52 protein-coding genes and 1 pseudogene (1 of these 53 running past the window's edge) are annotated in these 55945 nt (G+C 59.9%); 32 read left to right on the top strand and 21 right to left on the bottom strand.

From position 1 onward, the window contains the following. Positions 1-106 precede the first annotated feature (106 nt). Together ACMTA2_RS24530 and ACMTA2_RS24525 are read left to right on the top strand one after the other, a co-directional pair. A complete protein-coding gene (locus ACMTA2_RS24530; RefSeq protein ID WP_413795714.1) occupies positions 107-1546 on the top strand; it encodes an ATPase domain-containing protein in 1440 nt (479 codons plus the stop codon). Between the two features lie 23 nt (positions 1547-1569). Continuing rightward, positions 1570-1932 (top strand): response regulator, encoded by a 363-nt coding sequence (locus ACMTA2_RS24525; RefSeq protein WP_413792140.1) that lies wholly within the window; start codon positions 1570-1572, stop codon positions 1930-1932. Positions 1933-1996: 64 nt separating this feature from the next. Here ACMTA2_RS24525 and ACMTA2_RS24520 read toward each other — a convergent pair whose 3' ends face one another. From ACMTA2_RS24520 to ACMTA2_RS24510, 3 genes are all read right to left on the bottom strand, one after another. After that, positions 1997-2554, bottom strand: coding sequence for a Smr/MutS family protein (locus ACMTA2_RS24520; RefSeq protein WP_053146321.1), 558 nt, complete (start codon positions 2552-2554; stop codon positions 1997-1999). 73 nt (positions 2555-2627) lie between these two features. Continuing rightward, on the bottom strand, positions 2628-2948 hold the full coding sequence (locus ACMTA2_RS24515) for a hypothetical protein (RefSeq protein ID WP_058546675.1): 321 nt from the start codon (positions 2946-2948) through the stop codon (positions 2628-2630). Between the two features lie 130 nt (positions 2949-3078). Continuing rightward, positions 3079-3669, bottom strand: a complete 591-nt coding sequence (locus tag ACMTA2_RS24510) for a cysteine hydrolase family protein (protein ID WP_024618514.1) — start codon at positions 3667-3669, stop codon at positions 3079-3081. Between the two features lie 254 nt (positions 3670-3923). Here ACMTA2_RS24510 and prmB point away from each other — a divergent pair, with 254 nt between their 5' ends. Then, positions 3924-4832 carry a 50S ribosomal protein L3 N(5)-glutamine methyltransferase gene (prmB, locus tag ACMTA2_RS24505; protein WP_025214968.1) on the top strand — a complete coding sequence of 303 codons (909 nt, stop codon included), beginning with the start codon at positions 3924-3926 and terminating at the stop codon, positions 4830-4832. Between the two features lie 175 nt (positions 4833-5007). Here the strand turns inward: prmB and ACMTA2_RS24500 are convergent, their stop codons facing one another. Together ACMTA2_RS24500 and ACMTA2_RS24495 are read right to left on the bottom strand one after the other, a co-directional pair. After that, the gene (locus ACMTA2_RS24500; protein ID WP_413792139.1) at positions 5008-5796 is read right to left on the bottom strand and encodes a hypothetical protein; all 789 of its coding nucleotides are present in this window, start codon (positions 5794-5796) and stop codon (positions 5008-5010) included. A gap of 106 nt (positions 5797-5902) precedes the next feature. Then, entirely contained in the window at positions 5903-6868 is a 966-nt protein-coding gene (locus ACMTA2_RS24495) for an alpha/beta hydrolase (protein ID WP_413792138.1), read from the bottom strand. Positions 6869-7011: 143 nt separating this feature from the next. Here ACMTA2_RS24495 and aroC point away from each other — a divergent pair, with 143 nt between their 5' ends. Genes aroC through ACMTA2_RS24480 form a run of 3 tightly spaced genes read left to right on the top strand, consistent with a single transcriptional unit; the run spans position 7012 to position 9851 of the window. Further along, positions 7012-8103, top strand: a complete 1092-nt coding sequence (gene aroC / locus ACMTA2_RS24490) for a chorismate synthase (protein ID WP_413792137.1) — start codon at positions 7012-7014, stop codon at positions 8101-8103. Positions 8104-8137: 34 nt separating this feature from the next. After that, the gene (locus ACMTA2_RS24485; protein ID WP_413792136.1) at positions 8138-9283 is read left to right on the top strand and encodes an MFS transporter; all 1146 of its coding nucleotides are present in this window, start codon (positions 8138-8140) and stop codon (positions 9281-9283) included. A gap of 34 nt (positions 9284-9317) precedes the next feature. Then, entirely contained in the window at positions 9318-9851 is a 534-nt protein-coding gene (locus ACMTA2_RS24480; protein WP_413792135.1) for a 1,2-dihydroxy-3-keto-5-methylthiopentene dioxygenase, read from the top strand. A 136-nt stretch (positions 9852-9987) separates the two neighbouring features. Here the strand turns inward: ACMTA2_RS24480 and ACMTA2_RS24475 are convergent, their stop codons facing one another. Then, positions 9988-10266 (bottom strand): DUF3509 domain-containing protein, encoded by a 279-nt coding sequence (locus tag ACMTA2_RS24475; protein WP_003204481.1) that lies wholly within the window; start codon positions 10264-10266, stop codon positions 9988-9990. Positions 10267-10622: 356 nt separating this feature from the next. Between ACMTA2_RS24475 and ACMTA2_RS24470 the strand changes: the two genes are divergently transcribed. The 4 genes from ACMTA2_RS24470 (at position 10623) to ACMTA2_RS24455 (ending at position 14105) form a co-directional block, all read left to right on the top strand. Next, a complete protein-coding gene (locus tag ACMTA2_RS24470; protein ID WP_413792134.1) occupies positions 10623-12449 on the top strand; it encodes a long-chain-acyl-CoA synthetase in 1827 nt (608 codons plus the stop codon). A 94-nt stretch (positions 12450-12543) separates the two neighbouring features. Then, a complete protein-coding gene (locus tag ACMTA2_RS24465) occupies positions 12544-13062 on the top strand; it encodes an ankyrin repeat domain-containing protein (RefSeq protein WP_413792133.1) in 519 nt (172 codons plus the stop codon). Positions 13063-13311: 249 nt separating this feature from the next. After that, entirely contained in the window at positions 13312-13842 is a 531-nt protein-coding gene (locus ACMTA2_RS24460; RefSeq protein ID WP_413792132.1) for a hypothetical protein, read from the top strand. A gap of 71 nt (positions 13843-13913) precedes the next feature. Then, positions 13914-14105, top strand: a complete 192-nt coding sequence (locus ACMTA2_RS24455; RefSeq protein ID WP_003204476.1) for a PLDc N-terminal domain-containing protein — start codon at positions 13914-13916, stop codon at positions 14103-14105. 61 nt (positions 14106-14166) lie between these two features. Here ACMTA2_RS24455 and ACMTA2_RS24450 read toward each other — a convergent pair whose 3' ends face one another. The 9 genes from ACMTA2_RS24450 to gcl all read right to left on the bottom strand — a co-directional run bounded on the left by ACMTA2_RS24450 (position 14167) and on the right by gcl (position 25166). Further along, on the bottom strand, positions 14167-15369 hold the full coding sequence (locus ACMTA2_RS24450; protein ID WP_413792131.1) for an MFS transporter: 1203 nt from the start codon (positions 15367-15369) through the stop codon (positions 14167-14169). Positions 15370-15662: 293 nt separating this feature from the next. Next, a complete protein-coding gene (locus tag ACMTA2_RS24445) occupies positions 15663-16661 on the bottom strand; it encodes a sulfate ABC transporter substrate-binding protein (RefSeq protein WP_413792130.1) in 999 nt (332 codons plus the stop codon). Positions 16662-16755: 94 nt separating this feature from the next. Further along, positions 16756-17580: an ion transporter gene (locus ACMTA2_RS24440; RefSeq protein WP_413792129.1), complete on the bottom strand. Its 825-nt coding sequence runs from the start codon at positions 17578-17580 to the stop codon at positions 16756-16758. 21 nt (positions 17581-17601) lie between these two features. After that, on the bottom strand, positions 17602-18501 hold the full coding sequence (locus ACMTA2_RS24435; RefSeq protein ID WP_413792128.1) for an urea transporter: 900 nt from the start codon (positions 18499-18501) through the stop codon (positions 17602-17604). A gap of 114 nt (positions 18502-18615) precedes the next feature. After that, positions 18616-20031, bottom strand: a complete 1416-nt coding sequence (gene pyk, locus ACMTA2_RS24430; RefSeq protein WP_413792127.1) for a pyruvate kinase — start codon at positions 20029-20031, stop codon at positions 18616-18618. Then, complete coding sequence (locus tag ACMTA2_RS24425) at positions 20021-21301, bottom strand: glycerate kinase type-2 family protein (RefSeq protein WP_413792126.1); 1281 nt, start codon at positions 21299-21301, stop codon at positions 20021-20023. Before ACMTA2_RS24425 ends, pyk begins: the two co-directional genes overlap by 11 nt. 145 nt (positions 21302-21446) lie before the next feature. Next, a complete protein-coding gene (locus ACMTA2_RS24420) occupies positions 21447-22337 on the bottom strand; it encodes a 2-hydroxy-3-oxopropionate reductase (protein WP_413792125.1) in 891 nt (296 codons plus the stop codon). A 145-nt stretch (positions 22338-22482) separates the two neighbouring features. Next, positions 22483-23265: a hydroxypyruvate isomerase gene (gene hyi / locus ACMTA2_RS24415; RefSeq protein ID WP_413792124.1), complete on the bottom strand. Its 783-nt coding sequence runs from the start codon at positions 23263-23265 to the stop codon at positions 22483-22485. A 125-nt stretch (positions 23266-23390) separates the two neighbouring features. Continuing rightward, the gene (gcl, locus tag ACMTA2_RS24410) at positions 23391-25166 is read right to left on the bottom strand and encodes a glyoxylate carboligase (RefSeq protein WP_413792123.1); all 1776 of its coding nucleotides are present in this window, start codon (positions 25164-25166) and stop codon (positions 23391-23393) included. A gap of 268 nt (positions 25167-25434) precedes the next feature. Here gcl and ACMTA2_RS24405 point away from each other — a divergent pair, with 268 nt between their 5' ends. After that, the gene (locus ACMTA2_RS24405; protein WP_413792122.1) at positions 25435-25875 is read left to right on the top strand and encodes a GlcG/HbpS family heme-binding protein; all 441 of its coding nucleotides are present in this window, start codon (positions 25435-25437) and stop codon (positions 25873-25875) included. Positions 25876-26087: 212 nt separating this feature from the next. Further along, positions 26088-26543 (top strand): annotated as a pseudogene (locus ACMTA2_RS24400) (REP-associated tyrosine transposase); the annotation flags it as partial. A gap of 131 nt (positions 26544-26674) precedes the next feature. Here the strand turns inward: ACMTA2_RS24400 and ACMTA2_RS24395 are convergent. Next, entirely contained in the window at positions 26675-27280 is a 606-nt protein-coding gene (locus tag ACMTA2_RS24395; RefSeq protein WP_413792121.1) for a TetR/AcrR family transcriptional regulator, read from the bottom strand. Between the two features lie 130 nt (positions 27281-27410). Between ACMTA2_RS24395 and ACMTA2_RS24390 the strand changes: the two genes are divergently transcribed. The 3 genes from ACMTA2_RS24390 (at position 27411) to ACMTA2_RS24380 (ending at position 30627) form a co-directional block, all read left to right on the top strand. Further along, the gene (locus ACMTA2_RS24390; RefSeq protein WP_413792120.1) at positions 27411-28325 is read left to right on the top strand and encodes a DUF808 domain-containing protein; all 915 of its coding nucleotides are present in this window, start codon (positions 27411-27413) and stop codon (positions 28323-28325) included. A gap of 67 nt (positions 28326-28392) precedes the next feature. Next, positions 28393-29535 carry an acyltransferase family protein gene (locus tag ACMTA2_RS24385; protein ID WP_413792119.1) on the top strand — a complete coding sequence of 381 codons (1143 nt, stop codon included), beginning with the start codon at positions 28393-28395 and terminating at the stop codon, positions 29533-29535. Positions 29536-29586: 51 nt separating this feature from the next. Further along, entirely contained in the window at positions 29587-30627 is a 1041-nt protein-coding gene (locus ACMTA2_RS24380; protein WP_413792118.1) for a WaaS/CpsH family glycosyltransferase, read from the top strand. A gap of 178 nt (positions 30628-30805) precedes the next feature. Here the strand turns inward: ACMTA2_RS24380 and ACMTA2_RS24375 are convergent, their stop codons facing one another. Both ACMTA2_RS24375 and ACMTA2_RS24370 read right to left on the bottom strand, forming a co-directional pair. Beyond that, positions 30806-31594 carry an MlaA family lipoprotein gene (locus ACMTA2_RS24375; protein ID WP_413792117.1) on the bottom strand — a complete coding sequence of 263 codons (789 nt, stop codon included), beginning with the start codon at positions 31592-31594 and terminating at the stop codon, positions 30806-30808. Then, positions 31587-32885, bottom strand: a complete 1299-nt coding sequence (locus ACMTA2_RS24370; RefSeq protein ID WP_413792116.1) for a serine/threonine protein kinase — start codon at positions 32883-32885, stop codon at positions 31587-31589. The genes ACMTA2_RS24375 and ACMTA2_RS24370 overlap by 8 nt, the downstream gene beginning before the upstream one ends. A gap of 426 nt (positions 32886-33311) precedes the next feature. Here ACMTA2_RS24370 and ACMTA2_RS24365 point away from each other — a divergent pair, with 426 nt between their 5' ends. The 3 genes from ACMTA2_RS24365 (at position 33312) to ACMTA2_RS24355 (ending at position 36450) form a co-directional block, all read left to right on the top strand. After that, on the top strand, positions 33312-34166 hold the full coding sequence (locus ACMTA2_RS24365) for a glycine betaine ABC transporter substrate-binding protein (RefSeq protein WP_413792115.1): 855 nt from the start codon (positions 33312-33314) through the stop codon (positions 34164-34166). Between the two features lie 317 nt (positions 34167-34483). Next, the gene (locus tag ACMTA2_RS24360; protein ID WP_058544649.1) at positions 34484-34795 is read left to right on the top strand and encodes a DUF485 domain-containing protein; all 312 of its coding nucleotides are present in this window, start codon (positions 34484-34486) and stop codon (positions 34793-34795) included. Beyond that, positions 34792-36450 (top strand): cation acetate symporter, encoded by a 1659-nt coding sequence (locus ACMTA2_RS24355; protein WP_413792114.1) that lies wholly within the window; start codon positions 34792-34794, stop codon positions 36448-36450. The genes ACMTA2_RS24360 and ACMTA2_RS24355 overlap by 4 nt, the downstream gene beginning before the upstream one ends. Before the next feature lie 288 nt (positions 36451-36738). Here the strand turns inward: ACMTA2_RS24355 and gltA are convergent, their stop codons facing one another. Beyond that, a complete protein-coding gene (gene gltA, locus ACMTA2_RS24350) occupies positions 36739-38028 on the bottom strand; it encodes a citrate synthase (protein ID WP_413792113.1) in 1290 nt (429 codons plus the stop codon). A gap of 365 nt (positions 38029-38393) precedes the next feature. On the opposite strand from gltA, the gene sdhC reads away from it, so the two are divergent. From sdhC to ACMTA2_RS24295, 11 genes are all read left to right on the top strand, one after another. Beyond that, positions 38394-38768, top strand: a complete 375-nt coding sequence (gene sdhC / locus ACMTA2_RS24345) for a succinate dehydrogenase, cytochrome b556 subunit (RefSeq protein ID WP_003179220.1) — start codon at positions 38394-38396, stop codon at positions 38766-38768. Further along, positions 38762-39130 carry a succinate dehydrogenase, hydrophobic membrane anchor protein gene (gene sdhD, locus ACMTA2_RS24340; protein ID WP_030138327.1) on the top strand — a complete coding sequence of 123 codons (369 nt, stop codon included), beginning with the start codon at positions 38762-38764 and terminating at the stop codon, positions 39128-39130. Before sdhC ends, sdhD begins: the two co-directional genes overlap by 7 nt. Before the next feature lie 3 nt (positions 39131-39133). Then, a complete protein-coding gene (sdhA, locus tag ACMTA2_RS24335; protein WP_413792112.1) occupies positions 39134-40906 on the top strand; it encodes a succinate dehydrogenase flavoprotein subunit in 1773 nt (590 codons plus the stop codon). Positions 40907-40917: 11 nt separating this feature from the next. Beyond that, positions 40918-41622, top strand: coding sequence for a succinate dehydrogenase iron-sulfur subunit (locus tag ACMTA2_RS24330; RefSeq protein WP_207964740.1), 705 nt, complete (start codon positions 40918-40920; stop codon positions 41620-41622). Between the two features lie 262 nt (positions 41623-41884). Beyond that, positions 41885-44716, top strand: a complete 2832-nt coding sequence (locus ACMTA2_RS24325; protein WP_413792111.1) for a 2-oxoglutarate dehydrogenase E1 component — start codon at positions 41885-41887, stop codon at positions 44714-44716. A 42-nt stretch (positions 44717-44758) separates the two neighbouring features. Continuing rightward, positions 44759-45982 (top strand): 2-oxoglutarate dehydrogenase complex dihydrolipoyllysine-residue succinyltransferase, encoded by a 1224-nt coding sequence (gene odhB, locus ACMTA2_RS24320; RefSeq protein WP_413792110.1) that lies wholly within the window; start codon positions 44759-44761, stop codon positions 45980-45982. A gap of 110 nt (positions 45983-46092) precedes the next feature. Beyond that, on the top strand, positions 46093-47529 hold the full coding sequence (gene lpdA, locus ACMTA2_RS24315) for a dihydrolipoyl dehydrogenase (protein WP_413792109.1): 1437 nt from the start codon (positions 46093-46095) through the stop codon (positions 47527-47529). Positions 47530-47724: 195 nt separating this feature from the next. After that, positions 47725-48891, top strand: coding sequence for an ADP-forming succinate--CoA ligase subunit beta (sucC, locus tag ACMTA2_RS24310; RefSeq protein WP_003179235.1), 1167 nt, complete (start codon positions 47725-47727; stop codon positions 48889-48891). Further along, a complete protein-coding gene (gene sucD, locus ACMTA2_RS24305; protein ID WP_014339581.1) occupies positions 48891-49775 on the top strand; it encodes a succinate--CoA ligase subunit alpha in 885 nt (294 codons plus the stop codon). Before sucC ends, sucD begins: the two co-directional genes overlap by 1 nt. 489 nt (positions 49776-50264) lie before the next feature. Next, complete coding sequence (gene brnQ, locus ACMTA2_RS24300) at positions 50265-51578, top strand: branched-chain amino acid transport system II carrier protein (protein WP_413792108.1); 1314 nt, start codon at positions 50265-50267, stop codon at positions 51576-51578. Positions 51579-51861: 283 nt separating this feature from the next. Then, positions 51862-52599: a DUF599 domain-containing protein gene (locus tag ACMTA2_RS24295; RefSeq protein ID WP_413792107.1), complete on the top strand. Its 738-nt coding sequence runs from the start codon at positions 51862-51864 to the stop codon at positions 52597-52599. A gap of 74 nt (positions 52600-52673) precedes the next feature. On the opposite strand, the gene ACMTA2_RS24290 is transcribed toward ACMTA2_RS24295, so the two are convergent. Continuing rightward, a complete protein-coding gene (locus ACMTA2_RS24290; protein ID WP_367862535.1) occupies positions 52674-52928 on the bottom strand; it encodes a hypothetical protein in 255 nt (84 codons plus the stop codon). A gap of 157 nt (positions 52929-53085) precedes the next feature. On the opposite strand from ACMTA2_RS24290, the gene ACMTA2_RS24285 reads away from it, so the two are divergent. Then, positions 53086-53562, top strand: a complete 477-nt coding sequence (locus tag ACMTA2_RS24285; protein ID WP_413792106.1) for a PaaI family thioesterase — start codon at positions 53086-53088, stop codon at positions 53560-53562. Then, positions 53559-54020 carry a PaaI family thioesterase gene (locus ACMTA2_RS24280; protein WP_413792105.1) on the top strand — a complete coding sequence of 154 codons (462 nt, stop codon included), beginning with the start codon at positions 53559-53561 and terminating at the stop codon, positions 54018-54020. The genes ACMTA2_RS24285 and ACMTA2_RS24280 overlap by 4 nt, the downstream gene beginning before the upstream one ends. Before the next feature lie 5 nt (positions 54021-54025). Here ACMTA2_RS24280 and ACMTA2_RS24275 read toward each other — a convergent pair whose 3' ends face one another. Further along, positions 54026-54913, bottom strand: a complete 888-nt coding sequence (locus tag ACMTA2_RS24275; RefSeq protein ID WP_413792104.1) for a DMT family transporter — start codon at positions 54911-54913, stop codon at positions 54026-54028. 326 nt (positions 54914-55239) lie between these two features. Between ACMTA2_RS24275 and htpG the strand changes: the two genes are divergently transcribed. Continuing rightward, positions 55240-55945, top strand: partial view of a molecular chaperone HtpG gene (gene htpG, locus ACMTA2_RS24270; RefSeq protein WP_413792103.1) — the beginning only. 1199 nt of this gene lie beyond the right edge of the window; 706 of the gene's 1905 nt are visible here — the first part of the coding sequence; the start codon lies at positions 55240-55242; its stop codon lies off the right edge, out of view.

Raw genomic sequence — 55945 nt, 5'->3', positions numbered from 1 at the left:
TTTCCGCGTTTACTTTCTACTCAACCTGAATGGCCTCGAATTAGAATTGGCGTTAGCATTTCATTCATCCGGCTTAAAAGCCTGTTTTTCAGATCAGGGTCACATTGTGGAAAAGCTAAAACGCCTTCAAAGCGGAATCGAAGGGCTCGACGCTCTGCTCAATGGAGGGCTGGTCGCGGGTGCCTCTTACATAGTCCAAGGTCGTCCAGGTTCGGGCAAGACTATCCTGGCCAATCAGCTTGGTTTCCATCACGTGCGCAATGGGGGCCGTGTTTTAGTCGCCACACTGCTGGCCGAGTCACATGACCGTCTTTTTCAGTTTCTCTCTACGCTGAGCTTTTTCGACTCATCCAAAGTCGGCGCTGAAATCCAATTCGTCAGTGCATTCGATACGCTGGAAAATGAAGGTTTGGATGAGGTAGTGAAACTGCTTCGGCGTGAGATCAGTCGGCAGAAGGCGACCGTCATGGTCGTCGATGGTTTGCTCAACGCGCGCTCCAAAGCCGACTCGCCTATCGACACCAAGAAGTTCATCCTGGAGCTGCAGGGCCATGCAGCGTTCGCCGGTTGTACCGTCTTGTTCCTCACCAGCTCGCGGCTTGACGACGGAAGCCCCGAACACACGATGGTGGATGGTGTGATCGAAATGGGGGAGGAGTTGTTCGGTACTCGCTCGGTACGGCGTATTCAAATGCGCAAGACGCGAGGCAGCAGTGCATTGACTGGCCTTCACGAGTGCGAAATCACGGATGATGGCTTGGTGGTCTATCCCCGCCTCGAGAGCTTGTACAGTCGCTCTTCCGCGCCTGACAGCGCAGACATGACGCGTATCGCCAGTGGTATTGATTCACTGGATGACATATTGGGCGGAGGCCTGCACAGCTCGAGTGTGTCCCTGGTCATGGGGCCCTCCGGGATCGGTAAAACGACGCTGGGTCTCAAGTTCTTGGCCCAGTCGACGCCCGATGCCCCGGGGCTGCATTTCGGATTCTATGAAAGCCCACAACGGCTGCGCCTCAAGGGCCGCTCCTTGGGCATCGATATCGAAGACATGGAAAAAAGCGGTGCCTTGAGCATCGTCTGGCAGCCCACCACCGAAGGGTTGTTGGATGGGCTCGGCTCAAGACTGCTGAGCATCGTCAAGGAAAAAGGTATCAAGCGCCTGTTCATCGATAGCCTGAGCGGAATGACAAGGGTGTCGACAAATCCCGGACGGATTACAGACTTCTACAGTGCGCTGATGAACGAACTGCGCTCCAGGGGGGTTACGGTATTCGCTTCCTGGGAGATGCGTGACCTGTTCGGTTCCGAGGTCAGCTCACCGAACTCTGACTTATCAAGCATCGTCGATAACCTGATGCTCATGCGTTTCTTTGAGCATCGCTCTGAACTAAGCAGAACGCTTTCCATTCTTAAGGTACGAGACAGCTCCTATGACCCCTCGCGATTTGAGGTGGTCATTCGCGATCAAGATGTTTTCCTGATAAAGGCTTTGAGCAATGAACCTCCAGTCTCCACTGAGTCCTTGCCTGGTTCAAAATCATAAGTCTTTGAGCAGGTTGAATTAGCATGACCACCATCCTGGTCGTAGACGACGAGTATTTGATTGCTGACATTCTCAGCTTCGCGCTAGAGGACGAGGGCTTCATGGTCGTAAAAGCCAGCAACGGTCGAAAAGGACTCGAGGTACTCGAAAGAGAGCGTCCGGCGTTGATTGTTACCGACTTCATGATGCCCGTCATGGACGGCCTGGAATTCGCTACGGCTGTGCGAGCCCTTGCGTCCACGACTCACCTGCCGATTATCTTGATGAGCGGTGCCCAGGCACACATTGGCATGGAGCGATCGGATCTGTTCGATGCCGTGCTGCCAAAGCCATTCGATATTGACTTGATTATCGCCGAAGTGAAAAAGCTCTTGGCTTCAGCGTAATACCCAGTCGGTAGGGCGTTGCGCGCCGCGAGTCAACGCGTGCCTGCGGCTTGGCAAGCGAAGGCTATTCGTCGCGGCCTTCCATCATGGTGCGCTTGAGCATTACGTAGACCGCCCCGGCGCCACCGTGTTTCGCCTGGCAGGAGGTGAAGCCCAGTACCTGGGGATGCTGGCGCAGCCAAGTGTTGACGTGGCTCTTGATCATCGGCCGCTTGCCGTCCAGGCGCACGGCTTTGCCATGGGTGACGCGCACGCAGCGAATTTCGAATCGGGTGGCCTCGGCCAGGAATGCCCAGAGGGTTTCCCGGGCTTTTTCGACGCTCATGCCGTGCAGGTCGAGACTGCCTTCGAAAGGGATCTGGCCGACCTTCAGCTTGCGCATCTGGCTTTCCTGGACGCCGTCCCGGGCCCACATCAACTCGTCTTCCGGCCCGACGTCGATCACGAACTGATCGGACAAGCCGTCCACGGTGGTGGCGTCGGTGCGCACGGTGGCGGCCTGGCGCAGCTTGGCGATTTGCGCGCGATCGGCCTTGGGCTTGCCGGTTTCGGCACGGTCGTGTTTGATCGGTTTTACGCCCTGGATCGCACTTTTGAACAGGGAAAAGTCGTCGTCTTGCATGTCAGCCTCCGCGAAGCCGGCCAGTTTACCCAACTCTGGCGGGATGAGGCGCGACAAAACGTCGGGTGGTGGGTCAGTCGTGTTTTTTCATCAGGTGAGGAGCCATGGCCAGCTCCAGGGATTGGCGGGCGCGACGGCGGCAGCGGCGCCAGAGCCAGACGCCCAGCAACAGCACAAGAAGACCGACTGCCAGGATGATCGCCGAACCCAGCGGCGTGGCGTTCAACTCGCCCAATGCGGGTGGACGGCCCAGCAGGCTGGCCGCACCGGCCATGGCCAGCAGTACACCGAGTGTTGCCAGGAGCGCAGCGATCGCCGCGCCGAAACGAAACCGCCAGTTGCTCGGGCCCTTGGGCCGCAAGCGACGTGCGTCAAAACCATCGGATAACTTCATTCCGACCTTCCTCAATGGGTATCGGCCCTTCGACCGGAAGATATTCGGGTTGTTCCTGAAGGTAGGGCAATTGCGGCAAACGAGAGGCTTTTGCGGATGAGCGGCGCAGTGAGCCGCTCATCCAGAGCATTCAGGTGAAGTCGCGGGTCAGGGCCAGGGTGGCGAAGTTGTCGGCCATGATCGCCATTTCAGTCTGTTGCACGTGCTCGGCGCTGAGGACGCCGCCCTTGTATGGCAGGTCGCGCGTGGCGCAGGCATCTTCCACCAGGGTACAGCGAAAGCCCAGGTTCTTGGCCGCGCGCACGGTGGTGCTGACGCTGGAGTGGCTCATGAACCCGCACACGATCAGGTCCAGGGGGCCGAAGTCTTCCAGGCGTTTTTTCAGTTCGGTGCCGTGGAAGGCGCTGGGCAGCAACTTTTCGACCACGGTTTCGTCACCCTGGGGTTCAAGTCCAGGAATGAACTCCCCACGTTCGCCTTGTGGATCGAACAGCCCGCCATGGGTGCCCAGGTGGCGCACATGCACGATCGGCCGGCCGGCTGCACGGGCCGCGCCGAGCAGTTGCTTGATGTTTGCGACGGCTGCATCCATGCCGCTCAGGGCCAAGGGCCCTGCGAGGTATTCCTTCTGGGCATCGATGATGATCAAGGTCGCTTGACTCAGATTGGCCGCTGCATAACCACGGCCGCTGAGTTGAAACATCGTTTTTGGAACGGACATTCTGGGGCTCCTTCGAGTGGGGCTTTTGCGACATTGTCCTCTGGCTGAGCGGTTCTGTGAATCGCTTCCATCGCAAGGGCCGCCGTTGCTGGCCTACAGCCTTGTCAAGATGCTCGTCTTGTTCAATAGATGATGCAAAAAACGGATAAATCCTACGATTGGTCCGGGGTTTTTCGTTCGTCATCGGGGCATGTTTGGGTGGGGCCGCGTTTGACTGGTAGACTCGCCCGTCGATTTTTCTGGAGTTTGCCGCCGTGATCACTTCCCGTCTCCGTACCCTGCGCGACCATATCCGTTGGGCCGTCAGTCGTTTCCATGGGGAGGATCTGTTTTTCGGCCATGGCACCGACAATGCGTGGGACGAAGCCCGGCAACTGGTGTTGGGCGCGTTGCACCTACCGTGGGAAATTGCCGACAGCTACCTGGACTGCCGTCTTGAAGACGAAGAGCTGGTCCATGTGCAGCGTCTGTTGCGCCGGCGCATTGCCGAGCGCATTCCGGCGGCCTATCTGCTGGGTGAGGCCTGGTTCTGCGGAATGTCGTTTATCGTTGATGAGCGCGTGCTCATTCCGCGCTCGCCCATCGGTGAGCTGATCGAAAAGCGTTTTGAACCTTGGCTGGGCCAGGAGCCGGCACGGATCCTCGACCTGTGCACCGGTTCCGGCTGCATCGGCATCGCCTGTGCCTTTGAATTCCCGGAGGCCGAGGTGGTGTTGGCCGACCTGTCGTTCGAGGCGCTGGAAGTGGCGAACCAGAACATCGAGCGCCACGGCGTCGATGAGCGCGTGTTCACCGTTCAGGGCGATGGCTTCGAAGGTTTGCCGGGGCAACGTTTCGACCTGATTGTGTCGAACCCGCCCTACGTCGATGCGGAAGATTTCGCCGACATGCCGCAGGAATACCAGCACGAGCCGGAGCTGGGCCTGGCCTGTGGCGATGATGGCTTGAACCTGGTTCGCCGGATGCTGGCCGAGGCGGCCGATCATCTGACCGAGAAGGGGCTGTTGATCGTCGAGGTGGGCAACAGCCAGGTACACGTCGAGGCGCTGTACCCGGAAGTCGATTTCGCCTGGCTCGACTTCGAGCGTGGCGGTCATGGCGTGTTCATGCTCAGTGCCGAGCAGTGCCGCCAGCATCAGGGGCTGTTCGCTTCGCGGGTTTGATCAGATCGACGGTGAGCGGCTTTTGTGGCGAGGGGATTTATCCCCGTTGGGCTGCGCAGCAGCCCCCGCAACTTTCCTGTTAACGGCGTAGGTAGGTTTGGGGGGGGCGCTTCGCACCCCAGCGGGGATAAATCCCCTCGCCACAGGGTTGTGGAGTCAGCCGAGCCGCTGACAATCAATGCCGTGTCGCAATCCAGATCAGCAACCCCGCCTGAAACATGGCGAAGGCCACCAGGCAGGTGATGGTGAAGCGCAGGCCGGCGTCTTCGCGCTTGAACTTGGTGACCTTTTCTTCCTGCTGCTTGAGTTTGACCTCCTGTTCCGCCAGGTTCTGCTCGGCTTGTTGCAGCATCTGCGCGGCTTCAAGGATGGTCACGAACTGCAGCTTCTCGGTGTTCCACTCCCCGACCAGATTGCCGACCTGGGCTGGCTTGATGCTGCCCTTGAGGTGCTGGGCGTCGGCGTAGGCCACCTCGAAACCCTGGGCCTTGAGAAAGCGGTCGCGGCGCAGGCGAGTGTCTTCGTTCAGGGCGTCCTTGTTATCCAGGTCGGTGCCGTCTACTTGATAGGCCGACCAGCGTTTCTTGGCCCAGGTAATGCCTTGGGCTGCCAGGAAGCGGCCGATACCGCGGTTCAACGGCTCGACTTGCAGGTTGTCCGGGGAAAAGGTCAGGCGTTTTTCGACATGGTCGGCCCAGACGTCCAGATGATTCTGTTCCTTGCGCACCCGCTGGTTCGGCAGTTGGATGCTCATGCGCAGCAGGCTGCGCTCCTTGCTGTGGCGCTCGGCATAGCTGAACTCGACAAACCGCAGTGCTCGCACACCGGTGGCGCGGTCGGTCTTGAGCGGCGCCAGCCGGAGCATCTGGTGATGCTCGGTATGCACATCGGCCCACGGCAGCTCCACCGCAGACGAGGCGGGGGCTTCGGCAGCGGTGTCGGGGGAAGTTTGAGTTTCAGTCATAACGGCAAAATCCTGTCCAGGCCGGCGGGTCGGCAGCCATTGCGCTAGCCGACACCCGGTTATCGGCCGTTTTTACCAGTCCTGAAGCTAAATCGACTAAAACCGCCTAACGCGCAGCTAACGAGTCAATAAAACGCAGAATCCGCGTACCGAGTTCGGCCGCCAAGGGCAGGTTGGGGTCCTTGTAGGAGGCCAGTTGCCGTTTCACGTCGTTGGGCACGATGCGCATCACGTGGTTCATGCCCTCGATCAGCGCCAGATCGGCGTCGGGCTTGGCGGCTTTCAACTGCCTGGCGTCCTCGACGCTGACCTGGATGTCGTTGCTGCCCTGGATGATCAAGGCCGGCATCTTCAACGCGGCAAAGGCCCGGGCTGGGTCCTGGCGGAACAGCGAGATCAGGTAGGGTTGTACGCTGGGGCGAAAAATGACCTGCAGTTGCGCCGGCACGTTAGGGTCGACCCGACCGGCCTTGAGGCTGTCGAGCAGTTCGTTGCTGCGCAGCATCAGCGGTGGTGGCAGGCGGTTGCTCAACTGCTGGCGCAGCACCTGGTCGATCGGCCGGGCGCTGCCGGACAGGGAAATCACCGCCGCCGCGTTGGCCTGGGGCGCAGCGAGGCTGGCGATCAACGCGCCTTCACTGTGACCCAGCAGGATCAACGGGCCCAGGCGTGGATCGGCGGCGAGCATGTGACTCCAGGCCACGGCATCGGCCACATAGGCCCCGACGCTCAGGTTGCGCTCGTCCGGTGTCGCGGCGAGGCTGGCGGCTACTCCGCGTTTGTCATAACGCACGCTGGCAATGTTGTGCCTGGCCAGGACCCAGGCCAGGCGCTTGAGGCTGTCGTTGCGGCCGCCCTCGGGGTTGTTACCGTCCCGATCCGTAGGACCGGACCCGGAAATGATCAGGACAACCGGCACGGGGGTGTCGGACTTGGGCAGCAGCAACGAGCCGAAAAGTTCACCATTGCCGGTGTCGAGGCTGATCGGGCGTTGCAGCACCGTGGCCTGGGCCAGGCAGGAAAACAGGCCGGTGAACAAGGCAAGGCTTAAGGCAAGCAGGTTTAACATCATCACGCCATTAGTTGCGAAGGTGCCGGTTGGACTGATGGCCGCCGATAAGGTTCGAGGATGAACTACGCGGGGAGCCTGCGTATACTGGCGCGCATTACGAATCCAAGGTTGAGTCTCTCAGCGTTTTTCACGGAGCACCCTGCATGTCCGGCAATACCTACGGCAAGCTGTTCACTGTCACCACCGCGGGCGAAAGCCATGGCCCGGCGTTGGTCGCCATTGTCGACGGCTGCCCGCCGGGCCTGGAGATTTCCCTGGACGACCTGCAGCGTGATCTGGACCGCCGCAAGCCTGGCACCAGCCGCCACACCACCCAGCGCCAGGAAGCCGATGAAGTCGAAATCCTGTCTGGTGTGTTCGAAGGGCGCACCACCGGCTGCGCCATCGGCCTGTTGATCCGCAACACCGACCAGAAGTCCAAGGACTACTCGGCCATCAAGGACCTGTTCCGCCCGGCCCACGCCGACTACACCTACCACCACAAATACGGTGAGCGCGACTACCGTGGCGGCGGTCGCAGCTCGGCGCGGGAAACCGCCATGCGCGTGGCGGCCGGGGCGATTGCCAAGAAGTACCTGGCCAGCCAGGGCATCGTCATCCGTGGCTACATGAGCCAGTTGGGCCCTATCGAAATCCCGTTCAAGACCTGGGATTCGGTGGAACAGAATGCCTTCTTCTGCCCCGACCCGGACAAGGTGCCGCAGCTCGAGGCCTACATGGACCAACTGCGCCGGGACCAGGATTCGGTCGGCGCGAAGATCACCGTGGTCGCCGAGGGTGTGATGCCGGGCCTTGGCGAGCCGATCTTCGACCGCCTCGACGCCGAGCTGGCCCACGCGCTGATGAGCATCAACGCGGTGAAAGGCGTGGAGATCGGCGCCGGTTTCGCCTGTGTCGCCCAGCGTGGCACCGAGCACCGTGACGAACTGACGCCGCAAGGCTTCCTCAGCAACAATGCCGGCGGCATCCTCGGTGGCATTTCATCGGGCCAGCCGATCGTGGCGCACCTGGCCTTGAAGCCAACGTCCAGCATCACCACGCCGGGCCGCTCCATCGACATCCATGGCAATCCGGTGGACGTCATCACCAAGGGCCGTCATGACCCATGCGTCGGCATTCGTGCCACGCCCATCGCCGAAGCGATGATGGCCATCGTGCTGATGGATCACCTGCTGCGCCATCGCGGCCAGAACGCCGACGTTCGCGTCAGCACTCCGGTGCTGGGGCAGCTTTGATGGTTGGCCTGCCGACCGCCGTGGCCTGACGCCCGTGGCGGCACTGCCGTACTGGCGGCTCTCCAGCTTCTATCTGTTCTATTTCGCGCTGCTCGGTTCGACGGCGCCGTTCCTGGCGCTGTATTTCGATTACCTGGGCTTCAATGCGGCGCGTATTGGCGAGCTGGTGGCGATCCCGATGCTGATGCGCTGTGTGGCGCCGAATATCTGGGGCTGGCTGGGGGATTACACCGGTCGGCGCCTGGCGATCGTGCGTTTTGGCGCGATTTGCACGCTGCTGGCCTTCTCGCTGATCTTCCTCGATAAAAGTTACGCCTGGCTGGCGATGGTCATGGCGCTGCATGCCTTCTTCTGGCACGCGGTGTTACCGCAGTTCGAAGTCATTACCCTGGCCCATCTGGGCGGGCAGGCCTCGCGCTACAGCCAGATCCGCCTCTGGGGCTCCATCGGTTTCATCATCACCGTGGTCATGCTCGGCCGCTTGTTCGAATGGCTGAGCCTGGACATCTATCCGGTGGCGCTGGTGCTGATCATGGCCGGCATCGTGCTCGCCAGCTTCTGGGTGCCCAATGCCCAGCCATTGCAGGGGCCGCGCATCGCGGGGGAGGGGTTCCTGCGGCAACTGCGCAACCCTGGCGTGCTGGCGTTCTATACCTGTGTGGGCCTGATGCAGGTGAGCCACGGGCCGTATTACACCTTCCTGACCTTGCACCTCGAACACCTGGGCTACAGTCGCGGGTTGATCGGCCTGCTCTGGGCCCTCGGCGTGGTGGCGGAAGTTTTGGTCTTCCTGCTGATGAGCCGGATCCTGACGCGGTTTTCCGTGCGCAGGGTATTGCTGGCGAGTTTCCTGCTGGCGGCGTTGCGCTGGCTGTTGCTGGGCTCACTGGCCGAATTTCTCTGGGTGTTGTTGTTCGCCCAGGTGTTGCACGCGGCGACCTTCGGCAGTTTTCATGCCGCCGCCATCCATTTCGTGCAACGCAGTTTCGGTCCTCGCCAGCAAGGCCAGGGGCAGGCGCTGTATGCGGCGCTGGCCGGCACGGGCGGGGCCCTGGGCGCGTTGTATTCCGGTTATAGCTGGAATGCCCTGGGTGCCAGTTGGACGTTCAGTCTCGCCAGCCTCGCCGCGTTCGCGGCAGCCGTTATCATTGCGACACGTATGCAAGAGGACCGGCCATGAGCCTTCGAACCGTTAATTTGCTGGAGCCATTGTCATGAGCAGCCTGTCCGTCTATCACGTTTCGAGCCCCGACATTCCGAACAAGGTGTTGACCCACTTCGAGGACATTGCCGCGACGTTGGCTGAGCAAGGTGTTCACTTTGCCCGTTGGGAGGCGGCGGTGAAAATCCAGCCGGGTGCCCGTGAGGAGGACATCATTGCGGCTTACCAGGCTCAGATCGATACGTTAATGACCGAGCGGGGCTACGTGGCGGTCGGTGTGATCAGCGTCAGTCATGACCATCCGAAACAAGCCGAGGTGCTCGATGAGTACTGCCATAGCCAAGAGGAAGTACGGTTTTTCGCCAGCGGTCGGGGGGTGTTCAACCTGCACATTGGCGATTATGTCTACGCAGTGCTGTGTGAAAGGAATGACTTGATCACGGTGCCTGCGGGTACGCCGCATTGGTTTGACAGCGGGGAGCGCCCGCATTACGTCGTGATCCGCCTGGGCGGTGACCCGCAGGGCTTGGTTGCCAGGCTCACCGGTGATGCTATCGCCCGACGTTTTCCACGCCTGGAAGACTGAGCTGCGTTGGGAGTGCAGGGCAGGTGCTTGGAAGCTCCCGAAACGACGGGTTTACCACGCAGCAAAAAAGGCGCTTCCCATCTCTGAAAGAAGCGCCGTTTTCCAAGTGAACAGTAAAGCCGGTTTTCCAGCGGACTCAAGCGCTATGGTAAGTCGGCAAAGCAAACCGATGCTGGCTCTGCAACAAGGTGATCTGTGGCAACTCGCTGGCCTGCTCGGCCAGGTCGCGACGGATCGCACTGATCGCCCAGGACAACTGATCCCCCGCATGCAACTGAGCATAGGAAATCGTGCGCTTGAACAGCTTGCCGTCACTGTTACGCAGGGTCAGCAGAATGCCGCCATCCGGGCGGGGCTGGGTGGTCACTTCGTAGTTGGAAAACAGGGACGCAAACTTTTCTTGAATCATGTTCATAGTTGACTGCTCCAGGGTATGGCAAACCGTGGAGGGGTGGTTGCACTGTCTGTGCCAGCATTTGTCTTTATAAAAATTCCTTTTAAAACAAATAGTTATTCTTTTTCCGGTTTTTCGATTTCGTGCATCTTGCATGAATAGCTATCGTGCATCCTGCATTTTGCGTGGTCGGGCAATGATTTTTGGAACCAAATCGTTTTGCGGCGCTCACGCTTCGCCTGCCTCGGGCAGCGGATACAAAACATTGCAAAAACCGCGTGTACAGCGCTGCGATCGCAGGCGTACTTTCGAGCCAAAATCACCGCCAGCCCGATAACAAGAACCGAGACCCACGAGGTCGAACGGGGAAGATCACCATGAGTCGTACACCCAGCGACGCCATTACCTGGGGCATGATGCTGCGCAAGTTGCCCGTCATCGCCAAAGCCGTCCCCCGGATCGTCAAAGGCATGAAGCTGGCCAACGTCCAGGACCCGACCCAACCTTGTGGCCTGGGCTGGTGTTTCGAACAGGCCACGCAACGCAATCCCCAAGGCCCGGCACTGCTGTGTGGCGACACGGTGTTGAGTTATGCACAGGTCAATGCGCAGGCCAATCGCATCGCCCATTACCTCTTGGCCCAGGGCATCGGCAAGGGCGATTGCGTGGCGATATTCGTCGAGAACCGGCCACAGTTGCTGATCAGCGTGCTGGCGATGGCCAAGGTTGGCGCCGTCAGTGCCATGCTCAATACCTCGCAAACCGGTGATGCGCTGGTGCACAGCCTGGCCCTGGTCAACCCGGTCGCGGTGCTGGTCGGGGATGAGCGGGTCGCGGCTTTCAACGATGTGCGAGCGCGCACCGCACTGCCGATCAACAGGACCTGGTGGCTGGCGGATCAGGACGGTACCGATGCCCCGCCCGGCTTCATCGATCTGATGGCGGGCTGCGAGGATTACCCGGGCGACAACCCTGCGTGCAGCCGGCAGGTTTTCTGCAACGACCCATGTTTCTATCTCTACACCTCGGGCACCACCGGGCTGCCCAAGGCCGGCGTGTTTCGCCATGGTCGCTGGATGCGCACGTCCACCAGCTTCGGCCTGATCGCCCTGGACATGCAGCCCGACGATGTCGTCTATTGCACGTTGCCGCTGTACCACGCCACGGGCCTGTGCGTGTGTTGGGGCGCAGCGATCTGTGGGGCATCGGGGTTCGCGATTCGACGCAAGTTCAGCGCGAGCCAGTTCTGGAACGACGTACGCCGCTACCGGGCGACCACGCTGGGGTATGTCGGAGAATTGTGCCGCTACCTGATCGACCAGCCTGTCGCTGCCGATGACGGCCGTCACGGTGTAAGGAAAATGATTGGCAATGGCCTGCGGCCCGGCGCCTGGTCGACCTTCAAGACCCGTTTTGGCATCGACCACATTTGCGAGCTGTATGCGGCCAGCGACGGCAATATCGGTTTCACCAACATCCTGAATTTCGACAACACCATCGGGTTCTCCCTGATGGGGTGGGCATTGGTGCAGTACGATCATGCCAGTGGCCTGCCGTTGCGCAACCTGCAAGGTCGCATGCAGAAGGTGCCCAAGGGCCAACCGGGCCTGCTGCTGGCGCGGATCGACGAGAAGGCGCCACTGGACGGCTACACCGAGCAGGCCTTGACCGAAAAGACCATCTGCCGGGATGTCTTCGTGCCGGGCGACCGCTACTTCAACACCGGGGACCTGCTGCGCAACATCGGTTTCGGGCATGGGCAATTCGTCGATCGCCTCGGCGACACCTATCGCTGGAAAGGCGAAAACGTTTCGACCACGGAAGTCGAAAACGTCTTGCTGCAACACCCGCAGGTGGCCGAGGCGGTGGCTTATGGCGTGGAGATCATCGGCACCAATGGTCGCGCCGGCATGGCGGCGATCACCCCCTCCGAATCCCTGGCGACCCTGGACTTCAGCGAATTGCTGCAATTCTTGCAATGCAAGTTGCCCGCTTACGCCGTGCCGCTATTCCTGCGCATCAAGGTGAAGATGGACACCACCGGCACCTTCAAGTACCAGAAGACTCGCCTCAAGGCCGAAGGGTTCGACCCCTGCGTCGCGGGGGACGAACCGGTCTATGCCTGGTTGCCGGGTACCGATACTTACGTGCGGGTGGACCGGCAGTTGGCGTCCCGGATCCAGGACGGACAATTGCGTTATTGATTCTGGCTATGGCAGGCACAGCGAAAAAAGGGATGACAGCGCCCGGGTCCCTCGGGAAACTAGCCGCTTTGCGAAGACCCGAGTGGAGTTTCCCATGTCTGATACAAGCCGCCAGATGACCCCGGAAGAGGCTGCCGAGTTTGCCGAGCAGGTGTTCAACGTCGCACGCCAGGGCGATGCGGCCATGATGGCCGCGCTGCTGAGCAAGGGCTTGCCCCCCAACTTGCGTAACCACAAGGGCGACACCCTGTTGATGCTGGCCGCTTACCACGGGCATGTGGAAACGGTGAAAGTGTTGCTGGAACACAAGGCCGATCCGGAAATTCGCAACGACAACGGCCAGAGCCCGATTGCCGGCGCGGCGTTCAAGGGCGACCTGGCCGTGGTCGCGGCGCTGGTGGACGGCGGCGCGCAAGTGGAAGGCGCCTCCTTTGATGGTCGTACCGCCTTGATGATGGCGGCGATGTTCAACCGGGTGGAAATCGTCGACTACCTGATCGGCAAAGGCGCCGACCCGAAAGCCAAGGATGCCAACGGCGTCTCGGCCCTCGATGCCGCCAAGACCATGGGCGCGGTGGACACCACGGCGCAGTTGGAAAAGATGTTGGCCTGATCTTCCTCCGGGGCCGTGATTCTGGAGTGACATTGCTCTTGTGGCGAGGGGATATATCCCCGCTGGGGCGCGGAGCGGCCCTAAAACCTGACAACTCGCTGTGGCATGCTGTCTTTAGGGCTGCTTCGCAGCCCAGCGGGGATATATCCCCTCGCCACAAAAGCTCCGGGGCCACAGGTTCCTGACTCGACCGATGTGATGCGCTATCCTGCCCGCCCTCAAGACACCCTTCGCCACAGGATCCACCCCATGAAAGCCGCCCTCGTCGAACTCATCGGTAAAATCAGCTCCGGCTGCCTCGGCGAGGCTGACATTACGAAAATCGCTGATGAAGCGGCCCAGGCCTACGCCGATCCGACGGCTTTCCTGGCGGCCAATCCCGATATCAATTACGACGACACCTTCCCGATCCCGTTGGGTGAGTGGGTGGTGGTGGGCAGCCTGCCGGACACTGTGCTGTTCCAGGCCGACACCTACACGGACCTGTTCGAACAGATCGTCGCCTCGTTCGGCCCCGGCGTGGCGTTCAACCTCAAGCCCAAGCAACTGGCGAAAACCGAAGCCCTGACCGCGCTCAACCGCATCCAGATCCAGATGAGCAGCCTGAACAAGGAAAACGGCGGCTACGTGCTGATGAACTTCAGCCAGTTGCTCGACGATGAATTACAGATGGTGCTGGTGTACGGCAACGATGTGCCACGGGTGCTGCAATTGTGTGCTGAAGTCGGCATCGCCGCCGCGCCGGCCCTGGAAGCCCTCAAGGTCGCGATCCACGTCTGAAGCAATAAAACGGAACCCTTGCCGGGGTCCCGCTATCCTAAGGGTGCACATCACCATTTGGGAGCGACACCATGGGTTCCACTTTCAACGGCTTGGTCGGCCTGATTATCCTGGCGCTCGATATCTGGGCGATCATCAATGTACTCAAGAGTGGCGCGGAAACCGGGATGAAAATCCTCTGGGTGCTGCTGATCCTGCTGCTGCCGGTCCTGGGCCTGATCATCTGGGCGATTGCCGGGCCCCGTGGCAACGTGCGTATTTGACCGCTCCAATGAAAATGCCCGGGCGCCTTTGGGCGACCGGGCATTTTTTGTGCCTGGGTGATCAGGCCGTTGCCAGGAACGGCTTGCGCGAGGCACTCAAGAAGCGCAACAAGGCCAACAGCGGGAAGGCGCTGCCGACGATCACCACCCACAACCAGCCGCCGTGTTCGTACACCGCACTGGCAATCGATGAGCCGAAGGCACCGCCGACGAAGATGCTGGTCATGTACAGCGCATTCAGCCGGCTGCGACTCTTGGCATCGAGGGCATAGATGGTGCGCTGGCCCAGGACCATGTTCATTTGCACACAGAAATCCAGGACCACCCCTGTCACTGCCAGGCCGATCACGCTGTAGAGCGGATGGATGAACGCCGGCAGGAAACTCAGGCTGGCGAACAGCATTGCCAGCAGCGAGGCGTTGCGGGTATGGCCGGCATCCGCCAGGCGACCGGCGATGGGCGCGGCGATGGCACCAATGGCACCGACCAGGGCAAACAGGGCGATTTCAGTCTGGGACAGGCCATGGTTGCGTGACAACTCCAGCGGCACGGCGGTCCAGAACAGGCTGAACGTGGCGAACATGCAGGCTTGGTAGAACGCCCGTTGCCGCAACAGCGGTTGTTGGCGCAGCAGGGTGCCGAGCGAACCCAGCAGTTGGCCATAAGAGGCGCTATGGTCGGGCTGGCGCTTGGGCACGGTCAGCGCCAGGACGATGCTGATGGCGGCCATCAATGCGGCGGCGATGATGAACATGGCCCGCCAGCCGAAGTGATCGGCCACGACGCTGGAAACCGGCCGCGCCAGCAGGATTCCCAGCAGCAGGCCGCCCATGATCCCACCGACGACCCGTCCGCGGGACTCCTCCGGTGCCAGGTGCGCGGCCAGCGGAATCAGCACTTGCACCGACACCGAACTGAAACCCACCAGCAGCGAGACCAGCAGGAACACATTCGGCTGGTCAGTGAATGCAGCGCCTAACAAACTGGCGATCGCCACCACGGTGGTGATGATCATCAGCCGACGGTTTTCCAGCAAGTCCCCCAACGGCACCAGGAAAAACAGGCCCAGGGCATAACCGATCTGGGTCAGCGAGACGATCAGGCTGGCCATGGTGCTGCTCAGGCCGACGTCGGGTGCGATCAGTTCGATGATGGGTTGGGCGTAGTAGATGTTGGCAACAATGGCGCCGCAGCAGAAGGCGAAGAGCAGGACCATGCCGCGGGTCAGGGGGCTGCCGGGCGAGGTGGGTGAATGAGCACTCATGGCAATCTCATCGATCAATTGAAAGGATGGCGTGAGGCTAAAGACTTGCAGGGCTCAGGAACAGGCTTTGTAGCTGATATCAAACATGCTTGCGGTTGATGATGAACTCATCGCGAGCGCGCTGGCGCTGTCTTTGTGGCGAGGGGATTTATCCCCGCTGGGCTGCGAAGCAGCCCCAAATGCAGCCGACGCGATTTGTCTGAAACACAACAGTGTCCGATTCCAGGACTGCTGCGCAGCCCAGCGGGGATAAATCCTCTCGCCACAGGACCGCGCATGACTCATTTGTTTTCTTACTGGCCGCTGTAGATCTGGTCGAAAACCCCACCGTCATTGAAGTGAGTCTTCTGCACCGTGCGCCAGTCGCCGAAGGTTTTTTCCACCGACAGGAAATCCACGTTCGGGAAGCGGTCGGTGTATTTGGCCAACACGGCCGGGTCCCGTGGACGCAGGTAGTTGGCGGCGGCGATCTCCTGGCCTTCCGGCGACCAGAGGTACTTGAGGTAGGCCTCGGCCGCCGCGCGGGAGCCCTTCTTCTCGACCACTTTATCCACCACGCTCACCGGTGGCTCGGCCTCGGCGGAAACGCTCGGATAGATCACTTCGAACTGCTCGCGGCCGAACTCGCGGGCGATCATTTCCGCTTCGTTTTCAAAGGTCACCAGCACGTCGCCGATCTGGTTGGTCATGAAGGTGGTCGTCGCGGCACGACCGCCGGTGTCCAGGACCGGTGCCTGCTTGAACAGTTTGCCGACGAAAGCCTTGGCCTTGTTCTCGTCACCGCCGTTCTTGAGCACGTAGCCCCAGGCCGACAGGTAGGCGTAGCGACCGTTGCCGGAGGTTTTCGGGTTGGGCACGATCACCTGCACGCCGTCCTTGAGCAGGTCGGGCCAGTCTTTCAGTGCTTTCGGGTTGCCTTTGCGCACGATGAATACCGTGGCCGAGGTGAACGGTGCGCTGTTGTTCGGCAAGCGAGTGACCCAGTCCTCAGGGACCAGTTTGCCGTTGTCCGCCAAAGCGTTGATGTCGGTGGCCATGTTCATGGTAATGACATCCGCCGGCAGCCCGTCGATCACCGAGCGCGCCTGCTTGCTGGAGCCGCCGAACGACATCTGCACGGTGATGTTTTCGTTGTGCTCGGCCTGCCAGTGCTTCTGGAAGGCTGCGTTGTAATCCTTGTAGAAGTCGCGCATCACGTCGTAGGAAACGTTGAGCAGGGTCGGGGCGGCGTGGGCCAGGCTGCCAAAGGTCAGGCCGGCGGCGAGAAGGGAGGCGCCAAAGAAGTTCTTCACTTACGAATTCCTTTTTATCAACGGGGGTTCCGGGCAATTAGCCAGCACACTAGCTGCAAGCCTATAGACCTTCAAGCATCAAAAAGTACTTTGCTTATTCCAGTTTTTTAAACAGCGCATTGCCACAACGGGAGCAGAAAGCGGCACCGTGTTCGTGGTTGTTTTTGCTGCACACCGGGCAATCGTGCTGGAGTTGGTCACCGCGCATGGCGGTGGCCAGTTCAGCCGTGAAAATACCCGTCGGCACGGCGATGATCGAATAGCCGGTAATCATTACCAGGGATGACACCACTTGGCCCAGGGGCGTCTTGGGCACGATGTCGCCGAAGCCTACGGTGGTCAGTGTCACGATCGCCCAATAGATGCCCTTGGGAATGCTGGTGAAACCGTGCTGGGGACCTTCGATGACGTACATCAGCGTGCCGAAGACAGTCACCAGGGTCGAGACACTGACCAGGAACACGATGATTTTCTGCTTGCTGCCGCGCAGCGCCGCCATCAGGTAGTTGGCTTGCTTGAGGTAGGGGCTGAGCTTGAGCACACGGAAAATCCGCAGCATGCGGATGATCCGGACGATCAGCAGGTATTGGGCATCGCTGTAGTACAGCGCCAGGATGCCAGGCACGATCGCCAACAGATCCACCAATCCGTAGAAACTGAAGGCATAGCGCAGTGGCTTGGGCGAGCAATACAGGCGCAGGCCGTACTCGACGATGAAGATGAAGGTGAAGCCCCACTCGATGCCGGCCAGCAGGGCCGCGTAGTGCTGGTGCACGCTGTCGATGCTGTCGAGCATCACGATCACCAGGCTGGCGAGGATGATCAACAGCAGGGTGGTGTCGAAGCGCCGGCCGGCCACGGTGTCGGTCTGGAAAATGATCACGTAGAGGCGTTCACGCCAGTTGTTGCTGCTGTCCATCATCTTCGCCTTAACCCGGAATCAGCGAAGCCTAGGGCGATTGCCCCGTAGAGCGCAAGGCGCGGTGTCGAGGCTGGCCTGGTGCCACGCCCGGCCGGTGGCTTGGATCAGCCAGCAGGCGAGAATGAACGGTGCCGTCAGGGGGGGCAGGCCGAGGGCAGTAAAACCTGGCGCGAGCAGGGCTGCCAGGAGGATGCCCGTCAGCGCCAGCCATGGGCGACGTTGTTGACTGAGGGCCAGCGCCACCAATACCGGGTTGTAGCCGCCCAGCCCGGAAAGGGCGGTTGCGCTTTCATGCTGTAACAAGGCGAAGGCCAAGCCGACGGCCGAAGCGAACAGTGCCCAAGCGGCGGCGCGACGATGGGCCAACAGCAGGCCGGCGGCGATCAGCGCACCGGCTGCCGGGTCGTCGAGAAACATGACCTGGCCCAGCCCCCTCAGAAGAGCGCCCAGCAGGTTGGGTATCGTCACTTCAATCGCGTTGGCAGGGAGCGGCGGCAAGATGAAGCTCATCAGCAACCAAGCTAGCCCGACAAAGGGCGCGGTGTAGACGGGCAGGCAGCGAGGGCCACGGGTGCGCGTGAGCCATTGCTGGGTCAGCATCGCGCTGAGGCCACCTGCCGCGAGGATCAACGGCGGCAACAGGACGGACCAGGGCAACACAAGGCTCAGCAGCAAGCCCAGCAGGATACCGTTGTAGCTGAACAGCCCGGCCTGCCGGTCGGCCTTGGCGTAACCGCGTCGCTGGGCCGTCAGCAGCCCGGCCACCCCGCCCAGCAACGCGCCGCCGAACAGGGCGGGCGCCGTGAGCAGAATCGCCAGCAGGCACAGCAGGCCGCACAGCGGATGGCGCAGGAGAAAAACCTGGCTGAAACCGTTGAGCAGGGCGGTGGCCCAGTCGGGGCAGTGGGTGTTGGGCATGGTAGGTGTGTGTCAGAGGGACCGAGTCGACTTCATCGCGAGCAAGCTCGCTCCCACAAGGGCACCGCAGCCCCTGTGGGAGCGAGCTTGCTCGCGATGAGGCCAGTACAGACGCTAGATCAGCGTCTCGATGCGCAGCGAATTGGTCGACCCCGGCTGCCCGAACGGCACGCCCGCGGTAATCAGCAGGGTATCGCCACGCTGGGCCATCCCTTGGGCCTGGGCGATTTCCAGGGCGGTGGAACAGACTTCATCCACTTGCTTCAACCGATCGTTGACCACCGAATGCACGCCCCAGGCCACCGTCAGGCGGCGAGCGGCCTGCAGGTTTGGCGTGAGGTTGAGGATCGGCACCGTCGGCCGCTCCCGCGCCGCCCGCAGACTGGAACTGCCCGATTCGCTGTAGTTCACCAGCACCGCCACCGGCAGGATGCTGCTGATGCGCCGGATCGCGCAGCTGATGGCATCCGACACCGTGGCCTCGGCTTTCGGCCGGCTGACGTCCAGTTGTGCCTGGTAGTCGGGGCCGTTTTCCACCTGGCGGATGATCTTGCTCATCATCTGCACGGCTTCGAGGGGGTAGTCGCCGGAAGCGGTTTCCGCCGAGAGCATCACCGCGTCGGCGCCTTCGGCGACGGCGTTGGCGACGTCCGTGACTTCGGCACGGGTGGGCGCCGGGGAGAAGCGCATCGACTCGAGCATCTGCGTGGCGACCACCACGGGTTTGCCCAGGGCGCGGCAGGTGCCAATGATGTTTTTCTGGATCTGCGGCACGCTTTCGGCCGGGACTTCGACCCCCAGGTCGCCACGGGCGACCATGATCGCGTCGCTCAATTCGGCGATTTCCCGCAGTTGGGTCACCGCCGACGGCTTCTCGATCTTCGCCATCAGGAACGCCTGGTTGCCGATCAGCGCGCGAGCCTCGCGGATGTCCTCGGGACGCTGCACGAACGACAACGCCACCCAGTCCACGCCCAGTTCCAGGCCGAAACTCAAGTCGCGCCGGTCCTTGGCGGTCAACGGGCTCAGGTCGAGCACGGCCTGGGGCACATTCACGCCTTTGCGGTCCGACAGCTCGCCGCCGTTGAGCACCTCGGTGTCGATCGCGTCGCGGTGCCTGGCGGTCACGCGCAGGCGCAGCTTGCCGTCGTCCAGCAGCAGGTCCATGCCGGGCTCCAGGGCCGCGATGATTTCCGGGTGGGGCAGGTTGACCCGGCGTTGATCACCCGGCGTCGGGTCCAGGTCCAGGCGCAGGGCCTGGCCGCGTTGCAGCAGGACCTTGCCGTCGGCGAATCGGCCGACCCGCAGCTTCGGGCCTTGCAGGTCCATCAGGATGCCCAGCGGGTAATTGAGCTGCTGTTCGACGTCACGGATCCATTGGTAGCGCTGGGCATGGTCGGCATGGTCGCCGTGGCTGAAGTTCAGGCGGAAGATATTGACACCGGCCTGTACCAGCTCACGGATGTCATCGATGCCACGGGTGGCGGGGCCGAGGGTGGCGAGGATCTTGACCTTTTTATCAGGCGTCATGTTTGGGGTTCTCGAGGATCAGGATGGCGCGAAAGTCGTTGACGTTGGTGCGGGTCGGTTCAGTGACGATCAGCGCATCCAAGGCGGCGAAGTAGCCGTAGCCATTGTTGTTGTCCAACTCGTCGCTGGCGCACAGGCCCAGCTCGGCGGCGCGGCGATAGCTGTCCGGGGTCATGAGGGCGCCGGCATTGTCTTCGGAACCGTCGATGCCGTCCGTGTCGCCGGCCAACGCGTAGATGCCGGGATGGCCCTTGAGGCTGTCAGTCAGGCTGAGCAGGAATTCGGCGTTGCGCCCGCCACGGCCATCACCGCGCACGGTGACGGTGGTTTCGCCGCCGGAGAGAATCACGCACGGTGCCGCCAGTGGCTGGCCGTGCAGGGCGATTTGCCGGGCGATGCCGGCGTGGACTTTCGCCACCTCCCGGGATTCGCCTTCCAGGTCGCCGAGGATCAATGGGCTGAAACCGGCTTGGCGAGCCTTCACCGCTGCGGCTTCCAGGGATTGCTGGGGTCGGGCGATCAGTTGGAAATGACTGCGGGCCAGGCTTGGGTCACCGGGCTTGACGGTTTCCGACGCCGGACTCTGCAGCCAGGTACGCACCGAGGCGGGCACCTCGATGTGGTAGCGCTGGAGAATCGCCAGGGCTTCGGCCGACGTGCTGGGGTCTGCCACGGTGGGGCCGGAGGCGATCACCGTGGCGAGATCGCCGGGCACATCGGAAATCGCGTAGGTGTACACCGTCGCCGGCCAGCAGGCCTTGCCCAGGCGCCCGCCCTTGATCGCCGAGAGGTGCTTGCGCACGCAATTCATCTCGCCGATGGTCGCGCCGGACTTGAGCAGGGCTTTGTTGATCGATTGCTTGTCGGCCAGGGTGATGCCTTCGGCCGGCAAGGCGAGCAGGGCGGAACCGCCGCCGGACAACAGGAAAATCACCCGGTCGTCTTCGCTGAGGTTGCTGACCATTTCCAGCACCCGCTGGGCCACGGCCAAGCCGGCGGCGTCAGGCACCGGGTGGGCGGCTTCCACCACTTCGATTGTCTGACAGGGCGCGCCATGGCCGTAGCGGGTCACCACCAGGCCGGATACTTCACCCTGCCAGCAGCGCTCGACGACTTGCGCCATGGCCGCCGCGGCCTTGCCGGCGCCGATGACGATCACCCGACCGCTGCGATCGCCGGGCAGGTAGCGTTCAAGGACGTGTTGCGGATGGGCCGCGTCGATGGCTGTGGCAAACAGCTCGCGCAGCAGTTGTTGCGGATCGACCGACATGGCGGGCTCCCGATTCTTATTATTGGCTGAAGCGACTCGGTTCTCTGTGGGAGCGAGCTTGCTCGCGATAGCGGTTTTACATTCAACATCAATGCAAGCAGACCCACCGCTATCGCGAGCGAGCTCGCTCCCACAGGGGCAGGGTTTATTTGTCGCGGATCGAGAAATTGGCCATGTGCTCCAGCCCCTTGATCAACGCCGAGTGGTCCCAGTGGCTGCCGCCGATGGCCGCACAGGTGCTGAACACTTGTTGGGCGTTGGCGGTATTGGGCAGGTTGATGTTCAGTTCCCTGGCGCCTTGCAGGGCCAGGTTCAGGTCCTTCTGGTGCAGGCTGATGCGAAAGCCCGGGTCGAACGTGCCCTTGATCATGCGTTCGCCGTGCACTTCGAGGATCTTCGACGAAGCGAAGCCGCCCATCAGCGCTTCACGGACCTTGGCGGGGTCGGCACCGTTTTTCGCGGCGAACAACAGTGCTTCCGCCACCGCCTGGATGTTCAGGGCGACGATGATCTGGTTCGCCACTTTGGCGGTCTGGCCGTCACCGTTGCCGCCCACCAGGGTGATGTTCTTGCCCATGGCCTGGAACAGCGGAAGGGCCCGCTCGAAGGCGGCGCTGTCGCCACCGACCATGATGCTCAGGGTCGCGGCCTTGGCACCGACTTCACCGCCGGAGACCGGGGCATCGAGGTACTGCGCGCCTTTTTCATTGATCTTCGCCGCGAACGCCTTGGTGGCGGTAGGAGAGATCGAGCTCATGTCGATCACCACCTTGCCCGCGCCCACGCCCGCCGCCACACCCTCGGCGCGAAACAGCACGTCGTCGACCTGCGGCGTGTCCGGGACCATGACAATGATGAACTCGGCTTCCTGGGCCACTTCCTTCGGATTGGCCAATGCCACGGCGCCGCCGGCCAGCAGGTCGGCCGGGGCCGGGTCGTGGTGCTGGGACAGGAACAGGCTGTGACCGGCCTTTTGCAGGTTCAGTGCCATGGGGTGGCCCATGATGCCGGTGCCGATGAATCCGATTTTAGCCATGGGAAAATCCTCTTGTTTTTATGCCGGTAGTGGCTGCCTTTGTGGGAGCGAGCCTGCTCGCGAAAGCGGTGAGCCAGTCAACACTGCTGGGTTTGACAGATTGCTTTCGCGAGCAGGCTCGCTTCCACAGGGGGATGAATGCGTTTCAGATCGCGTTGTGTGTTTTCAACCAGCCCAGGCCGGCTTCGGTGGTGGTCAGGGGCTTGTATTCGCAGCCGACCCAACCCGAGTAACCGATGCGGTCCAGGTGTTCGAACAGGAAGCGGTAGTTGATTTCGCCCGTACCCGGCTCGTTGCGGCCCGGGTTGTCCGCCAGTTGCACGTGGTTGATCTCGCCCAGGTGCGCCGACAGGGTCCGGGCCAGGTCACCTTCCATGATCTGCATGTGGTAGATGTCGTATTGCAGGAACAGGTTGGCGCTGCCCACCTGCTCGCGAATCGACAGGGCCTGGGCGGTGTTGTTCAGGTAGAAGCCGGGAATGTCGCGGGTATTGATGGCTTCCATCACCAGCCTGATGCCTTTGGCCTTCAGCTTCTCGGCGGCGTATTTCAGGTTGGCGATGAAGGTTTTCTCCACCAGGGTTTCACTGCAGTTCTGCGGGCGAATCCCCGACAGGCAGTTGACCTGGGTGTTGCCCAGCACCTGGGCGTAGGCGATTGCCAGGTCGACACCGGCGCGGAATTCCTCGACCCGGTCCGGCAGGCAGGCAATGCCGCGCTCGCCCTTGGCCCAGTCGCCGGCCGGCAGATTGAACAGCACTTGGGTCAGGCCGTTGGCATCGAGCAAGGCCTTGAGCTCGGCGGAGCTGTAGTCATAGGGGAACAGGTATTCGACACCACTGAAACCGGCCTTGGCGGCGGCTTCGAAACGGGCGAGGAAATCCTGTTCGGTGAACAGCATGGACAGGTTGGCGGCGAAACGCGGCATGGTGGTCTCCTGAAACTGTGTTGTAGGCCCCTGTGGGAGCGAGCCTGCTCGCGAAAGCGGTGTGCCAGTCAACATTCAATGACCGGTGAATTGTCTTCGCGAGCAGGCTCGCTCCCACAGGAAAGTCAGTCGAGCAACGAAATGGCTGTCGGTGCATCGTTACCCACAAGCGCCAGGTCTTCAAACTCATTGACGGCGTTGATCTCGGTGCCCATGGAGATATTGGTGACCCGCTCCAGGATGATCTCGACGATCACCGGCACCTTGAATTCCTCGATCATCGCCTGGGCCTGGCGCAGAGCCGGCTGGATACCGGCGGGTTCGAACACCCGCAACGCCTTGCATCCCAGGCCTTCGGCCACGGCCACGTGGTCCACGCCATAACCGTTGAGCTCCGGGGCGTTGAGGTTGTCGAAGGACAGCTGTACGCAGTAGTCCATGTCGAACCCGCGCTGGGCCTGGCGAATCAAGCCCAGGTAGGAGTTGTTCACCACGACGTGGATGTACGGCAGCTTGAACTGCGCGCCCACCGCCAGCTCTTCGATCATGAACTGGAAATCATAGTCGCCCGACAGCGCCACGACCTTGCGGCTCGGATCAGCCTTGACCACCCCCAGCGCGGCCGGAATGGTCCAGCCCAAGGGGCCGGCCTGGCCGCAGTTGATCCAGTGGCGTGGCTTATAGACGTGAAGGAACTGCGCGCCGGCGATCTGCGACAGGCCGATGGTGCTGACGTAGCAGGTGTCCTTGCCAAACACCTGGTTCATCTCTTCGTACACCCGCTGTGGCTTGACAGGCACGTTGTCGAAGTGGGTCTTGCGCTGCAGGCTGGCCTTGCGTTGCTGGCAATCCTGCAACCAGGCGCTGCGGTTTTTCAGCTTGCCGGCGGCTTGCCATTCGCGGGCCACTTCAATGAATACCGTCAGGGCCGAGGCCGCGTCGGAAACGATGCCCAGGTCGGGGGTGAACACGCGGCCGATTTGGGTCGGCTCGATGTCCACGTGAATGAACGTGCGGCCTTCGGTGTAGACGTCCACCGAACCGGTGTGGCGGTTGGCCCAGCGGTTGCCGACGCCCAGCACCACGTCCGACTTGAGCAAGGTTGCGTTGCCGTAGCGGTGGGACGTTTGCAGGCCGACCATGCCGACCATCTGCGGGTGATCGTCGGGGATGGTGCCCCAGCCCATCAAGGTGGGGATGACCGGGATGCCGGTCAGCTCGGCGAACTCAACCAGCAGTTCGCTGGCATCGGCGTTGATGATGCCGCCGCCAGCCACCAGCAATGGACGCTCTGCCTGATTGAGCATCGCCAGGGCTTTTTCGATCTGCACGCGGTTGGCCGCGGGTTTGGCCAGGGGCAGCGGTTGGTAGGCGTCGATGTCGAATTCGATCTCGGCCATCTGCACGTCGAACGGCAGGTCGATCAGCACCGGGCCCGGGCGGCCGGAGCGCATCTCAAAGAACGCTTTTTGGAAGGCATAGGGCACCTGGCCCGGCTCCAGCACGGTGGTCGCCCATTTGGTCACCGGCTTGACGATGCTGGTGATATCCACAGCCTGGAAGTCTTCCTTGTGCAGACGGGCGCGGGGGGCTTGCCCGGTGATGCACAGGATCGGGATCGAATCGGCCGACGCGCTGTAGAGGCCGGTGACCATGTCGGTGCCAGCCGGGCCCGAGGTGCCGATGCACACACCGATATTGCCGGCCTTGGTCCGGGTGTAGCCCTCGGCCATGTGCGAGGCGCCTTCAACATGGCGAGCGAGGACGTGATCGATGCCACCCACCTTCTGCAGGGCGGAGTACAGCGGGTTGATCGCAGCACCCGGGATGCCGAAGGCCGTGTCCACGCCTTCACGGCGCATCACCAGAACGGCGGCTTCGATTGCTCTCATTTTGCTCATGGTTTTGTGCCTCTTACGTTTTGTAATTGTATACAAGTGGCTTTGCGGAGAGTGTATTCACGACGAAGGACGCAGGTCAATCCATTTTCTCAAGCACTCGTTTCATTCGTCGGAAGGCCATATTTTGCGGTGGATTTTCATCGATCAATGGGCTTTGTGAAAATTATTGTATACAAAAGTGTTAAGTGTTGTGTTCTATTTGTTGTGTTCGGTTTTGCTGAAAGTGAAGCCCGCAAGGCTCTCCCATAACAAAAGAAGGACAGCACCCATGAGCGTTCTAACCTTGAAAATCGCCGTCGACCTGATCGGACAAGCCCTTGCCACGGGTCGTGAGATCAGCGCTGCACCCTTGGCCGTCGTGGTCCTGGACAGCGGCGGACACCTGGTTGCCTTGCAGCGCGAAGACGGCGCCAGCCTGCTTCGCCCGCAGATCGCCACCGGCAAGGCCTGGGGCGCCATCGCCCTGGGCAAGGGCTCGCGCCTGCTGGCCCAGGACGCCCAGCAGCGCCCGGCGTTCTTTGCCGCTTTGAATGGGCTGGGCCAAAACAGCGTCGTGCCGGCCCCGGGAGGCGTGTTGATCAGGGATCGGGAGGGGCAAGTGCTGGGCGCGATAGGTGTCAGTGGTGATGTTTCGGATGTGGATGAGCAGGTGGCGATCAGGGCGGTGGAGGCGATGGGGTTGAGGGCGGATGCGGGGGGTGGGGCTTGATTTTTATGCTGATTTGACTGGCGTCTTCGCGAGCAGGCTCGCTCCTACAGGGTTTGATGTTGGACACATAATGTCGAGACACCGCAAACCCAGTGTGGGAGCGAGCTTGCTCGCGATAGCGATCTCCCAGACACATCCAGCCAAGACTCAGCCCGGCATCCAAAAAACAACTGGCCTAGCCTTTGATGACCTGATCATTGAGAAGCGAAGGAATGCCTGATCTACCTGCTTCACATCGCTTGCGCACAGGCCGTTACGGTGAGTTGAATCGAATCTATTTATTGACCACTAACACGGTTGAGCGAAAGCCGATTTTCCTGGATTTCGCTTTAGGCAGATTGGTCGTTGAACAATTTCGGTGTGCCCAGGATAAGAAATGGGCGAAGTCATTGGCGTGGGTGGTTATGCCTGATCATTTCCATTGGTTGATTGAATTGCAGCAAGGCTCGTTGAATGAGTTGATGCAAAAAACCAAGTCTTTGAGTGCTCGGGCGGTGAACCTATCCACTGGGCAACAAGGTAGCCTGTGGCAACAGGGATACCATGACCGAGCACTGCGTCGCGAGGAGGACTTGGTCAAGCTCGCTCGCTATGTTGTCGCCAATCCGCTGCGGGCAGGTCTGGTGACGCGATTGGGTGACTATCCACTGTGGGATGCAATATGGGTTCAATCTGAAGTCGAGGTGCCTTCATCGCGAGCAAGCTCGCTCCCACAGGGTCTGATGTTGGACACATAATGTCTGGACACCGCAAACCCCGTGTGGGAGCGAGCTTGCTCGCGATGAAGGCTACTCAGTCTTCAGTCTGGCTCACACCCCTTCAGCACCAACCGGATAATCGTCTGCGCCGCCGCTTCGTAATCCGCCTCATCCAGCTTCGCCTTGCCGGTCACGGCGCTGATCTGCCAGTCGAAATCGGCATAGGTCTGGGTGGCGGCCCAGATGCTGAACATCAGGTGATTGGGGTCGATGGGGGCGATCTGGCCGCGGTCGATCCAGGTCTGGATGCAGTCGATGTTGTGTCGCGCCTGGGCGTTGAGTTGTTCCACCAGGTCGGGGCTCAGGTGGGGGGCGCCGTGCATGATTTCGCTGGCGAAGACTTTCGAGGCGAAGGGCAGGTCGCGGGAGATGCGGATCTTGGAGCGGATGTAGTGACTCAGCACCTCACCTGGTACGCCTTCGGCATTGAACGGTGTCGAAGCCTGGAGAATCGGCTCGATGATGCTTTCCAGCACCTCTCGATAGAGGTTTTCCTTGGATTTGAAGTAGTAGTAGACGTTGGGCTTGGGCAGGCCAGCCTTGGCCGCGATGTCGCTGGTCTTGGTCGCGGCGAAGCCCTTGTCGGCAAATTCTTCGCTGGCGGCACGCAGGATCAATTCTTTGTTGCGCTCGCGGATTGTGCTCATAAACCCAGGGGTTCCTTGCCTGTTCTGGCGGTGGCGCATGGTAGCACCGGCCTCGCGCGGCGCTCAAGAATGCCCAAGGCGCCGCGGCTCGCGGTATGCTGCGCAGCATTATTATTCAAGGAGCCCCTCCATGGCCGGAAGCAGTTTGCTGGTACTGATCGACGATATCGCCACCGTGCTCGACGATGTCGCGCTGATGACCAAGATGGCCGCCAAGAAAACCGCCGGCGTGCTGGGCGATGACTTGGCGCTCAATGCCCAGCAAGTGTCGGGGGTGCGTGCCGAGCGCGAGCTGCCAGTGGTGTGGGCGGTGGCCAAGGGGTCGTTCATCAACAAATTGATCCTGGTGCCGTCGGCGCTGGCGATCAGCGCCTTCGTTCCTTGGCTGGTGACGCCGTTGTTGATGGTGGGGGGCGCCTACCTGTGTTTCGAAGGGTTCGAAAAGCTTGCCCACAAGTTCCTTCACAGCAAGGCCGAGGACCAGGCCGAACATGCGCAGCTGGTCGAGGCGGTGGCGGACCCGGCGGTCGACCTGGTGGCCTTTGAAAAGGACAAGATCAAGGGGGCGGTACGCACCGACTTCATCCTCTCGGCGGAAATCATTGCCATCACCCTGGGCACCGTCGCCGATGCAGCGCTGACCCAGCAGGTGATCGTCCTGTCTGGCATCGCCATTATCATGACCGTGGGGGTTTATGGCCTGGTGGCGGGGATCGTCAAGCTCGATGACCTGGGGCTCTGGTTGACCCGGAAGCCAGGGCAGGCCGCGAAAAGCATCGGCGGGGCCATTCTGAGTGCAGCACCCTACATGATGAAAGGCCTGTCGGTGATCGGCACGGCGGCGATGTTCCTGGTGGGCGGCGGTATCCTCACCCACGGCGTGCCGGCGGTGCATCACTGGATCGAAGGCGTGACGGCCAGCGCTGGCGGTGCCGGTTTTATCGTGCCGATGTTGCTCAATGCGGTGGCTGGGATCGTGGCGGGGGCCGTGGTGTTGGCGGGGGTGATCCTTATGGGCAAGGTCTGGAAAACGCTGAAAGGTTGAAGTTGGCAACCGTTAGCAAAGCCCCCACCGCAGGTCGTGAGCCAGCGTATACATTTGGAAAAAATCAATGATCGAAACCTTTCAATTGCTGGCGCTATATGTGCTTTCCGTCAGCGCGTTCTGCTTGATTGCCGGGCGCTTCCCTTTGCTCGCCCCTGAAGCAAAACACCGGGTGTCGTCGTTGGACGGTCTGCGTGGAATCCTCGCAACAGCGGTGATGGTTCACCACTTCGCCATCACCTTTGTGTGGCACAGCACCGGAACCTGGCAAGTCACTGACAGCCGCGTGATCAACAATATGGGGGCCGTACCGGTGTCCTTGTTCTTTATGATCACGGGCTACCTTTTTACGCAAAAAGTGATCAGGGGGCAGCCCAATTGGGGCTCGCTGCTTTCCTCTCGATTACGCCGCATTTTCCCAATGTACATCGTGTCTATTCTCTTGGTTGCCGTTATCAGTTTCTACCAGACAAGGGGTGAACCAAGCCCACTGCTCGATAATTTCGTCGCGCTCGGTCGCTGGTTAATCTTCCTGGGAGGATCGATCAATGGATTTCCAGACAGCAAGCTGATCAACGCTTCTGTGCAGTGGACACTGATGTACGAGGCGCTTTTCTATCTTTCGCTCCCGCTCATGTATTGCCTGTTCCGTCGCCAACTGCCGATCCTCGCCCTGGTGGTGTCCATCGGCGCGATTGCGATCTTATGGCCGGAGTATCACCCCGTATTTCATAAGCGGTTCGTTAAGCTATTTCTGGTGGGTATGGCTGTCGCCTTTCTTGAACCTCGGCTGCGCAAGACGTCAATCAACTTTTCAACTCCCTGGTGTTGCCTCATTGCTGTCGGGGTACTGCTCGCGAGTCTGAACATGCGCTCATACTCAACGGGGCAGATGTTGATTCTCGGTATCCCGTTCGGGCTATTCGTTCTAGGCAACAGCCTGTACGGACTCCTGGAACACAAGGGGCTAAAGGTTCTCGGGGAAGCAAGCTTCAGTATCTATCTGCTGCACGGTATCGTGATCTACAGCGTGTTCAGTCTGCTGAAAATATACAATTTCACAGAGGGCACGCTCGCTGGCTATGCATGGTATTTGCCGCTTATCATTCTGGCGGTGAGCGCGTTGAGCGTTTTGACCTACTGGTCAATCGAGCGACCATTCCTCAGTGCGCCCCGCAGGCGGCTCGATAAGACAGCCGAAGAAATATGATTCCAAATAACTGCCAAGCGCCCAGATCCAAACGATCGGTGTGGATTCTGCGTGGCTGATATTCACAGTTCAGCTACAAATTTTTGGAAAGACGCCGCTATCTTCAACCCTTTTTACGAGAACGACATGGCTTATCTGCCTCCCGACATCACATCGAAAAAGCTCCTGATCGTTTGTCGAGATGTCGGCGGTTATATAAAGCGGCTCAGCGATTACTTGGCCCAAAATAATGAGGTCACGTTCGTTGATCTTTCTGCACCGCGCGACGAGATCCGGTTTCTACCTGGAAAGCTGCGACGATGGCTGAAGAAATTCCTGACCGTTCGTGCAGCACGCCGCCAGATTCAAAAGGCCGGGAAAGTCGACTCCGTACTCATCATAAATCCCGCACAAATCGACATTACTCTTGTCGATCAGGCAATGGTTGCAGCACAACAGACCATCGCATTCCTGTCTGACGGCGTTGCAAGACTTGCCATGCCGGTTGCTCAGTTGGCCCGTTTCGACAAGGTCTACACCTTCGACGATGCGGACGCCCGGGAATACGGATTCCGGAAGCTCAGCAACTACATATACGAGCTCGACACCGAGCTTGAAACCACTCGTGAGTACATAGCGTTTGTCGTGATGGCGGGCAAGAATCGCATTGACGTACTGGGCAGAATCGCAGCGGAATTCGATCGTCTTGGCCACACGAATTACAAGTTCCTGGTGCAAAGCAAGGTGGTCGAAAATGCCAGTCCGGGTATCACTTTTTTCAGGGAAAGGATGTCGCTCGATGAAGTTGGCGATCTGATCAGGCGCTCGGAAATCCTGATCGATATCGTCCGGCCGGGCCATGCGGGTCTGAGCTTTCGCTTCTTCGACGCATTGTTCTACCGGAAGAAGATCATCACCAACAATCCGTCGGTAATGAATTACGATTTTTATGATGCGCGAAACATTCTGGTCATTGACAGTGACCACCCTGTTATCCCGACGTCATTTCTCGTTGAGGAATATATTGATCCACCCGTGGATGTGGTCCAGAAGTACAGCATGAACCGTTGGGCTGGCGAAGTGTTCGCTCCACTTGCCGATGACCAGCGATAGGTCGCATCGGACAAGCACGCAATGGAACCTATCAAGGTGAGCTGATGGTGCTTGTCCCATACGCTGAAAAGCCCTCCGTCATCGAGCATGCCGGGGGGCTTTTTGTTAGTGAGCGTCCATCAAGGGGGATCGGTTATCAAGCCAACCCCACTGGTCACAACCTGCTCTCTCTGCAGGATTACTCCGCGATCTGCAACTTGCGCGACTCGGTGTACACGTAGCGCACCTTTTCATATTCGAACGGCGAATTCAGTTGTCCGTACCGGAAACTGGTCTGGTAGCGCCTGTCGACGCCGCGCAGAAGCAGCAACTCCGGGTGGTTGGAACTGACTTCGGAGACGTTCAGGTAGTTGATCGCCGATTCGGCGGTGTAGTCCACCAGCAAGCCCGAAGTGTCGCGCAGGTTCGATGGGCCGAAGATTGGCAGCACGAAGTACGCGCCGGCCGGCACGCCGTAGAAGCCCAGGGTCTGGCCGAAATCTTCGCTCTGGCGCGGCAGGCCCATGGCGGTGGCCGGGTCCCACAGGCCGGCGATGCCGACGGTGGTGTTGAGCAGCAGGCGCGCCGTGGTTTCCATCGAACGCTTGCCCTTGAATTGCAGCAAGCTGTTCATCAGGTTTGGCACGTCCCCCAAATTGTTGAAGAAATTGCTGACCCCGGTGCGCACGAAGCCGGGGGTAATGTAGCGATAGCCATCTACCACGGGCAGGAATACCCATTGGTCGAAGCGGTAGTTGAAGTGGTAGACCCGGCGGTTCCAGGATTCCAATGGGTCATAGACATTCAAGGCGTTGAGGGTCGAACGCTCGAACTCGCGCTGGTCCAGCCCCGGGTTGAACTTGAGCTTGGTCAGCGGTTCCTTGAAACCGTCCGAGTCCACCACCACGGGCGCGTTGGCTTTGCTGTTGTCGGCGTGGACCATGCCCGCACTGATTAACGCAGCGATAAGCAGCAGATATTTAGCCACGGAAAAACTCCAGCATGGCGTCGCTGTTGACGCGGTAGTTGAGGTTGCCGCAGTGGCCGCCCAGTGGATAAACCGTCAGGCGATCACCAAAGGTCTTGCGCAGGAAACCCAGGTCGCCCGGGCCGAGAATCACGTCGTCGGCATTGTGCATGACGGCGATCTTCGGGCTGGCGTGCAGGTAATCCTTCAGCGCGTACAGGCTGACCTGGTCGACCAGTTGCAGCAGGCTGCCGCCGTCAGTGCGCGCGCGCCACATCGGGATCACTTGCTCGGTGAGGTAACAGTCGAAATCGCATTGCAGCGCACGCTTGAGGAACGGCGTCAGGCTGGTGCTTTCGGTAATCGGGAACTTGGGCGGGATGATCAGGCCGCGACGGTTGATCAGGTCCGAGGTGAAGGCGATGTCGGCCGCCGAGAAGCGGAACGAGGTGCCGATCAACATCGCCATCTGCTCGTTGCTCAGGTGCTGCTTGGACTGCTGGAAGTCATAGAGCAGGGCATCGTTGAGGTCGATGTAGCCTTTTTGCTGGAAGTAGCGCGTCAGCTTGTTCAGCACCAGCTCATAGAAGGTGGTGGTGTTGTTGATGCCCTTGACCTCGGTCTGGACCAGTTTGTCCAGGTTGGTGATCGAGGTGTAGAGGTTCACCGGTGGGTTAAGCAGCAGCACCTTCTTGAAATTGAAGCTGCGCCGGGTTTCGTCCAGGTGGGCGACGAAGGCCGCGTCCAGGGCGCCGAGGCTGTAGCCGGTCAGGTAGTACTCGGTAACCGGGACTTTCGGGTTCTGGGCGCGTACGGCCTGCATCACCCGGTACATGTCTTCGGCGTCTTCCTTGGAAATGCCTGGCGTGGCGAAGCGCGAAGCGGCGCTCATGAAGTCGAAGCTGGTGGGCGAGGACAACTGCACCACGTGGTAGCCGGCCTTGTAGTAGAGGCGCTTGAGGTATTCATTAATGCTACTGTCAAAGCGCGCACCGGTGCCGGCGATGAGGAAGATCAGCGGTGCGGGCTTGTCCTGGGTAGCCATGCGGTAGGTGAGGCTTTTTACCGGCCAGAAGTTGTCCGGCAGGATGAACTCGCGTTCCGGGCGCAGGGTCAGGCTGTGGTCGGACTGGTTGATATCCTCGATCAGTGGCAACTCCGGGCGCAGGTCCGGCGGCGTGGTGGCGATGGTCGCCTCGAACGGGTTGGTCAAGGGGTAGCCATAGCTGGCGGCGTCAATATCTACCGCCAGCGCGGACGCACTCAGGATAAGGCCGCCGAGGAGGGCAGCGAAGCGCAAGGAACGGAGCATGACTGGATCCCTTAGAGGAAAGTGCCGGAATGAGGTTCGCAGCCTATGACCACCGAAGCGGAGCCAAGTGCCATGACGGGCACAAAACAGGCACGGACGGGGTGCGATAGTAGCGGGACGATACACGTTTGGGGACGGTGGCGGCTAGTCATCTGATAACTGTTCAGCTTTGGAGGGCAGCGATCCTACGGGATTTTTCACCGATCACGTCAGATGTCGTTGCTGGCTTTCTGATGTCGTTTCTCGATGCTTTGACGTCGCAGACAGAGCAGGTTCCGGATCGTCGCAGGTTGATGATCAACGAGTCAGTACTCCACTGGCGTTCAGACCGGTTTGAGGGCGAGCGTGATGGGGGCGCTGAGCATCATAACTATACGTTGACGCCGCCCGGCATCCGTCGGGCGCAGCACTTTCGGGGAAGTAACGATGAAGATGCGACGACTCTTGGGCGCAGGTGCCGCACTGGTACTGGCCATCAGTTCCACCTTGGCCAGCGCCGAAACCAAAACCCTGAGCATCGGTTACGTTGACGGCTGGTCCGACAGCGTCGCGACCACCCACGTGGCGGCCGAAGTGATCAAGCAAAAACTCGGTTATGACGTGAAGCTGCAAGCGGTCGCGACCGGGATCATGTGGCAAGGCGTGGCCACTGGCAAACTCGACGCGATGCTCTCGGCCTGGCTGCCGGTGACTCACGGCGACTATTGGGCCAAGAACAAGGACCAAGTGGTCGATTACGGCCCCAACTTCAAGGACGCAAAAATCGGCCTGATCGTGCCGGAGTACGTCAAGGCCCAGTCCGTGGCCGATCTCAAGACCGATGAAAGCTTCAAGAACCGTATTGTCGGTATCGATGCCGGTTCAGGCGTGATGCTCAAGACCGAACAGGCGATCAAGGATTACGACCTGACCGGTTATCAACTCAAGGCCAGTTCCGGCGCCGGCATGATCGCCGAGCTGACCCGTGCCGAGAAGAAAAACGAATCCATCGCTGTCACCGGTTGGGTGCCGCACTGGATGTTCGCCAAGTGGAAACTGCGCTTCCTGGAAGACCCGAAAGGCGTTTACGGCGCGGCTGAAACCGTGAACAGCATCGGCAGCAAGGAACTGGACGCCAAGGCGCCGGAAGTGGCCGAGTTCCTGAAGAAGTTCCAATGGGCTTCGAAAGACGAAATCGGCGAAGTCATGCTGGCTATCCAAGAGGGTGCCAAGCCGGAAGCTGCCGCTAAGGATTGGGTGGCCAAGCACCCGGACCGCGTGAAGGAGTGGACCGGCAAGTAATTCGCCTGGCCTGAGCTGTTCCGAAAACCGCATGACGGCGTGTCATGCGGTTTTTTTGTGCCTGCAACCTTTCGGTCTTGCCAATTTCCTGTGGGAGCGAGCTTGCTCGCGATAGCGGTATATCTGCTTGCATCTATATTGAATGTGCGACCGCAATCGCGAGCAAGCTCGCTCCCACAGAAGAGCCATTGCAAAAGTTTTGCGGGAGACGGGCAACACCGTCATGTCGTTCTAATACTAAGGTCGTCTGGAACCTGGCCTTGAGCCGCATAGAGTAGGGGTGTTCCAATTAAATCTGTGCTGCGAGGATAAAAACAATGAACGACAGCATTTACCTCTCTATTCAAAACAGCCCTCGCTTCAAGGAGCTGGTGAGAAAAAGGGAAAAGTTCGCCTGGATTCTCTCGGCGATCATGCTAGGGCTGTATTCCGGCTTCATTCTTCTGATCGCCTACGGGCCGCACATTCTCGGGGCTAAAATATCCCCCGAGTCCACCATCACTTGGGGTATTCCCATTGGCGTCGGTCTGATTGTCTCGGCCTTCGTCCTGACCGGTATCTATGTGCGACGTGCCAACGGCGAGTTCGACGACCTGAACAATGCGATTCTCAAGGAGGCTCAGCAATGATCCGGCGTCTACTGGCTCTATTGAGCATCGCAGCGTTCGCACCGGGCGCCTGGGCGGCTGAAGCCCTGACCGGTGCCGTGCAGAAACAACCCCTCAACGTCGCGGCTATCCTGATGTTCGTGGCCTTCGTCGGCGCGACTTTGTATATCACCTACTGGGCGTCCAAGAAAAACAACTCGGCGGCCGACTACTATGCGGCCGGCGGCAAGATCACCGGCTTCCAGAATGGCTTGGCCATTGCGGGCGACTACATGTCGGCGGCGTCCTTCCTGGGGATCTCCGCACTGGTGTTCTCCTCCGGCTACGACGGTCTGATCTACTCGATCGGCTTCCTGGTGGGCTGGCCGATCATCCTGTTCCTGATCGCTGAACGCCTGCGTAACCTGGGTAAGTACACCTTTGCCGACGTGGCGTCCTATCGCCTTGGGCAAACCCAGATCCGCAGTCTGTCCGCCTGCGGCTCGCTGGTGGTGGTGGCGTTCTACCTGATCGCGCAAATGGTCGGTGCCGGCAAGCTGATCCAGCTGCTGTTCGGCCTGGACTACCACGTTGCGGTGATCCTGGTGGGCATCCTGATGTGCCTCTACGTGTTGTTCGGCGGCATGCTGGCCACCACCTGGGTACAGATCATCAAGGCGGTGCTGTTGCTGTCGGGTGCTTCGTTCATGGCCCTGATGGTCATGAAGCACGTCAACTTCGACTTCAACATGCTGTTTGCCGAAGCGGTCAAGGTTCACCCTAAAGGCGAGGCGATCATGAGTCCTGGCGGCCTGGTGAAGGATCCGATCTCGGCCTTCTCCCTGGGTCTGGCGCTGATGTTCGGTACCGCAGGCCTGCCGCACATCCTGATGCGCTTCTTCACCGTGAGCGACGCCAAGGAAGCGCGCAAGAGCGTGCTGTATGCCACCGGTTTCATCGGCTACTTCTACATCCTGACCTTCATCATCGGTTTCGGCGCGATCCTGCTGGTCAGCACCAACCCGGCCTTCAAGGACGCGGCAGGTGCCTTGCTCGGCGGTAACAACATGGCGGCGGTGCACCTGGCCAACGCGGTGGGCGGCAGTATCTTCCTGGGCTTCATCTCGGCGGTAGCCTTTGCCACCATCCTGGCGGTGGTAGCAGGCCTGACCCTGGCCGGTGCCTCGGCGGTGTCCCACGACCTGTATGCCAGCGTGATCAAGAAAGGCAAGGCCAACGAGAAGGACGAGATTCGCGTCTCGAAAATCACCACCATCGCCCTGGCGGTGCTGGCGATCGGCCTGGGTATCCTGTTCGAGAAGCAGAACATCGCGTTCATGGTCGGCCTGGCGTTCTCCATCGCGGCGAGCTGCAACTTCCCGGTACTGCTGCTTTCGATGTACTGGAAGAAGCTGACCACCCGTGGCGCGATGATTGGCGGCTGGCTGGGCCTGGTCAGTGCCGTGGGCCTGATGATCCTCGGCCCGACCATCTGGGTGCAGATCATGGGTCACGAGAAGGCGATCTTCCCGTATGAATACCCTGCGCTGTTCTCGATGGCCATTGCCTTCGTCGGCATCTGGTTCTTCTCCATTACCGACAAGTCGGCTGAAGGCGTGAACGAGCGTGCACTGTTCTTCCCGCAGTTCGTGCGTTCGCAGACGGGCCTGGGGGCGAGTGGGGCGGTTAGCCATTAAGGTCTAGCGATCCGCTTCAACTGCAAGAGAAATACCCCGGTCGAGAGGCCGGGGTATTTTTTTGTGCGCGGGTTTCGAGGGTGTCAGATCAATCGCCTTCGCGGGTAAACCCGCTCCCACATGGGAATGCGGTCCCCTGTGGGAGCGGGCTTGCTCGCGAAGGCGCCAGGCCTGTCACTGAGGACTCAAAGGGGAATGAAAAGGAGGCATAAACAAAACGGCCCCCGCTCTTATATAAGAAGCAGGGGCCGTTCCGGTGCAGCTTGAGGCTAATGCAGAACCAGAATCTTACTTGCGGTCTTGCAGCTCAGTAATGTCACGCGACTCGTAGCCGGTGTACAACTGGCGTGGGCGGCCGATCTTGTACGGGCTGGAGAGCATTTCCTTCCAGTGGGAGATCCAGCCGACGGTGCGCGCCAGGGCGAAGATCACGGTGAACATGCTGGTTGGAATGCCGATCGCCTTGAGGATGATCCCCGAGTAGAAGTCGACGTTCGGGTACAGCGAGCGTTCGATGAAGTACGGGTCGGTCAGGGCGATCTCTTCCAGGCGCATGGCCAGTTCGAGTTGCGGATCGTTCGTGATCCCCAGTTCCTTGAGCACTTCGTCGCAGGTCTGCTTCATGACGGTGGCGCGCGGGTCGCGGTTCTTGTAGACCCGGTGACCGAAGCCCATCAGCTTGAACGGATCGTTCTTGTCCTTGGCCTTGGCGATGAACTTGTCGATGTTCGAGACATCGCCGATTTCATCGAGCATGGTCAGTACCGCCTCGTTGGCACCGCCGTGGGCAGGGCCCCAGAGTGCAGCGATACCGGCGGCGATACAGGCGAACGGGTTGGCGCCCGAGGAGCCTGCCAGGCGCACGGTGGACGTGGAGGCGTTCTGCTCGTGGTCGGCATGGAGGATGAAGATCCGGTCCATGGCCTTGGCGAGTACCGGGCTGATCGGTTTGATCTCGCACGGGGTGTTGAACATCATATGCAGGAAGTTTTCTGCATAGGTCAGGTCGTTGCGCGGGTACATCATGGGCTGGCCCATGGAATACTTGTAGACCATGGCTGCCAGGGTCGGCATCTTCGCCACCAGGCGGATCGCGGAGATTTCGCGATGCTGGGGGTTATTGATGTCCAGGGAGTCGTGGTAGAAGGCCGAGAGGGCACCGACAACGCCGCACATGACGGCCATCGGGTGGGCATCGCGACGGAAGCCGTTGAAGAAGGTCTTCAGCTGCTCGTGAACCATGGTGTGGTTCTTCACGGTGCTGACGAACTGGGCCTTTTGCTCTGCGGTTGGCAGCTCGCCGTTGAGCAGCAGGTAGCAGGTTTCCAGGTAGTCCGATTTTTCAGCCAGTTGCTCGATCGGGTAGCCGCGGTGCAGCAGGATGCCGTTGTCGCCGTCGATATAGGTGATCTTCGACTCGCACGAAGCGGTCGACATGAACCCCGGGTCGAAGGTGAAGCGGCCCGTGGCCGTCAGGCCGCGAACGTCGATTACATCGGGACCAACGGTGCCGGTTAAAATGGGCAGCTCGACGGGGGCTGCGCCCTCGATGATCAACTGCGCTTTTTTGTCAGCCATGTGGCCTCCTATTAATGCTTGGAATCATCAGACAGACCCCCCACGCAGGGCCCGCACCACTATAGTGAGATAAATCCGAATGTCAATTTGCCTAAAGTCTTGCTCCAGAAGGCTTTAACCGGACTTTTTCCGCGAAATTGCCTGCCGTTTACGCCTTTTGCGCCATATGTGCAATGCGCTATTAGGGGAAGGTGAACGCGTTGTCATTAGTAGCCTAACTGTCTATACTCGGCCACCGACCGCCAGGGGCTTTTGGGCCTGCTTTCTTGGGGGTCGTCACTCCCTGGGTGGTGAGTACCTGACCAGTGCGCGCCCCAACAACTTTGCCCTGATTGTTAGGGGCTCTTCAGTGTGAAAAAAAAGCCGTGAAAAGCCAACGACCTGTAAACCTAGACCTAAGGACCATCAAACTCCCAGTCACTGCTTACACGTCCATTCTTCACCGTATTTCCGGTGTCATCCTCTTCGTCAGCCTGGCCATCATGCTTTATGCATTGGACAAGTCGCTCGATTCGGAAGAAGGCTTCGGTCAGGTGAAAGCGTGTCTGACCAGTCCGCTAGCCAAGCTAGTGATTTGGGGCATCCTGTCCGCCTTGCTGTATCACTTGGTCGCCGGTGTGCGCCACTTGATCATGGACATGGGCATCGGTGAGACGCTGGAAGGCGGCAAGCTGGGCTCGAAAATCATTATCGCCGTGTCTGCGGTGCTGATCGTTCTGGCAGGAGTCTGGATATGGTAACCAACGTCACGAACCTTTCGCGTTCGGGCCTTTATGACTGGATGGCCCAGCGTGTATCTGCGGTCGTTCTCGCGGCTTACTTCATTTTCCTGATCGGATATGTCGTGGCAAACCCTGGCATTGGCTACGCCCAATGGCATGAACTGTTCGCAAACAACTGGATGCGTATCTTCAGTCTGCTGGCGCTTGTCGCACTGGGCGCTCACGCCTGGGTCGGCATGTGGACCATCGCGACCGACTACCTGACGCAAATGGCGTTCGGCAAGTCGGCGACTGCCGTACGTTTCCTTTTCCAGGCAGTATGCGGCGTTGCGATGTTCGCTTACTTCGTCTGGGGTGTGCAGATTCTCTGGGGTATCTGATCCATGGCTAACATTCCAACGATTTCTTTCGACGCCATCATCATTGGTGGTGGCGGTGCCGGCATGCGCGCAGCGCTGCAACTGGCACAGGGCGGTCACAAGACGGCCGTGATCACCAAGGTCTTCCCGACCCGTTCGCACACCGTTTCCGCCCAGGGCGGCATCACCTGCGCCATCGCTTCGGCCGACCCGAACGATGACTGGCGCTGGCACATGTACGATACCGTCAAGGGTTCCGACTACATCGGTGACCAGGACGCTATCGAATACATGTGTCAGGAAGGCCCGGCCGCGGTGTTCGAGCTGGACCACATGGGCATGCCCTTCTCGCGTACCGAGCAAGGTCGTATCTACCAGCGTCCGTTCGGTGGCCAGTCCAAGGACTACGGCAAGGGCGGCCAGGCTGCGCGTACTTGCGCGGCGTCCGACCGTACCGGTCACGCCCTGCTGCACACCCTGTACCAGGGCAACCTGAAAGCCGGTACCACGTTCCTGAACGAGTACTATGCCGTTGACCTGGTGAAAAACCAGGACGGCGCCTTCGTCGGCGTGATCGCGATCTGCATCGAAACCGGCGAAACCACCTACATCCGCTCGAAAGCCACCGTGCTGGCGACCGGCGGTGCAGGCCGTATCTACGCGTCCACCACCAATGCCCTGATCAACACCGGTGACGGCGTCGGCATGGCCTTGCGTGCTGGCGTGCCGGTGCAAGACATCGAAATGTGGCAGTTCCACCCAACCGGCATCGCCGGCGCCGGTGTACTGGTGACCGAAGGTTGCCGTGGTGAAGGTGGTTACCTGATCAACAAGCACGGCGAGCGTTTCATGGAACGTTATGCGCCGAACGCCAAGGACCTTGCCGGTCGTGACGTTGTGGCTCGTTCGATGGTTAAAGAGATCATTGCCGGCAACGGCTGTGGCCCGAATGGCGACCACGTGATGCTCAAGCTCGATCACCTGGGCGAGGAAGTGCTGCACAGCCGCCTGCCAGGTATCTGCGAACTGTCCAAGACCTTCGCCCACGTCGATCCGGTCGTCGCGCCGGTGCCAGTGGTTCCAACTTGCCACTATATGATGGGCGGCGTTGCCACCAACATCCACGGCCAGGCGATCACCCAGAACGCCGAAGGCGTGGACGAAATCATCCCTGGCCTGTTTGCAGTGGGTGAAGTGGCGTGCGTATCGGTTCACGGTGCCAACCGCCTGGGCGGCAACTCGTTGCTCGACCTGGTGGTCTTCGGTCGCGCTGCTGGCCTGCACCTGGAAAAAGCGCTGTCCGACGGTATCGAATATGACGATGCCACCGACGCCAACATCGAAGCTGCCCTGGCGCGTCTGTCCGCTCTGAACGAGCGTACCGAAGGCGAAGACGTGGCAACCCTGCGTCGTGAGTTGCAGAACTGCATGCAGAACTACTTCGGTGTATTCCGTACCGGCGAATACATGCAGAAGGGTATTGCCCAGCTGGCGCAATTGCGTGAACGAATCGCCAACGTGAAGATCAACGATAAGTCGCAGGCGTTCAACACTGCCCGTATCGAAGCGCTGGAATTGCAGAACCTGCTGGAAGTGGCCGAAGCCACCGCCATCGCCGCAGAAGTGCGTAAAGAGTCCCGTGGTGCCCACGCCCGCGAAGACTTCGAAGACCGTGACGACGAAAACTGGCTGTGCCACACCTTGTACTTCCCGGGTGAAAAACGCGTCGCCAAGCGTGCCGTGAACTTCTCGCCGAAGACTGTTCCGACTTTCGAACCAAAAGTCCGGACTTATTAAGGGTGACCGCTATGTTGCAAGTCAGTGTTTATCGCTACAACCCTGATCAGGACGCTGCGCCGTTCATGCAGGACTTCCAGGTCGATACCGGTGGTAAAGACCTGATGGTGCTGGACGTGCTGGCCCTGATCAAAGAGCAGGACGAGGGCTTCTCCTATCGTCGCTCTTGCCGCGAGGGCGTTTGCGGCTCCGACGGCATGAACATCAACGGCAAGAACGGCCTGGCCTGCATCACGCCGCTGTCGGCCGTGGTCAAGGGCAACAAGCTGGTGGTTCGTCCGTTGCCAGGTTTGCCGGTTATTCGTGACCTGGTCGTCGATATGAGCATCTTCTACAAGCAATACGAGAAGGTGAAGCCATTCCTGCAGAACGACACGCCGGCCCCGGCCATCGAGCGTCTGCAGTCTCCGGAAGAGCGTGAAAAGCTCGACGGTCTGTACGAGTGCATCCTGTGCGCTTGCTGCTCGACCTCGTGCCCATCGTTCTGGTGGAACCCGGACAAGTTCCTGGGCCCGGCCGCCCTGCTGCAAGCGTACCGCTTCCTGGCAGACAGCCGTGACACCAAGACGTCCGAGCGTCTGGCTGCACTGGATGACCCGTTCAGCGTATTCCGCTGCCGCGGGATCATGAACTGCGTCAACGTCTGTCCGAAAGGCCTGAACCCGACTAAGGCCATCGGTCACGTACGTAACATGCTGCTGCAAAACGGCGTGTGATTCAGCTGCTGTACCCGTAGAACCGCTGTACCCGTAGAGGCGAGGGCGTGGGCTTCAACCCACGTCCTGGCTATAACCAGAACAGCCGCTTACAAAGCGGCGGTTCTTATTTTGAAGAAATGAGACAAGCAGGGGCATCCGGGCTGGTACCCGGACTATCAGCGTGATCCTAAGTGGCTTGTTTTAGTCGCTGCACTCGGACTTCTGCAAGTTTGCTCGGTGTTTTCGCCGATGGTGTTCCCCTAATCGAGGGTGACCAAGCATGCAAGAAAGCGTGATGCAGCGCATGTGGAACAGTGCCCACCTCTCCGGTGGTAACGCTGCCTATGTGGAAGAGCTCTACGAGCTCTACCTGCACGACCCTAACGCTGTGCCAGAAGAATGGCGCACCTACTTTCAGAAGTTGCCGGCTGACGGTAACTCTGCCACCGATGTTTCGCACTCGACGATTCGCGATCATTTCGTGTTGCTGGCAAAGAACCAGCGCCGCGCTCAACCGGTGTCTGCCGGCAGCGTGAGCTCCGAGCACGAGAAAAAGCAAGTTGAAGTACTGCGACTGATCCAGGCCTACCGGATGCGCGGCCATCAGGCAGCCCAGCTTGACCCGCTGGGGCTGTGGCAGCGTCCTGCACCTGCAGACCTGTCGATCACTCACTACGGCTTGACCAATGCCGACCTTGATACGACCTTCCGTGCCGGCGACCTGTTCATCGGCAAAGAGGAAGCGAGCCTACGCGAAATTCACGAAGCGTTGCAGCAGACATATTGCCGCACCATCGGCGCTGAATTCACGCACATCACCGATTCCGAGCAGCGCCAGTGGTTCCAGCAGCGTCTGGAAAGCGTTCGTGGCCGTCCGACGTACTCCGCCGACATCAAGAGCCACTTGCTCGAGCGCGTCACCGCCGGTGAAGGCCTGGAGAAATACCTGGGCACCAAGTACCCGGGTACCAAGCGTTTCGGCCTGGAAGGTGGCGAAAGCCTGATTCCGATGCTCGACGAGCTGATCCAGCGTTCCGGTTCCTACGGCACCAAGGAAGTCGTCATCGGCATGGCCCACCGTGGCCGCCTCAACGTACTGGTCAACACCTTCGGCAAGAACCCGCGCGAACTGTTCGACGAGTTCGAAGGCAAGAAGAAGGTCGAGCTGGGTTCCGGTGACGTTAAATACCACCAGGGCTTCTCGTCCAACGTGATGACCACCGGCGGCGAAGTCCACCTGGCCATGGCGTTCAACCCGTCTCACCTGGAAATCGTTTCCCCGGTGGTCGAGGGTTCGGTACGCGCCCGCCAGGATCGTCGCAACGATCCGACTGGCGAGAAGGTGCTGCCGATTTCCATCCACGGTGACGCGGCATTCGCCGGTCAGGGCGTGGTCATGGAAACCTTCCAGATGTCGCAGACCCGCGGTTTCAAGACCGGCGGCACCGTGCACATCGTGATCAACAACCAGGTCGGTTTCACCATCAGCAACCCGCTGGACTCGCGTTCCACCGAGTACGCCACCGACGTCGCGAAAATGATCCAGGCACCGATCCTCCATGTGAATGGCGATGATCCGGAAGCCGTGCTGTTCGTCACCCAGTTGGCCATCGACTACCGCATGCAGTACAAGCGCGACGTGGTGATCGACCTGGTCTGCTACCGTCGTCGCGGCCACAACGAGGCCGACGAGCCAAGTGGCACCCAGCCCCTGATGTACCAGCAGATCGCCAAGCAGCGCACCACCCGTGAGCTGTATGCCGAGCGCCTGACCCAGGGCGGTGTTCTGGATGCCGAGCGCGTCCAGGAAAAAGTCGATGAATATCGCAACGCCCTGGACAATGGCCTGCATGTTGTAAAGAGCCTGGTCAAGGAACCGAACAAAGAGTTGTTCGTGGACTGGCGTCCGTACCTGGGCCACGCCTGGACCGCTCGTCACGACACGCGTTTCGACCTCAAGACCTTGCAGGAACTGTCCGCCAAGCTGCTGGAAATCCCGGAAGGCTTCGTGGTCCAGCGCCAGGTCTCGAAGATCTACGAAGACCGGCAGAAGATGCAAGCCGGCGGCCTGCCGATCAACTGGGGCTACGCTGAAACCATGGCGTACGCGACCCTGGCGTTCGAAGGTCACCCGATCCGCATCACCGGCCAGGACGTAGGCCGCGGCACTTTCTCGCACCGCCACGCGGCGCTGCACAACCAGAAAGACGCCAGCACCTACATCCCGTTGCAACACCTGTACAAGGGCCAGCCACGTTTCGACCTGTACGATTCGCTGCTGTCCGAAGAAGCCGTCCTGGCGTTCGAATATGGCTATTCCACCACCGAGCCCAATGCACTGGTGATCTGGGAAGCCCAGTTCGGCGACTTCGCCAACGGTGCCCAGGTGGTTGTCGACCAGTTCATCACCAGCGGCGAGCACAAGTGGGGCCGTCTCTGCGGTCTGACCATGCTGTTGCCACACGGTTATGAAGGGCAGGGGCCGGAGCACTCGTCGGCTCGTCTGGAGCGTTACCTGCAACTGTGCGCCGAGCACAACGTCCAGGTTTGCGTACCGACGACTCCGGCGCAGATCTACCACCTGCTGCGTCGTCAAGTCATCCGTCCGCTGCGCAAGCCGCTGATCGTGCTGACACCGAAGTCGCTGCTGCGTCACAAACTGGCGATTTCCACGCTCGAGGATCTGGCCGAAGGCTCCTTCCAGACCGTCATTTCGGAAATCGATACCCTGGACGCGGCGAAGGTCACTCGCCTGGTCCTGTGCAGCGGCAAGGTCTACTACGACCTGCTGGAAAAACGTCGTGCCGAAGGCCGCGAAGACATCGCCATCGTGCGTATCGAGCAGCTTTACCCGTTCCCGGAAGAGGACCTGATGGAGGCCATCGCGCCTTACACCAACCTCACCCATGTGGTGTGGTGTCAGGAAGAACCGATGAACCAAGGCGCTTGGTACAGCAGTCAGCATCACCTGCGTCGCAGCATCGGCAACCATAACAAGGCCCTGGGCCTGGAATATGCCGGCCGTGATGCTTCCGCTGCACCGGCGTGTGGTTATGCGTCGATGCACGCCGAGCAGCAGGAAAAACTGCTGCAAGATGCCTTTACCGTTTAATGCCTTCGCGCACCTGAAACCGAATTTAAGGAACCACAGATAATGGCTATCGAGATCAAAGCCCCCACTTTCCCGGAATCGGTTGCCGATGGCACCATTGCCACCTGGCACAAAAAACCGGGCGACGCGGTCAAGCGCGACGAGCTGATCGTCGACATCGAAACCGACAAGGTCGTGCTGGAAGTCCTGGCCGAAGCTGATGGCGTGCTGGGCGCGATCGTCAAGAACGAGGGCGATACCGTCCTGTCGGCTGAAGTCCTGGGCTCCATCGAAGAAGGCGGTGTTGCTGCCGCTGCTCCAGCCGCCGCTGCACCGGCTGCCGCTCAGGCTGCTGCTCCAGCTGCCGACGGCGAAGACGATCCAGTCGCTGCGCCAGCTGCCCGCAAGATCGCTGAAGAGAACGGCATCAACATCGCCTCCGTTGCCGGCACCGGCAAAGGCGGTCGCGTGACCAAGGAAGACGTGGTGGCTGCCGTTGCCGCGAAGAAAGCCGCTCCAGCGGCCGCTGCTCCGGCCAAGGCTGCCGCTCCGGCCGCCGCTGCGCCTGTGTTCGCCGCTGGCGACCGCACCGAGAAGCGCGTGCCGATGACTCGCGTGCGTGCCACCGTGGCCAAGCGTCTGGTAGAAGCCCAGTCGAACATGGCGATGCTGACCACCTTCAACGAAGTCGACATGACCGAAGTCATGGCCCTGCGTTCGAAGTACAAGGACCTGTTCGAGAAGTCCCACAACGGCGTGCGCCTGGGCTTCATGTCGTTCTTCGTCAAGGCGGCCACCGAAGCGCTGAAACGCTTCCCGGCCGTCAACGCGTCGATCGACGGTTCGGACATCGTCTACCACGGCTACGCCGATATCGGTGTTGCTGTTTCCAGCGACCGTGGCCTGGTGGTTCCGGTATTGCGTAACGCCGAGCTGATGAGCCTGGCCGAAATCGAAGGCGGCATCGCCACCTTCGGCAAGAAGGCCCGTGACGGCAAGCTGTCCATCGACGAGATGACCGGCGGTACGTTCACCATCACCAACGGTGGTACATTCGGTTCGATGATGTCGACCCCGATCGTCAACCCACCGCAAGCAGCGATCCTGGGCATGCACAACATCATCCAGCGTCCGATGGCGGTTAACGGTCAGGTCGTGATTCGTCCGATGATGTACCTGGCACTGTCCTACGATCACCGCCTGATCGACGGTAAAGAAGCCGTGACGTTCCTGGTAACCATCAAGAACCTGCTTGAAGATCCGGCTCGTCTGCTGCTGGACATCTGATCTCGCCGCGAGGGCCGGTCTGTCGACCGGCCTCTTGCTGAAACAATCGGTCTCGTCCCACGACGGTCGCCACAAGCGGCCGTCCGGTTTGATTCGAAAAGGAATGACTCATGACTCAGAAATTCGACGTGGTAGTGATTGGTGCGGGCCCTGGCGGCTATGTAGCGGCCATCAAGGCTGCCCAACTTGGCCTTAGCACTGCCTGCATCGAGAAATACACCGACAAGGAAGGCAAACAGGCCTTGGGCGGTACTTGCCTGAACGTCGGTTGCATTCCTTCCAAGGCGCTGCTGGACAGTTCCTGGAAATACAAGGAAGCGAAAGAAAGCTTCAACGTTCACGGTATCTCTACCGGTGAAGTGAAAATGGACGTCGCCGCGATGGTTGGCCGCAAGTCTGGCATCGTCAAGAACCTGACCAGCGGTGTTGCCACCCTGTTCAAGGCTAACGGCGTGACTTCCATCGAAGGCCACGGCAAGCTGCTGCTGGGCAAGAAAGTCGAAGTGACCAAGCCTGACGGTTCGGTTGAAGTGATCGAAGCCGAGAACGTCATCCTGGCGCCAGGTTCGCGTCCGATCGACATCCCGCCTGCCCCGGTCGACCAGAACGTGATCGTCGACTCCACCGGTGCCCTGGAATTCCAGACCGTGCCAAAACGCCTGGGCGTGATCGGCGCTGGCGTCATCGGCCTCGAGCTGGGTTCGGTATGGTCGCGCCTGGGTGCTGAAGTGACCGTGCTCGAAGCTCTCGACACCTTCCTGATGGCCGCTGACGCTGCGGTGTCCAAGGAAGCGTTGAAAACCCTGACCAAACAGGGCCTGGACATCAAGCTGGGCGCTCGCGTGACCGGTTCGAAGGTCAACGGCGAAGAAGTCGTGGTGAACTACACCGACGCCAACGGCGAACAGACCATCACCTTCGACAAGCTGATCGTAGCCGTTGGTCGCCGTCCAGTGACCACTGACCTGCTGGCCGCCGATTGCGAAGTGACCCTGGATGAGCGCGGTTTCATCCAGGTCGACGATTTCTGCGCCACCACCGTGCCGGGCGTCTACGCCATCGGCGACGTGGTCCGCGGCATGATGCTGGCGCACAAGGCGTCCGAGGAAGGCATCATGGTCGTCGAGCGCATCAAGGGCCATAAAGCCCAGATGAACTACGACCTGATCCCGTCGGTTATCTACACCCACCCGGAAATCGCATGGGTCGGCAAGACCGAGCAGGCCTTGAAAGCCGAAGGCGTTGAAGTTAACGTCGGCACCTTCCCGTTTGCAGCCTCCGGCCGTGCCATGGCAGCCAACGATACCGGTGGTTTCGTGAAAGTCATCGCCGATGCCAAGACGGATCGCGTATTGGGCGTTCACGTCATCGGCCCAAGCGCTGCCGAGCTGGTACAGCAAGGCGCGATCGGCATGGAATTCGGCACCAGCGCTGAAGACCTGGGCATGATGGTCTTCTCCCATCCGACCCTGTCCGAAGCCTTGCACGAAGCGGCCCTGGCCGTAAATGGCGGCGCCATCCACGTGGCCAACCGCAAGAAGCGTTAATAAACAATAAGAAACCACGGCGGTATGGCCCGTCGTGAGCCTTGCGAGCAAGACTCACCGCGGAATATCCGCTGGACGCAGCCTTGCGTAGCTGAACCGGGCGACCGGAACGCTACGCAAGCAGCAGTCACAGGTGGTGCGGCACTCAATGGTGCAGCACCGAATGCGCAGTACCTAACGAAGACGGTAATAAGCATGAATCTTCACGAGTATCAGGGTAAGCAGCTGTTCGCTGAGTACGGCCTGCCAGTATCCACCGGCTACGCAGTAGACACCCCGGAAGCGGCAGCAGAAGCTTGCGACAAAATCGGCGGCAGCGAATGGGTTGTCAAAGCCCAGGTTCACGCCGGTGGTCGCGGTAAAGCGGGCGGCGTCAAGCTGGTTCGCAGCAAAGAAGACGCCAAAGCCTTCGCACAGCAGTGGCTGGGCAAGCGTCTGGTGACTTACCAGACTGACGCCAACGGTCAGCCAGTCACCAAGATCCTGGTTGAATCGTGCACTGATATCGCTAAAGAGCTGTACCTGGGCGCTGTCGTTGACCGTTCGAGCCGCCGTATCGTGTTCATGGCTTCCACCGAAGGTGGCGTGGACATCGAGAAAATCGCTCACGATACCCCTGAGAAAATCCTCAAGGCCACCATCGATCCACTGGTTGGCGCACAGCCATTCCAGGGTCGCGAGCTGGCATTCCAGCTGGGTCTGGAAGGCAAGCAGGTCACTCAATTCGCCAAGATCTTCGTAGGTCTGGCCAAGCTGTTCCAGGACCACGACCTGGCACTGCTGGAAGTGAACCCGCTGGTGATCAAGGCCGACGGCGACCTGCACTGCCTCGATGCCAAGATCAACATCGACGCCAACGCCATGTACCGTCAGCCTAAGCTGAAGACTTTCCACGATCCGTCGCAAGACGATCCGCGCGAAGCGCACGCTGCCAAGTTCGAACTGAACTATGTAGCCCTGGAAGGCAACATCGGCTGCATGGTCAACGGTGCCGGCCTGGCCATGGGTACCATGGACATCGTCAACCTGCACGGCGGCAAGCCAGCCAACTTCCTCGACGTGGGCGGTGGTGCTACCAAGGAGCGCGTAACCGAAGCGTTCAAGATCATCCTGTCCGACACTAACGTCGCCGCAGTACTGGTCAACATCTTCGGCGGCATCGTTCGCTGCGACATGATTGCCGAAGGCATCATCGGCGCTGTGAAAGAAGTCGGCGTGAAAATCCCGGTTGTTGTTCGCCTTGAAGGCAACAACGCTGAGCTGGGCGCTAAAGTACTGGCAGAAAGCGGTTTGAACATCATCGCTGCTACCAGCCTGACCGACGCTGCTCAACAAGTCGTTAAAGCTGCGGAGGGCAAATAATGAGCGTCCTGATCAATAAAGACACCAAGGTTATCTGCCAGGGTATTACCGGTTCGCAAGGTAGTTTCCACACCCAGCAAGCCCTGGAATACGGCACCAAGATGGTTGGCGGCGTAACACCGGGCAAAGGCGGCACCGAGCACCTGGGCCTGCCAGTGTTCAACACCGTGAAAGACGCCGTAGCCGCCACTGGCGCCACCGCCAGCGTGATCTACGTTCCTGCGCCTTTCTGCAAGGACTCCATCCTTGAAGCAGCGTTCGGCGGTATCAAGCTGATCGTCTGCATCACCGAAGGCATCCCGACCATCGACATGCTGGAAGCCAAGGTCAAGTGCGACGAGCTGGGTATCACCCTGATCGGCCCTAACTGCCCAGGCGTGATCACTCCAGGCGAATGCAAGATCGGCATCATGCCTGGTCACATTCACTTGCCAGGCAAGGTCGGTATCGTTTCCCGTTCCGGCACCCTGACCTACGAAGCTGTGAAGCAGACCACTGACGCCGGTTTCGGTCAGTCGACTTGCGTCGGCATCGGCGGTGACCCGATCCCAGGCTCGAACTTCATCGACATCCTGAAGCTGTTCCAGGAAGACCCGAAGACCGAAGCGATCGTCATGATCGGCGAGATCGGCGGTTCGGCTGAAGAAGAAGCGGCTGCCTACATCAAGGCCAACGTGACCAAGCCGGTTGTTTCCTACATCGCGGGTGTGACTGCTCCTCCGGGCAAGCGCATGGGCCATGCTGGCGCAATCATCTCTGGCGGCAAAGGCACTGCAGACGAGAAATTCGCTGCACTGCAAGACGCAGGCGTGAAAACCGTGCGTTCGCTGGCAGACATCGGCAAGGCCCTGGCCGAGCTGACTGGCTGGGAAATGAAGAAGTAAGCTTCGGCTGACTGATTCGCTCCAGCAACAAAGGCCACCTTCGGGTGGCCTTTGTCGTTTTCGGCATTGGAAAACCTTAAGTGTCGCTAGGGCTTCTGTTGCGAGGGGATGTATCCCCGTTGGGTCGCGAAGCGACCCTGGATCATCAGGTGCAACGTATCTGAAAGTGTTCAATCGCCAAGTGGGGCTGCTCCGCAGCCCAACGGGGATACATCCCCTCGCCACAAAGCCTGCCATTTGTTCCTGAAGAAAGGGTGGTAAGAAAAATAGATACGTAAACGCGACACAAAAATGTCGTGCATCGGATACTTCGCCCCGTAACAGTGCGTTTGTCGGGCAAATTCGTTAGGCTAGCAGCCATTTTTGCGACCGCTGCCCACAAGGAAGCGCCGCGCTAAACGGGTCGGTCCCATACGGATCGGCAGCATTTCCCTCACCCCTAAGGGAAATCCCTCTCTAAATTCCGATTCAGTAGTGTGGTTTCCTTAAATGAAAGTGTTGAAAGGCCAGGACATCCTGGCGCTTGGTTTCATGACATTTGCCCTGTTCGTCGGGGCCGGCAACATCATCTTCCCGCCTATCGTCGGTTTGCAGTCCGGACCTCATGTCTGGATGGCGGCGCTGGGCTTTTTGATCACGGCGGTCGGGCTGCCGGTCATCACGGTCGTTGCACTGGCCAAGGTGGGCGGAGCGATGGACGCCTTGAGCAGTCCCATCGGCAAGGTCGCCGGTGGGTTGTTGGCGGCGGTGTGCTACCTGGCCGTGGGCCCGTTGTTCGCTACACCGCGTACCGCCACCGTCTCGTTCGAAGTCGGCCTGGCGCCGTTGACGGGTGAAAGCCCGCTGGCCCTGTTCCTCTACAGCGCAGCGTATTTCCTGCTGGTGTTTTTCATCTCGCTCTACCCGGGCCGCCTGCTGGATACCGTCGGGCGTTTCCTCGCTCCCTTGAAGATCATCGCCCTGGCCGTGCTCGGCATCGCCGCGTTTGCCTTGCCAGCCGGCAATATCGGCGTGGCGACCCCCGAATACGTGGCGGCACCATTTTCCCAGGGCTTCATCAATGGTTACCTGACCATGGATACCCTCGGGGCCTTGGTGTTCGGCATCGTCATCGTCAACGCGATCCGTTCCCGGGGCGTCGAATCGCCGGCCTTGATCACCCGCTACGCGATCATCGCCGGGCTGATTGCCGGGGTGGGCCTGGCGCTGGTCTATGTCAGCCTGTTCCGCCTCGGCTCGGGTAGCCATGAAGTGGCCATGGGCGCGACCAACGGCGCGGCGGTGCTGCATGCCTATGTGCAACACACCTTCGGCAGCCTGGGCAGCGGTTTCCTGGCGGTGCTGATCTCCCTGGCATGCCTGGTGACCGCGGTCGGCCTGACCTGCGCCTGCGCCGAGTACTTCAGCCGCGTCCTGCCGCTGTCTTACAAGGCCTTGGTCGTGATCCTGGCGGTCTTTTCGCTGCTGGTGTCCAACCTGGGCCTGACCAAGCTGATCGCGTTCTCGATTCCGGTCCTTACCGCAATCTACCCGCCGTGCATCGCCCTGGTGGCCCTGAGCTTCTGCAAGGACTTCTGGCACGAGCAAGGGCGTATCGTTGGCCCGGTCATGCTGGTGTCGTTCCTGTTTGGCCTGATCGATGCGCTCAAGGGGGCCGGACTGGCGGACTGGATGCCGACACAACTGGCTCACTTGCCGCTGAGCGAGCAGGGCCTGGCCTGGCTGGTGCCGTCGGTGATGACCCTGGCAGTGGCCGTGGTCTGCGACCGGCTGCTGGGCAAGCGCAGCGAAGCGCTGGCCTGATCGGCTTCAAGCAGGTTCACCGATAAAACCGAAATGCCCCGTATCAATCGATACGGGGCATTTTTTTTGAGTGCAGTGTCTTTTTCCGTGGGCTAACGTCGAAGCAGTGTCTTGAAAGCCTGCACAAAACCTTGTGGGAGCGAGCTTGCTCGCGATGCCGCCAGATCAGCCCACATCAACGTGTCTGATGGGCCGCTATCGCGAGCAAGCTCGCTCCCACAGGTCGGCATTTCAAGGCAAGTCTGGCTTTAGACGTCATGCTTTTAGACACACAGGAAATCGAATGTCATTCATCCAAGCCAACCTGATCCATCTGCTCGCCGCTGCCTGGTTCATCATCTGCTGGGCCGGCTACACCCGTTATGCCACCTGGAAGGCGCGCGACACGGCATGCCTGGCCAGCGTAATGCACCTGTACCGCGAAGACTGGATGCGCCGCATGCTGCTGCGCGAAAACCGTATCGCCGATGCCAGCGTGATCGGCAACCTGGAGCGCAATGCATCCTTCTTCGCCTCCAGCACGCTGATCATCCTGGCCGGTATCCTGACGGTGCTTGGGGCGTCGGATCGGGCGGTGTCGTTGCTGGCGGACATACCCATGGTGCAACAGGCTTCCCAGGGCATGGCGGAGGTCAAGTTGCTGTGCCTGGCACTGGTGTTCGTGTATGCGTTCTTTACGTTCAGTTGGTGCATGCGCCAATACAACTTCGCGGCGGTGCTGATTGGCTCCGCGCCGATGATTGGCGAACGACATGTCTTGGAACAGGAGCGCAAGGCCTTTGCGCTAAGGGCGGCGCGCGTCATCTCCATGGCCGCTAACCAATTCAACTTCGGTCTGCGCGCCTATTACTTCGGCATGACCATGTTGGCGTGGTTCGTCAGCCCCTGGTTATTCATGTTGATGAGTGCCGGCGTAGTGTTCGTGCTGTATCAGCGCGAGTTTCATTCCGATGTCCTGGACGTGATGGTCTATACCCCCACGGAAGCGCCCGCACCCGAGGTCGGCAAGGAAACGGCCTGACCGCTCGGCCGCTTCGAATCGCAGGCAAAAGAAAACCCGCACCAGGCGGGTTTTCTTTTGCCGCTAAAACCGTATCAGTTGGTTTTAGGCGCTTCAGGAGCAGGGGCTTGTTCCTGCTGTGCTGCACTGTTCGATTCAGACTGAGCTTTGGCGGCTTCGGCGTTTTCTTTCGCCGCGTCGTTCACTTTATCCTGTGCTTTGTTCATGTCTTGCTGAGCTTGCTCAGCGTGTTGTTGGGCATCTTGAGCTTTGTCCTCGGATTTTTTATCGCAGGCAGCGAGGCCGAGGGAAGCGGCCAACATCAAGGCAATAGCAAACGTCTTACGCATGGGGTGTTTCTCCTTATGGAAATAACTACTGGCCTTTTGAACGCCGCCCCTCGGATTAAGTTCCTGTTGCGTAACAGATATATAACTTTGCACTGCAATGGAACTTTGTGCATCGCGCCTGTTGTCAGGTCTCGTCACTCATTGGAGCGTTGATCGAATGGCCGAAGACCCCGTTTTTGAGCGTGCGACACGTTTTTTATCCGCACTCAGGCATTGCCAGGTGCTGGGCTTGAAATTGCACAGTGCCAGTGGTGACGGGCTGACGCTCATCCTGCCGTTCAGCCCGCAAATCGTCGGTAATCCCCTGACGGGCATCATCCACGGTGGGGCGTTGACCTCATTGATGGACACCGCGTGTGGCATGTCGACCTTGTGTGTGCTGCCGCAATTCGAAGTCTGTCCCACCCTCGACCTGCGGATCGACTACATGCACGCCGCCGAGCCCCACAAGGATGTCTACGGCTTCGCGCAATGCTATCGGGTGACCCCGGACGTGATCTTCACCCGGGGTTTCGCCTACCAGGACGATCCCGAGCAACCCATCGCCCATGTGGTGGGTACGTTCATGCGCCTGGGCCAGCATGCCCGGGGCATGGGGAAGGGCGGTCCGATGACCGCTGTGGGCCAGCCATGACCGATATCCTCCAGGAACAACTGCGCCGCGCCTGCGAGCAGGGCGACTACACGTTGCTGCTCGCCTCGATTCCCTATGCCCAACTCATCGGCGTCGAATGCACGCGCCAGGGCGACGACTTGTTGTTTCGCCTGCCGGCCAACAAAGACAACATTGGTAACCCTTTACTGCCGGCCATCCACGGTGGAGTCATCGCCGGTTTCATGGAGCTGGCCGCAGCCGTGCATCTGTTGATCGCCACTGGCACGCCAGGCGTACCGAAAATCATCGATTTTTCCCTGGATTACCTGCGCACCGGGCAGTTTCGCGACACCTATGCCAAATGCCAGGTCTGGCGCCAGGGCCGGCGGGTCGCCAACGTCGCGATCACTGCCTGGCAAGACGTCGAGGCCGAACCCATCGCCACGGCCCGGGCGCATTTCAAGATCCAGGAGCCGTCAAAGCCGGGTCGCCCTTGAGCTGATCACTCGGAGCTCGGCGAAGCTGACGACGGCATGTTCTTTTGTTCGACCCGGAAGGTCAGATAGTTTGAGGCGAAGATAATTACTGCGCCGACCAATACCCAGATTTCAAGAGGCTCACCGTAGAGAAAAAAACCAACGACGGCAATGAGTGGCACCCTGAAAAAATCAATCGGGATGGCAATGGAGGCTTCCATGACGCTCAGCGCCTTGGCCATGGCGAAGTGCGCACTTAAACCCGTTATACCCAGCAGCAGGATCCAGGGGATGCAGGCGAGCGTAGGGGTACGCCATTGTGTCAGGGACAGACCAAGGCCCAAGGGCAATTGTAGAAGCACCATCCAGATCACGATGATGACGGGACTGCTGGTCAACGTCAGTTTTTTCACCATGATGATGGATGTCGCGTAGCCCATGGCGGCCAGAAGAACGATGAACGCGGCGGGTTCAATGCTATCAAGGCCGGGCCTTAGAACGACCAGAACACCCAGGAAACCGCCGATGGCGGCGAATACCCTGGCGTTGGAGAGTTTTTCCTTCAAGAATAAAAAGGCCAAGAGGGAAACCCATATCGGGGTGGTGAACTCCAGGGCAAAGACCTTAACCAACGGAAGCGATGCCACGCCAATGGTCCAGGCATATTGTCCGGCGAAGTGAACCGCGTTCCTGCCAATCTGTAGACCCAGGTCTCGGGCCTGTTTGAGCTTGGCGCGCTGTTGGTAAATAACCGGAAAAACAATGATCAGTCCGACCAAGGACCTGAAAAACAGGATCTCTAAGATCGACATGAACTTGGAGAGCTCTCGCGCCGCGACAGCCATGCCTATGAATGAAAGCAGGCTTGCTGCCATCCACAACGCTCCACCTAATGGCAGTTTTACCTGATTCATTGACGCTCCTTTTTACTCGGCCATTGTTCTTCGTGAACTGCCGTCGGGTATTAAAGCAGCGATTATCCGTGACTCAGGCGATTTCTTCGCAACACATTCCGTCAGTCCCCGGCCAGGTGCCAGAGGCGGGTCGCCAACGTCGCGATCACTGCCTGGCAAGACGTCGAGGCCGAGCCCATCGCCACGGCCCCGGGCGCATTTCAAGATCCAGGAGCCGTCAAAAACCGGGTCGCCCTTGAAATCATCAGCGTCGCCCCCACCTTGAGGACATCCCGCCGCCAATCTGAGCGAGGCGGACACCACCATCCACTTGGAGTTTGATGACCATGAGCGTGGAAACTCAAAAGGAAACCCTGGGCTTCCAGACCGAGGTGAAGCAACTGCTGCACCTGATGATTCACTCGCTGTATTCGAATAAGGAAATTTTCCTTCGCGAGCTGATTTCGAACGCCTCTGACGCTGTCGACAAATTACGTTTCGAAGCCCTTTCCAAGCCTGAACTGCTGGAAGGCGGTGCGGAGCTGAAAATCCGTGTGAGCTTCGACAAGGACGCGAAAACCGTCACCCTCGAAGACAACGGCATTGGCATGAGCCGCGAAGAGGTGATCACGCACCTGGGCACCATCGCCAAGTCCGGTACTGCCGACTTCATGAAGAACTTGTCCGGCGACCAGAAGAAAGATTCCCACCTGATCGGTCAGTTCGGCGTCGGTTTCTATTCCGCGTTCATCGTGGCCGACCAGGTCGAAGTGTTCACCCGCCGTGCCGGCCTCGCCGCGAGCGAAGGCGTGCATTGGTCGTCCAAGGGCGAGGGCGAGTTTGAAGTCGCCACTGTCGACAAGGCTGATCGTGGTACCCGCATCGTGCTGCACCTCAAGTCCGGTGAAGATGAGTTCGCCGATGGCTGGCGCCTGCGCAATATCATCAAGAAGTACTCCGACCATATCGCGCTGCCCATCGAGCTGCCGAAGGAAGTCACCGCTGTCGAAGGCGAAGAAAAGCCTGAAGTGGAATGGGAAACCGTCAACCGCG

The organism is Pseudomonas medicaginis (assembly GCF_965119365.1).
Taxonomy (GTDB): domain Bacteria; phylum Pseudomonadota; class Gammaproteobacteria; order Pseudomonadales; family Pseudomonadaceae; genus Aquipseudomonas.
This window is presented reverse-complemented; position numbering and strand designations above follow the sequence as displayed.

What these genes read in the sequence shown, in the direction of transcription:
- gcl (WP_413792123.1), bottom strand. Translation starts at nt 25,166, where the DNA reads ATGAGCAAAATGAGAGCAATCGAAGCCGCCGTTCTGGTGATGCGCCGT.
- ACMTA2_RS24440 (WP_413792129.1), bottom strand. Translation starts at nt 17,580, where the DNA reads ATGGACAGCAGCAACAACTGGCGTGAACGCCTCTACGTGATCATTTTC.
- sucD (WP_014339581.1), top strand. Translation starts at nt 48,891, where the DNA reads ATGAGCGTCCTGATCAATAAAGACACCAAGGTTATCTGCCAGGGTATT.
- ACMTA2_RS24325 (WP_413792111.1), top strand. Translation starts at nt 41,885, where the DNA reads ATGCAAGAAAGCGTGATGCAGCGCATGTGGAACAGTGCCCACCTCTCC.
- ACMTA2_RS24455 (WP_003204476.1), top strand. Translation starts at nt 13,914, where the DNA reads ATGGGTTCCACTTTCAACGGCTTGGTCGGCCTGATTATCCTGGCGCTC.
- ACMTA2_RS24290 (WP_367862535.1), bottom strand. Translation starts at nt 52,928, where the DNA reads ATGCGTAAGACGTTTGCTATTGCCTTGATGTTGGCCGCTTCCCTCGGC.
- ACMTA2_RS24515 (WP_058546675.1), bottom strand. Translation starts at nt 2,948, where the DNA reads ATGAAGTTATCCGATGGTTTTGACGCACGTCGCTTGCGGCCCAAGGGC.
- ACMTA2_RS24435 (WP_413792128.1), bottom strand. Translation starts at nt 18,501, where the DNA reads ATGCCCAACACCCACTGCCCCGACTGGGCCACCGCCCTGCTCAACGGT.
- ACMTA2_RS24330 (WP_207964740.1), top strand. Translation starts at nt 40,918, where the DNA reads ATGTTGCAAGTCAGTGTTTATCGCTACAACCCTGATCAGGACGCTGCG.
- sdhD (WP_030138327.1), top strand. Translation starts at nt 38,762, where the DNA reads ATGGTAACCAACGTCACGAACCTTTCGCGTTCGGGCCTTTATGACTGG.
- ACMTA2_RS24500 (WP_413792139.1), bottom strand. Translation starts at nt 5,796, where the DNA reads ATGACTGAAACTCAAACTTCCCCCGACACCGCTGCCGAAGCCCCCGCC.
- ACMTA2_RS24475 (WP_003204481.1), bottom strand. Translation starts at nt 10,266, where the DNA reads ATGAACATGATTCAAGAAAAGTTTGCGTCCCTGTTTTCCAACTACGAA.
- ACMTA2_RS24510 (WP_024618514.1), bottom strand. Translation starts at nt 3,669, where the DNA reads ATGTCCGTTCCAAAAACGATGTTTCAACTCAGCGGCCGTGGTTATGCA.
- ACMTA2_RS24275 (WP_413792104.1), bottom strand. Translation starts at nt 54,913, where the DNA reads ATGAATCAGGTAAAACTGCCATTAGGTGGAGCGTTGTGGATGGCAGCA.
- ACMTA2_RS24365 (WP_413792115.1), top strand. Translation starts at nt 33,312, where the DNA reads ATGAAGATGCGACGACTCTTGGGCGCAGGTGCCGCACTGGTACTGGCC.
- ACMTA2_RS24355 (WP_413792114.1), top strand. Translation starts at nt 34,792, where the DNA reads ATGATCCGGCGTCTACTGGCTCTATTGAGCATCGCAGCGTTCGCACCG.
- ACMTA2_RS24395 (WP_413792121.1), bottom strand. Translation starts at nt 27,280, where the DNA reads ATGAGCACAATCCGCGAGCGCAACAAAGAATTGATCCTGCGTGCCGCC.
- ACMTA2_RS24370 (WP_413792116.1), bottom strand. Translation starts at nt 32,885, where the DNA reads ATGCTCCGTTCCTTGCGCTTCGCTGCCCTCCTCGGCGGCCTTATCCTG.
- ACMTA2_RS24450 (WP_413792131.1), bottom strand. Translation starts at nt 15,369, where the DNA reads ATGAGTGCTCATTCACCCACCTCGCCCGGCAGCCCCCTGACCCGCGGC.
- ACMTA2_RS24470 (WP_413792134.1), top strand. Translation starts at nt 10,623, where the DNA reads ATGAGTCGTACACCCAGCGACGCCATTACCTGGGGCATGATGCTGCGC.
- aroC (WP_413792137.1), top strand. Translation starts at nt 7,012, where the DNA reads ATGTCCGGCAATACCTACGGCAAGCTGTTCACTGTCACCACCGCGGGC.
- ACMTA2_RS24285 (WP_413792106.1), top strand. Translation starts at nt 53,086, where the DNA reads ATGGCCGAAGACCCCGTTTTTGAGCGTGCGACACGTTTTTTATCCGCA.
- hyi (WP_413792124.1), bottom strand. Translation starts at nt 23,265, where the DNA reads ATGCCGCGTTTCGCCGCCAACCTGTCCATGCTGTTCACCGAACAGGAT.
- ACMTA2_RS24405 (WP_413792122.1), top strand. Translation starts at nt 25,435, where the DNA reads ATGAGCGTTCTAACCTTGAAAATCGCCGTCGACCTGATCGGACAAGCC.
- ACMTA2_RS24385 (WP_413792119.1), top strand. Translation starts at nt 28,393, where the DNA reads ATGATCGAAACCTTTCAATTGCTGGCGCTATATGTGCTTTCCGTCAGC.
- ACMTA2_RS24360 (WP_058544649.1), top strand. Translation starts at nt 34,484, where the DNA reads ATGAACGACAGCATTTACCTCTCTATTCAAAACAGCCCTCGCTTCAAG.
- ACMTA2_RS24295 (WP_413792107.1), top strand. Translation starts at nt 51,862, where the DNA reads ATGTCATTCATCCAAGCCAACCTGATCCATCTGCTCGCCGCTGCCTGG.
- sdhA (WP_413792112.1), top strand. Translation starts at nt 39,134, where the DNA reads ATGGCTAACATTCCAACGATTTCTTTCGACGCCATCATCATTGGTGGT.
- ACMTA2_RS24520 (WP_053146321.1), bottom strand. Translation starts at nt 2,554, where the DNA reads ATGCAAGACGACGACTTTTCCCTGTTCAAAAGTGCGATCCAGGGCGTA.
- brnQ (WP_413792108.1), top strand. Translation starts at nt 50,265, where the DNA reads ATGAAAGTGTTGAAAGGCCAGGACATCCTGGCGCTTGGTTTCATGACA.
- ACMTA2_RS24525 (WP_413792140.1), top strand. Translation starts at nt 1,570, where the DNA reads ATGACCACCATCCTGGTCGTAGACGACGAGTATTTGATTGCTGACATT.
- ACMTA2_RS24390 (WP_413792120.1), top strand. Translation starts at nt 27,411, where the DNA reads ATGGCCGGAAGCAGTTTGCTGGTACTGATCGACGATATCGCCACCGTG.
- ACMTA2_RS24425 (WP_413792126.1), bottom strand. Translation starts at nt 21,301, where the DNA reads ATGTCGGTCGATCCGCAACAACTGCTGCGCGAGCTGTTTGCCACAGCC.
- pyk (WP_413792127.1), bottom strand. Translation starts at nt 20,031, where the DNA reads ATGACGCCTGATAAAAAGGTCAAGATCCTCGCCACCCTCGGCCCCGCC.
- ACMTA2_RS24465 (WP_413792133.1), top strand. Translation starts at nt 12,544, where the DNA reads ATGTCTGATACAAGCCGCCAGATGACCCCGGAAGAGGCTGCCGAGTTT.
- odhB (WP_413792110.1), top strand. Translation starts at nt 44,759, where the DNA reads ATGGCTATCGAGATCAAAGCCCCCACTTTCCCGGAATCGGTTGCCGAT.
- ACMTA2_RS24480 (WP_413792135.1), top strand. Translation starts at nt 9,318, where the DNA reads ATGAGCAGCCTGTCCGTCTATCACGTTTCGAGCCCCGACATTCCGAAC.
- ACMTA2_RS24495 (WP_413792138.1), bottom strand. Translation starts at nt 6,868, where the DNA reads ATGATGTTAAACCTGCTTGCCTTAAGCCTTGCCTTGTTCACCGGCCTG.
- lpdA (WP_413792109.1), top strand. Translation starts at nt 46,093, where the DNA reads ATGACTCAGAAATTCGACGTGGTAGTGATTGGTGCGGGCCCTGGCGGC.
- gltA (WP_413792113.1), bottom strand. Translation starts at nt 38,028, where the DNA reads ATGGCTGACAAAAAAGCGCAGTTGATCATCGAGGGCGCAGCCCCCGTC.
- ACMTA2_RS24420 (WP_413792125.1), bottom strand. Translation starts at nt 22,337, where the DNA reads ATGGCTAAAATCGGATTCATCGGCACCGGCATCATGGGCCACCCCATG.
- ACMTA2_RS24280 (WP_413792105.1), top strand. Translation starts at nt 53,559, where the DNA reads ATGACCGATATCCTCCAGGAACAACTGCGCCGCGCCTGCGAGCAGGGC.
- ACMTA2_RS24460 (WP_413792132.1), top strand. Translation starts at nt 13,312, where the DNA reads ATGAAAGCCGCCCTCGTCGAACTCATCGGTAAAATCAGCTCCGGCTGC.
- sucC (WP_003179235.1), top strand. Translation starts at nt 47,725, where the DNA reads ATGAATCTTCACGAGTATCAGGGTAAGCAGCTGTTCGCTGAGTACGGC.